General features: G+C 65.7%; 41 protein-coding genes and 1 pseudogene (1 of these 42 running past the window's edge). 28 read left to right on the top strand and 14 right to left on the bottom strand.

All coding sequences use genetic code 11. The features are described from left to right. From Mrose_RS18720 to Mrose_RS00685, 5 genes are all read left to right on the top strand, one after another. Nucleotides 1-564, top strand: a 564-nt coding sequence (locus Mrose_RS18720; RefSeq protein WP_119275512.1) for a cytochrome c oxidase subunit 3, incomplete at its 5' end; no start/stop codon positions are given. An 80-nt stretch (nucleotides 565-644) separates the two neighbouring features. After that, the gene (locus Mrose_RS00700; RefSeq protein ID WP_245969374.1) at nucleotides 645-1,322 is read left to right on the top strand and encodes a cytochrome c oxidase subunit 3; all 678 of its coding nucleotides are present in this window, start codon (nucleotides 645-647) and stop codon (nucleotides 1,320-1,322) included. A 9-nt stretch (nucleotides 1,323-1,331) separates the two neighbouring features. Beyond that, nucleotides 1,332-1,670: a cytochrome C oxidase subunit IV family protein gene (locus tag Mrose_RS00695; RefSeq protein WP_119275510.1), complete on the top strand. Its 339-nt coding sequence runs from the start codon at nucleotides 1,332-1,334 to the stop codon at nucleotides 1,668-1,670. A 4-nt stretch (nucleotides 1,671-1,674) separates the two neighbouring features. Next, a complete protein-coding gene (locus tag Mrose_RS00690) occupies nucleotides 1,675-2,028 on the top strand; it encodes a hypothetical protein (protein ID WP_119275509.1) in 354 nt (117 codons plus the stop codon). Beyond that, nucleotides 2,016-2,375, top strand: a complete 360-nt coding sequence (locus Mrose_RS00685) for a hypothetical protein (protein WP_119275508.1) — start codon at nucleotides 2,016-2,018, stop codon at nucleotides 2,373-2,375. Before Mrose_RS00690 ends, Mrose_RS00685 begins: the two co-directional genes overlap by 13 nt. 67 nt (nucleotides 2,376-2,442) lie before the next feature. Here the strand turns inward: Mrose_RS00685 and ctaD are convergent, their stop codons facing one another. From ctaD to Mrose_RS00660, 4 genes and pseudogenes are all read right to left on the bottom strand, one after another. After that, a complete protein-coding gene (gene ctaD, locus Mrose_RS00680; RefSeq protein WP_119275507.1) occupies nucleotides 2,443-4,869 on the bottom strand; it encodes a cytochrome c oxidase subunit I in 2,427 nt (808 codons plus the stop codon). Nucleotides 4,870-4,882: 13 nt separating this feature from the next. Beyond that, entirely contained in the window at nucleotides 4,883-5,917 is a 1,035-nt protein-coding gene (coxB, locus tag Mrose_RS00675; RefSeq protein ID WP_119275506.1) for a cytochrome c oxidase subunit II, read from the bottom strand. Nucleotides 5,918-6,013: 96 nt separating this feature from the next. Continuing rightward, nucleotides 6,014-7,856, bottom strand: a pseudogene (locus Mrose_RS19720) (heme o synthase). Nucleotides 7,857-7,998: 142 nt separating this feature from the next. Beyond that, nucleotides 7,999-9,099, bottom strand: coding sequence for an N-acetylmuramoyl-L-alanine amidase family protein (locus Mrose_RS00660; RefSeq protein WP_119275503.1), 1,101 nt, complete (start codon nucleotides 9,097-9,099; stop codon nucleotides 7,999-8,001). A gap of 132 nt (nucleotides 9,100-9,231) precedes the next feature. On the opposite strand from Mrose_RS00660, the gene Mrose_RS00655 reads away from it, so the two are divergent. From Mrose_RS00655 to Mrose_RS00625, 7 genes are all read left to right on the top strand, one after another. Next, nucleotides 9,232-9,885 carry a hypothetical protein gene (locus Mrose_RS00655; RefSeq protein ID WP_119275502.1) on the top strand — a complete coding sequence of 218 codons (654 nt, stop codon included), beginning with the start codon at nucleotides 9,232-9,234 and terminating at the stop codon, nucleotides 9,883-9,885. After that, nucleotides 9,885-11,534: an LPS-assembly protein LptD gene (locus tag Mrose_RS00650; protein WP_119275501.1), complete on the top strand. Its 1,650-nt coding sequence runs from the start codon at nucleotides 9,885-9,887 to the stop codon at nucleotides 11,532-11,534. The genes Mrose_RS00655 and Mrose_RS00650 overlap by 1 nt, the downstream gene beginning before the upstream one ends. 204 nt (nucleotides 11,535-11,738) lie before the next feature. Further along, nucleotides 11,739-12,869, top strand: a complete 1,131-nt coding sequence (locus tag Mrose_RS00645; protein ID WP_119275500.1) for an LptF/LptG family permease — start codon at nucleotides 11,739-11,741, stop codon at nucleotides 12,867-12,869. A gap of 70 nt (nucleotides 12,870-12,939) precedes the next feature. Further along, nucleotides 12,940-14,049: a DegT/DnrJ/EryC1/StrS family aminotransferase gene (locus Mrose_RS00640; RefSeq protein ID WP_119275499.1), complete on the top strand. Its 1,110-nt coding sequence runs from the start codon at nucleotides 12,940-12,942 to the stop codon at nucleotides 14,047-14,049. A 41-nt stretch (nucleotides 14,050-14,090) separates the two neighbouring features. After that, a complete protein-coding gene (locus tag Mrose_RS00635; RefSeq protein ID WP_119275498.1) occupies nucleotides 14,091-16,115 on the top strand; it encodes a M3 family metallopeptidase in 2,025 nt (674 codons plus the stop codon). Nucleotides 16,116-16,223: 108 nt separating this feature from the next. Further along, nucleotides 16,224-16,649: an OsmC family protein gene (locus Mrose_RS00630; RefSeq protein ID WP_119275497.1), complete on the top strand. Its 426-nt coding sequence runs from the start codon at nucleotides 16,224-16,226 to the stop codon at nucleotides 16,647-16,649. Nucleotides 16,650-16,733: 84 nt separating this feature from the next. Then, complete coding sequence (locus Mrose_RS00625) at nucleotides 16,734-17,525, top strand: hypothetical protein (protein WP_147371540.1); 792 nt, start codon at nucleotides 16,734-16,736, stop codon at nucleotides 17,523-17,525. Between the two features lie 112 nt (nucleotides 17,526-17,637). On the opposite strand, the gene Mrose_RS00620 is transcribed toward Mrose_RS00625, so the two are convergent. Continuing rightward, nucleotides 17,638-18,096, bottom strand: a complete 459-nt coding sequence (locus Mrose_RS00620; RefSeq protein ID WP_119275495.1) for a regulatory protein RecX — start codon at nucleotides 18,094-18,096, stop codon at nucleotides 17,638-17,640. 83 nt (nucleotides 18,097-18,179) lie between these two features. Here Mrose_RS00620 and Mrose_RS00615 point away from each other — a divergent pair, with 83 nt between their 5' ends. The 4 genes from Mrose_RS00615 to icd all read left to right on the top strand — a co-directional run bounded on the left by Mrose_RS00615 (nucleotide 18,180) and on the right by icd (nucleotide 21,346). Further along, a complete protein-coding gene (locus Mrose_RS00615; RefSeq protein WP_119275494.1) occupies nucleotides 18,180-18,896 on the top strand; it encodes a metallophosphoesterase in 717 nt (238 codons plus the stop codon). 129 nt (nucleotides 18,897-19,025) lie between these two features. Beyond that, complete coding sequence (locus Mrose_RS00610; RefSeq protein WP_119275493.1) at nucleotides 19,026-19,310, top strand: Lrp/AsnC family transcriptional regulator; 285 nt, start codon at nucleotides 19,026-19,028, stop codon at nucleotides 19,308-19,310. Next, entirely contained in the window at nucleotides 19,310-19,891 is a 582-nt protein-coding gene (locus Mrose_RS00605) for a CPBP family intramembrane glutamic endopeptidase (RefSeq protein ID WP_119275492.1), read from the top strand. Before Mrose_RS00610 ends, Mrose_RS00605 begins: the two co-directional genes overlap by 1 nt. 180 nt (nucleotides 19,892-20,071) lie before the next feature. Next, on the top strand, nucleotides 20,072-21,346 hold the full coding sequence (gene icd / locus Mrose_RS00600) for an NADP-dependent isocitrate dehydrogenase (protein ID WP_119275491.1): 1,275 nt from the start codon (nucleotides 20,072-20,074) through the stop codon (nucleotides 21,344-21,346). Between the two features lie 2 nt (nucleotides 21,347-21,348). Here the strand turns inward: icd and mscL are convergent, their stop codons facing one another. Beyond that, nucleotides 21,349-21,744 (bottom strand): large conductance mechanosensitive channel protein MscL, encoded by a 396-nt coding sequence (gene mscL / locus Mrose_RS00595; RefSeq protein ID WP_119275490.1) that lies wholly within the window; start codon nucleotides 21,742-21,744, stop codon nucleotides 21,349-21,351. A 408-nt stretch (nucleotides 21,745-22,152) separates the two neighbouring features. Here mscL and Mrose_RS00590 point away from each other — a divergent pair, with 408 nt between their 5' ends. The 8 genes from Mrose_RS00590 to mnmE all read left to right on the top strand — a co-directional run bounded on the left by Mrose_RS00590 (nucleotide 22,153) and on the right by mnmE (nucleotide 31,529). Then, on the top strand, nucleotides 22,153-23,304 hold the full coding sequence (locus Mrose_RS00590) for an ABC transporter ATP-binding protein (protein ID WP_119275523.1): 1,152 nt from the start codon (nucleotides 22,153-22,155) through the stop codon (nucleotides 23,302-23,304). Between the two features lie 135 nt (nucleotides 23,305-23,439). After that, nucleotides 23,440-24,078 (top strand): uridine kinase, encoded by a 639-nt coding sequence (gene udk, locus Mrose_RS00585; protein WP_119275489.1) that lies wholly within the window; start codon nucleotides 23,440-23,442, stop codon nucleotides 24,076-24,078. Beyond that, complete coding sequence (locus Mrose_RS00580; protein WP_119275488.1) at nucleotides 24,075-25,808, top strand: DUF5693 family protein; 1,734 nt, start codon at nucleotides 24,075-24,077, stop codon at nucleotides 25,806-25,808. The genes udk and Mrose_RS00580 overlap by 4 nt, the downstream gene beginning before the upstream one ends. Continuing rightward, on the top strand, nucleotides 25,793-26,794 hold the full coding sequence (gene csaB, locus Mrose_RS00575) for a polysaccharide pyruvyl transferase CsaB (protein ID WP_119275487.1): 1,002 nt from the start codon (nucleotides 25,793-25,795) through the stop codon (nucleotides 26,792-26,794). Before Mrose_RS00580 ends, csaB begins: the two co-directional genes overlap by 16 nt. Before the next feature lie 38 nt (nucleotides 26,795-26,832). After that, nucleotides 26,833-29,112: a DEAD/DEAH box helicase gene (locus tag Mrose_RS00570; protein ID WP_119275486.1), complete on the top strand. Its 2,280-nt coding sequence runs from the start codon at nucleotides 26,833-26,835 to the stop codon at nucleotides 29,110-29,112. Nucleotides 29,113-29,152: 40 nt separating this feature from the next. Beyond that, on the top strand, nucleotides 29,153-29,380 hold the full coding sequence (locus Mrose_RS19745; protein ID WP_220452261.1) for a type II toxin-antitoxin system VapB family antitoxin: 228 nt from the start codon (nucleotides 29,153-29,155) through the stop codon (nucleotides 29,378-29,380). A gap of 99 nt (nucleotides 29,381-29,479) precedes the next feature. Continuing rightward, nucleotides 29,480-30,145: a nucleotidyltransferase domain-containing protein gene (locus Mrose_RS00560; protein ID WP_119275485.1), complete on the top strand. Its 666-nt coding sequence runs from the start codon at nucleotides 29,480-29,482 to the stop codon at nucleotides 30,143-30,145. Between the two features lie 58 nt (nucleotides 30,146-30,203). Continuing rightward, nucleotides 30,204-31,529 carry a tRNA uridine-5-carboxymethylaminomethyl(34) synthesis GTPase MnmE gene (gene mnmE / locus Mrose_RS00555; protein ID WP_119275484.1) on the top strand — a complete coding sequence of 442 codons (1,326 nt, stop codon included), beginning with the start codon at nucleotides 30,204-30,206 and terminating at the stop codon, nucleotides 31,527-31,529. A 41-nt stretch (nucleotides 31,530-31,570) separates the two neighbouring features. On the opposite strand, the gene Mrose_RS00550 is transcribed toward mnmE, so the two are convergent. Then, nucleotides 31,571-39,712, bottom strand: a complete 8,142-nt coding sequence (locus Mrose_RS00550) for a translocation/assembly module TamB domain-containing protein (RefSeq protein WP_147371539.1) — start codon at nucleotides 39,710-39,712, stop codon at nucleotides 31,571-31,573. Nucleotides 39,713-39,959: 247 nt separating this feature from the next. Here Mrose_RS00550 and Mrose_RS00545 point away from each other — a divergent pair, with 247 nt between their 5' ends. Further along, nucleotides 39,960-40,226, top strand: coding sequence for an acylphosphatase (locus Mrose_RS00545; RefSeq protein ID WP_119275482.1), 267 nt, complete (start codon nucleotides 39,960-39,962; stop codon nucleotides 40,224-40,226). Between the two features lie 67 nt (nucleotides 40,227-40,293). On the opposite strand, the gene hflX is transcribed toward Mrose_RS00545, so the two are convergent. The 6 genes from hflX to Mrose_RS00515 form a co-directional block, all read right to left on the bottom strand. Next, the gene (gene hflX / locus Mrose_RS00540) at nucleotides 40,294-41,964 is read right to left on the bottom strand and encodes a GTPase HflX (protein ID WP_119275481.1); all 1,671 of its coding nucleotides are present in this window, start codon (nucleotides 41,962-41,964) and stop codon (nucleotides 40,294-40,296) included. An 87-nt stretch (nucleotides 41,965-42,051) separates the two neighbouring features. Then, the gene (locus Mrose_RS00535) at nucleotides 42,052-42,459 is read right to left on the bottom strand and encodes a YbjN domain-containing protein (protein WP_119275480.1); all 408 of its coding nucleotides are present in this window, start codon (nucleotides 42,457-42,459) and stop codon (nucleotides 42,052-42,054) included. A gap of 55 nt (nucleotides 42,460-42,514) precedes the next feature. Then, nucleotides 42,515-44,293 (bottom strand): DNA primase, encoded by a 1,779-nt coding sequence (gene dnaG, locus Mrose_RS00530; protein WP_119275479.1) that lies wholly within the window; start codon nucleotides 44,291-44,293, stop codon nucleotides 42,515-42,517. 95 nt (nucleotides 44,294-44,388) lie between these two features. After that, nucleotides 44,389-47,463 (bottom strand): AAA family ATPase, encoded by a 3,075-nt coding sequence (locus Mrose_RS00525; protein WP_119275478.1) that lies wholly within the window; start codon nucleotides 47,461-47,463, stop codon nucleotides 44,389-44,391. Nucleotides 47,464-47,474: 11 nt separating this feature from the next. Beyond that, nucleotides 47,475-47,912 carry a hypothetical protein gene (locus Mrose_RS00520; protein WP_245969370.1) on the bottom strand — a complete coding sequence of 146 codons (438 nt, stop codon included), beginning with the start codon at nucleotides 47,910-47,912 and terminating at the stop codon, nucleotides 47,475-47,477. 164 nt (nucleotides 47,913-48,076) lie between these two features. After that, entirely contained in the window at nucleotides 48,077-50,551 is a 2,475-nt protein-coding gene (locus Mrose_RS00515; protein WP_119275476.1) for a BamA/OMP85 family outer membrane protein, read from the bottom strand. Between the two features lie 230 nt (nucleotides 50,552-50,781). Here Mrose_RS00515 and Mrose_RS00510 point away from each other — a divergent pair, with 230 nt between their 5' ends. The 3 genes from Mrose_RS00510 to Mrose_RS00500 all read left to right on the top strand — a co-directional run bounded on the left by Mrose_RS00510 (nucleotide 50,782) and on the right by Mrose_RS00500 (nucleotide 52,831). Beyond that, nucleotides 50,782-51,600 carry a purine-nucleoside phosphorylase gene (locus Mrose_RS00510; RefSeq protein ID WP_119275475.1) on the top strand — a complete coding sequence of 273 codons (819 nt, stop codon included), beginning with the start codon at nucleotides 50,782-50,784 and terminating at the stop codon, nucleotides 51,598-51,600. Nucleotides 51,601-51,603: 3 nt separating this feature from the next. Further along, nucleotides 51,604-52,248, top strand: a complete 645-nt coding sequence (locus tag Mrose_RS00505) for a YggS family pyridoxal phosphate-dependent enzyme (protein WP_119275474.1) — start codon at nucleotides 51,604-51,606, stop codon at nucleotides 52,246-52,248. Between the two features lie 133 nt (nucleotides 52,249-52,381). After that, nucleotides 52,382-52,831, top strand: coding sequence for a DivIVA domain-containing protein (locus tag Mrose_RS00500; protein ID WP_119275473.1), 450 nt, complete (start codon nucleotides 52,382-52,384; stop codon nucleotides 52,829-52,831). Here Mrose_RS00500 and Mrose_RS00495 read toward each other — a convergent pair. Further along, nucleotides 52,800-53,257: the 3' portion of a YdcF family protein gene (locus tag Mrose_RS00495; RefSeq protein ID WP_119275472.1), read on the bottom strand. The gene runs 94 nt beyond the window's last position; the window shows 458 of its 552 coding nt (coding positions 95-552); its start codon lies beyond the right edge, outside the window — the gene reads right to left on this strand; its stop codon occupies nucleotides 52,800-52,802. The genes Mrose_RS00500 and Mrose_RS00495 overlap by 32 nt on opposite strands.

Raw genomic sequence — 53,257 nt, 5'->3', positions numbered from 1 at the left:
CGAGCCGGGCAGCAGCAGCAGGTAGGGCGGGGGGGGCTCGAGGCCTTCCCCATCCCCACCGCCAGGCTGGGACTGTGGGTGTTCATGGCGGTGGCTACGGTGCTGTTCTCGGCGCTCATCAGCGCCTACCTGGTGCGGATGAACCTGCCCGACTGGAGGTCATTGCCCGAACCGAAGCTGCTGTGGCTGAACACGGCCTTGCTGGGGCTGTCGAGCCTCTTCCTCCAGCGGGCCAGCTGGGCCAGTCGCCAGCTCCACCTGGAGGCCACCCGGCGCAACCTGTGGCTCGGGGGCCTGCTGGGCTTCGCCTTCGTGGTGGGCCAGCTTCTGGCCTGGAACCAGCTTCAGGCGATGGGCTATTTCCTGGTCAGCAACCCCTCCTCCAGCTTTTTCTACCTTATGACTGCCCTGCACGCCCTGCACCTGCTGGGCGGGCTGGTGGCCTGGGGGGTTGTGAGTTCCAGGACCCCCCCCACTCCCCTGGCGGTGGAGCTGTGCACGACCTACTGGCACTTCCTGCTGCTGGTGTGGCTGGTGCTCTACGGCTTGCTGCTGCTGACGTGACGATGCGCCTTCGGTGTGCGCCGACATGTGCCAATAGCCAATACTCAGCTACCCGCCATAAGCGTTTCTCAGGAGGCAGCGTGGAGAGACAACCCAAGCAAACGCTCAAAGGCCCCAGTCAGATCGTGAGCGACTGGGCCTCCGACCTCTCGGCTTTCAAGGTGGTCTGGGGCAAGGCCATGATGTGGATCTTCCTGCTCTCCGACACCTTCATCTTCGGCTCCTTCATCGCCAGCTACGCCTCGGCCCGGCTGGCGGCCAGCGCCACCAACACCTGGCCCGACCCGGCCAAGGTGTTCGCGCTCGAGATCGGGGGGCAGGAAGTCCCCCTGCTGCTCATCGCCATCATGACCGTGGTGCTCATCAGCAGCAGCGGCACCATGGCCATCGGCGTCTACCACGCCTATGGGCGCAACAAGCGCATGACTGCGCTGTTTCTGGTGATCACCGCCCTGCTGGGCCTGACCTTCGTGAGCATGCAAGCCTTCGAGTGGACCCACCTGATCCGCGACCTGGGCTTTAGGCCCTGGACCAACCCCATGGGCGCGCCGCAGTTTGGCTCTTCCTTCTTCATGCTGACCGGCTTCCACGGCATGCACGTAACCATCGGCGTGATCTACCTGACTGCAGTAGCGGTGCGGGTGCTGAAGGGAGCCTACGACCGAGGCAGCTACGTAGGGGTGGAGATCTGCGGGCTCTACTGGCACTTCGTGGACTTAGTGTGGGTCTTCATTTTCGCTTTCTTCTACCTGTTCTGAGGGGGAAATATGGAACACGCCGAGCCCGTGACCAGCAGGGGTGAACAGCACCAGCCCATCCGGGTCTACATCCTGGTGTGGGGGCTGCTCTTCGTGCTGAGCACCCTCTCCTACCTGCTGGACTACTTCGACGTACATCCCGACGCGCTGCGCCGCTTCCTGATCACCGCTTTCGCCTTGATCAAGGCCGCGCTAATCGTGGCCTACTTCATGCACATGCGCTTCGAGCGGCTGGGCTTAGTGCTGGCCATCCTGCTGCCTCCCCTGCTGCTCATGGCCCTGGTGGCGATCATCCTGCCCGAGGGCACCTACGTCTTCAGGGTGCGGGAAGTCTTCTTTGGCAGGTGATCCGATGGGCGGATGGATCGAGCGGACAGGGGTCGAGGTAAGCCTCCGCTGGCGCGGCCTGGTGATGCTTTCGGCTCTGCTGCTGGTCATTGCCGGTGGAGCCCTCTGGCTGGCCCTGCAACTGGGCAATTCCGCCACGCACGCCAACCTCTACAGCCCCCAAGGACTACCCCTGGAAGCTTTCTACCTGTGCAGCAACAACGCCTGGAGCAGCCTCGAGGCCACTCCACAGCGGGCGATCCTCCAGCTGGTGGGCATTGCGCTGCTGCTGCCCATGCCCTTCTTGCTGGTGGGGGCGATTGCCTTCTTGCTCTACCGCTCGAGCCGGCGCAACAGGAGGTCGCAATGGGAGGCTTAGAGATCATCCAGGGCCTGATCCTCGTAGCCGCCGAGGCCCAGGCCACCCCAGACCCTGCCGCAGCCCGCGCCGTCGGGACCGTGGTAGGGGCGATGAGCACCCTGGGCGGCGCGATGGTGGGAGCCTTTGCCAGCGTGCTGGCCCACCAGGCCAGCCGCAAGCGCCTCGGCGGCCTGGGTGCGGGCATCCTGGCCGGCGCTGCAGCCGGAGCCATCGTGGGGGTCTTGCTGGGCGGAGCCCTGCACGACGTGGGCGCAGCCAGGGGAGTGCTCATTGGCATGGCGGGCGGGGCGCTGGGCGGCCTGCTGAGCGGTGTGCTGAGCACCACGGGCGAAGCCGCGACCTGAAGGGCGTTTCGCGTACAACATACGACAAGCCCTCCACCGCTAGCGGTGGAGGGCTTTGGCAGGGAGTTCACCAGATATAGAAGATGCTCACGATGAACAGCCACACCGCGTCCACGAGGTGCCAGTACATGCTGGCGCCCTCGAGGGTGCCGTGGTTGTGGTCGTCGAGCTTCTTCTGGATGGCCTGATAGTAGGCCAGCGCCAGGCCGGTACCCCCGATCACCACGTGGGCGCCGTGCAGGCCCACGATGATGAAGAACATGGTCGCCCACAATTGCTCGGCGGGGTCAACGTGGCCCCGGAAAGCCACGAACTCATAGGCCTGGAAGAGGAAGAACACCGTGCCCAAGAGGATGCTGATCAGAAGCCCGAAGCGCAGCGGCGACATCTTGCGGCTGCGCAGGTCGTGGTGGGCGTAGTGCACCGTGAACGAACTCGCCACCAGGAAGAAAGTGTTGAGCAGTGCAAGCCAAATAGCCGGGCGCTCTTCGGGTGGCTGGGCAGCCCCAGACAGGCGCAGGTAGAGGTAGCCTGCGATGAGGATGCCGAACAGCGCGATTTCCGAGACGATGAACCAGGCCATCCCCACCCAGGCGTTGGACTTGTTGGTGACGGTGTGGTGTTCGACCGGAACGTCGTACTCCAGCTTCCCGGCCCAGCGGAAGAGGCTATAGATGAAGGTGATCAGGCCCACCGCGAGCCAGCCCTGCCAGCCAGCCACGCCGGAGAGGCCGCTGGGATGGGCATTGGGGCTGATGGCCATGCCCACGCCCATGATCAGCAGGCCCAGCGCGGTCATGAAGGGCCAGACTGTAGGCGCAGGCAGGTGGATATCCCTGACGTCGACGGGGGTGGTCTCGAGGCCCTCCTTGTTCCAGTCGTACAGAGGCCGCTCCGAGGCAAAAAAGCGGGGAAAGTTCACGGCGAAGTTGTACGAAGGCGGTGGGGAGGAAGTAGCCCACTCGAGGGTGAAGCCTCCCCAGGGGTTATCGCCGGCCTTCTGGTTGCGGCGGAAGCTATCGATGACCCCAATCAGCCAGGCAATCCCGCCCAGCGCCAGGGTGATGGCCCCGATGGTTGAGATGAGGTTCATCTCATTCCACAGGTAGTTGCCGTCAGGGTAGGTGTAGTAGCGGCGGGGCATCCCCAGGAAACCCAGCACGTACTGGGGCAAAAAGGTCAGCAGATAACCCACGAGGAACAGCCAGAAATGCAGCTTGCCCCATCGCTCGCTGTACATGCGCCCGGTGATCTTGGGCCACCAGTAGTAGAGCCCGGCAAAGGCCAGGAAGCCCGAACCCGCCATCAATACGTTGTGGAAGTGGCCCACCACGAAGTAGGTGTCGTGCACCGAGTAGTCGAAGGGCACCACCGCCAGCATCACACCCGTGATCCCCCCCAGCAGGAAGTTGAAGAGGAAGCCTAGCACGAACAGCAGCGGGGTCCGCATGTCCAGGTGGCCGCGCCACAGCGTTCCCAGCAGGCTGAAGATCTTCACACCCGTAGGAACGGCGACCAGCGCGGTGAAGAACACGAAGACGAGCTGGAACAGCAAGCTCTCGCCTACCGTGAACATGTGGTGCGCCCACACCAAAAAGCCCACCACCGCGATGCCGAGCTGGGCGAAGACCATGAAGCGGTAGCCGAAGACTGGCTTGCGGGCAAAGGTGGAGGCCACCTCGGCGGCGATGCCCAAATAGGGCAGCAGCATGATGTACACCGCCGGGTGGGAGTAGAACCAGAAAAACTGCTGGAACAACACCGGGTCGCCCCCGATGGCGGCGTTGAAGGGGCTGAAGCCCAGCTTGCGGTCGATGAAGACCAGCAGGCTAGCGGCAGTGATCCCGGCCAGGGCAAACAGCGACAACAGCGAAGTGGCGAAGATGCTCCAGACAAAAATGGGCATCTTCCACAGGCTCATGCCCTTGGCCCGCAGGTTATATACGGTCGCGGCAAAGTTGGCCGAGCCCAGCAGGGAAGAGATACCCAGCAGCAACACGCCCAGCATGAAGAAGTCGACACCGTGTCCAGGACGGGAGGCAGAGAAAGGCCAGTAGAAGGTCCAGCCTACGTCAGGAGCGCCCCCGAAGAAGAGCGAGGTATAAATCAGAATGGCGGAAAATAAAAACAGCCAGACCGCGAAGGCGTTGATGCGCGGAAGGGCCACGTCGCGCTCTCCCAGCATCAAGGGCAGGATGAAGTTGCCAAAACCGGAAAGTCCCGCGGGGATGATGAAGAAGAAGAGCATCGTGGCCCCGTGCAGGGTAAGCATCTGGTTATAGGCATCGCCCACCAAAAAGCGCCCGTCAGGGCCAGCCAGTTGCCAGCGGATGGCCACTGCCATCAGACCGGCCACGCCGAACATCACGAAGGAGGTGACCAGGTAGATCAGGCCCACCTTCTTGTGGTCGCTGGTGGTCATCAGGTCCCAGATCAGGGCCAGCGTTCCGGAGAGGCCACCGGGTTTTGAGGGAGTTGGTGCTTGGACTGCCATCTATGCGTTCCTCCTAAAACTGGGGCAGGCCCTGGAAATCCAGGCCCTCGATCCTGAGGCTCTTGATGTAGGCCGCGATTGCCTTGGCATCGTCATCGGAGAGCTGAGCGAAGGGGGGCATCTTGGAACCGGGCTTGACGCCTGGAGAGTTTTTGATCCAGGGAATTAGGTAGGTATCGGTGTTCTCCCACAACCCGCTCCCCACCGTGGTGCGGTTTCCAAAGTAGCTCAGGTCGGGGCCGATGACCCCCTGAGCCGCAGTGCCCTTCACAGCGTGGCAGGCCGCGCAATTTTGCTGAAATAGTCCCTGGCCCTGCCTGGTCAAAGCATCCTGGGGCTCGGGGGCTCGATAATTTTGGGCTCCTCGCACGAAGCGATCGAAGGCCTCTTGCGAGACCACGATCACCCTGAAGCGCATGTTGGCGTGGCTGGCCCCGCATAGCTCAGCGCACTGGCCATAGTAGATGCCCTCTTTCTCCGGGGTGAAGTGCAAGCGGGTGGTCACGCCAGGAATGGCATCCTGCTTGCCCACCAAGCTGGCGGGCCACCAGGAGTGGATGATGTCTTTGGAGGTGATCTCCACGATCACCGGCTTGCCCACCGGCAGGATCAGCTCGTTGGAGTTACGGATGCCCAGTCCCTCGTACTCATAGTCCCACCAGAACTGATACCCCGTGACCTTCACGGTCATGGCCCCGGCAGGCAGCTTGGCGTTTGCGATCATGCTCTGAGCGGTGAGCCCGAAGATGATGACGATGATGAGGGTGGGGATGATGGTCCAGAGGATCTCGAGGCGGTCGTTCCCGTGGAACTGTGGTGGCTCGCCCTGCTCATTGCCCCGCTTGCGGAACTTGACCACGGTATAGGTCAAAGCCCCGGTGACCACGCCGAATATCAGCACGGCAAAGGCCATGACCCACACCAGCAGTCGGCCCACCTCGCGGTTGTACGAGGTCGAGGGATCCAGGATGTTGACGACTCGGGTGTCCTGTCCCAGGGCGAGGCCCAGCAACAACGCCACCCACAAGACGATACTTCCTCGCAGCATTGCTCCTCCTAGGGGGTGATTATTCCGTACATTACCTCGATTAGGCTAGTGCCCGGCCCACGTGAGCCGCAGCCGCGCCACAGACGAAGGACCAGTTTACATCCATAGCGCACGGTCCACCGCCATCGCCGCAAAGGCCAGGGCCAGGTAGAGCATGGAGTACTTGTACAGCCTAACCGCCCTAGGCCGCTCGGGGGCACGGTACAGCTCCCAGCTATGCTTCAGCAGCAAGGCATTCAGGGGCAGGCTGCTCAGCAGGTAAAACCCGTGCAACTGGCCAAAAAACAAGGGCAGCACGGAAATCAGCACGGTGAGAATCGCGTACAGGCCGATCTGGGCCGCCGTAGCCCTCTCCCCCATCACCACTGGGAGCATGGGAATGCCCACCGCGCGGTAGTCTTCCTTGATCATCAAGGCCAGCGCCCAGAAGTGCACCGGGGTCCAGTAGAAGATCAGCGCGAACAGCAGCCAGGGCAGCCACCCCAGCTCACCCGTCACCGCCACCCAGCCCACCAGCGGCGGAAAAGCCCCTGCGGCCCCGCCGATAACGATGTTGCTCCAGAAGCGGCGTTTCATGTAGAGGGTATAGACCAGCACGTACCAGCCCAGGCCAGCCATCGACAGCAGCGCCGCCGACAGGTTGGCACCCAGCCACAGGATCAGGAAGGCCCCCAGCATCAGCAGCACCGCGAAGACCAGAGCCTCGCGGGTTCCGATGGCCTGCGTCACGGTAGGGCGCCCGGCCGTGCGCTTCATGCGTGCGTCGATATCACGATCGACGACCATGTTGAACACGTTGGCCGAGGCCGCCGACATGTAGCCGCCCACGAACACCGCCGCAAACAGCTCCAGCCCCGGCCAACCACCCGCCGCGATGAACATCGCCATAATCGCGGTAAACAGCAGGAGGCTAATCACCCTGGGCTTGGTGAGCCAGAAGTAATCGCGCCAGGTGGCGGAGAGGGGTTTGCTCACAGACGAAGATCGCACCATATCAGCCTACCTCACCGAGCGGGGTTCGTGCCCGCTGAGGCTTGAGGGACAGGGTCACCGCCGTGAAGAGCAAGAAGCTAATCCAGACCAAGTCGGAAAGCAGCAGGTGGGGCAACTGGGTGTAGAGCGCCGCCGCAGCCCTGACGTTGAGGTAGCCCATGGCCAGTTGAGCCAGGAAGAGCACCCCGACCAGCCTCGACAGCCGCCTTGTCTGCTGGCTGGGACGCGCAGCAGCCACCAGGCCCACCACCACCACCGCATACAGGCTCACCACGATGGCGATGAAGGGGTGATAAAGACGCAGGTACACCAGGAAGTTCTCCCCCGGCGTGCGGCTTTGGGCGATGGCCTCGGTGGTATCGCGCACCGGGAACAGGGCATCACCCAGCGAGGTCAGGGCTCCCGAAGCTGCCACCAGCACCAGGCCCAGCAGGCCCACCCCCAACGCCAGCCCGACGCTCCCCTGCCCGCGCAACACCGGGGGTTGGGGATGGCTGGACCACCAGGCCGTCAAGGCCAACGAGCCCACCAGAAAGAGCGTGTTGACCAGGTGGATAGGGGCGATCACCGCTCGAGCCAGGCTGGCGTCGGTACCTACCCACTGGAAGAGCACCAGGGCCGCCCCCACCAGGCTCTCGAGCACCATGAAGAACATGGCCAGTCCGGCCCCCCGACGCACCAGATGCCCCTTAGGGAAAGCCCGCCATGACCACACCAGCAAACCCAGGGTCAGCAGCAACGAGAGCCCGCTCGAAGCGCGATGAAGGAACTCGATGAGGGTGGCCAAGCCCGGACTGGTGGGGATGGGCTCGCCGTTGCAGGTAGGCCAGTGCGCTCCACAGCCATCGCCAGAACCCGTGGCCTGCACCACGTCGCCCCAGACGATGACCAGCAGGGTAAAGGCCAGGGTCAGCCAGGCATAGAGGGTAAATCGGCGCGATATCATGACAAAAAGCCCTCCTCGATGGGGGTCGAGCTATTTTTGTCCTCCGGGGTCGGGACGATTGTCCCATCCATGCTCAGGTGTCTCCAGGGTGTTTCCGTCACTGAGCAAAGGCCCCGTGCCGCAGCACGATGGCTGCCGGCACCTACCGCTGGGCTACGGATCCCACGCCCAGGAAGCTGGTCACGGCCTGCCCCATCGCCCGAGCGATGGTCTCGCGGTAGGCCGGATCAGCCAGACGGCGGCCCTCGGTAGCATGGTTGGCAAAGCCGATCTCGACCAAAATGGCCGGTATACGGGCATTGCGAAGGACGTAGAACGGTGCTTGCTGCACTCCCCGGTCGACGGCGCCGGTAGCCTGGACCAGCCTTCTTTGGACAGTATAGGCCAGTTCGCGGGAAAACCTGAGGTTGAGCTGGGCCAGGATATCGCTCGCTGCCCGTTGGGCCGCGCTACGAGCGACGCGGGTAAGCTGCTGCCCCACCGCTCCCCCACCGTTCTCGCGGATGACCTGCTCGAGCAAGCTGGGGTTGAGCAACTCGCCAAAGTAGTAGGTCTCGATGCCCTGGGCCTGTCCCGGACAACCCTGGCTGGAGTTGACGTGAACCGAGATGAAGAGGTTCTTCTTGCTGTCGGCCATCTGCGCGCGATCGTCGAGGGTGGGGTAGGTGTCGCCCGAGCGCGTGAGCACCACCTGCACCCCCTGGGCCTCGAGGTAACGCTCCATCCGCCGGGAAACGTCGAGGGTGATGAGCTTCTCAGTGATCCCGGTGCACAGGCCCACCGCGCCCGGATCGCGCCCGCCGTGGCCGGGATCGATCACCACTACGAGCTTGGGCTGCGCCGGTTTGGGTGGGGACTTGGCCGGGGCGGGCTTGGGCTGCGGGCTAGGATCGGCTCTGGCCTCTTCTGGGGTAATGTCCACGATCAGGCGCTTGCTCTGCTGGTCCTCCAGAACGCTGCTCTGCACCCGCATGCCCGCCTTCAAGCGCACAAATACCTCGACCACGGCGCCACTGACCACCACCTGATAGGAGGCTACCTGATCGGAGTTCACGCTCTCATCGAGCGCTTCGGCCTTAACCCCGCGAAAGCGTAGGGCAAGGGTCTGCCCCTCGGTACTCATCTCATAAGAAGCGCTCGGAGGTAGGTCAAAGACCAGGCGGGTGAAGTTTTCATGCAATCCCACGCGCGGGAAAGCCAATGCCTGAGTCGCAAGCAGCAGCACAAGCGCCAGCAATCGCATTTCGTAGTTCAGTATAGGGGCATTTCGCGGCAATTGAAGGGTATCTCCATCTTAAGACTGACCAGGGGCAATTAAGCCGTGGTTTGCCCGCCTCTTCATGTCCCTAATGACCGGGGCAGTAGCATTTAGAGCATGATGTCAGGCATTTTGTCCCCCACCATCAACAAAAGTTCGCTGGTGCTTCTGGCGCTGTGCGTGCTGGTGCTCACGGCGGGCCGCTTCTCCAGCTTCAGTGTCGAAAGCGGGGAGCAAGAGCTCGACCTGGGGACCGGGGTGACCACCATGCCCAGGGGCGGGGTTCTGGTGGACAACAAAAACAACCTGCGCCTCGAGGGCAGCTACATTCAGTTCAAGCAGGAGGAGTTCATCCGAGCCCGCAACGCCACGCTGCGCGGTAGCGAGGGCACCTTCTACGCCTCGAGCCTGGAGTACGTGTTCCACGGCGAGCAGCTCAAGCTCTCGGGGGTGCGCTACTCCTCGAGCAACGTCAGGGGCCTGAGCAGCGCCAGTGGCCTGGGGCTGCTGGCCGAGAGCGTGGTGGTGCTCAAGGGCAACGTGCGCTCGCAGGATCCCCAGCTCGAGGCCAATACCCTGGTCATCGACACTGCCAGAAGCCAGGCGCTGGTGCTGGGCAGCTTCAGCTACAGGGACAGCCAGAGCAGCTTCAGGGGGCAGCGTGAGGACAGCACCCTGCTCATCGACTTCAGGGGCAGCAGAACCACTGCCACCACCAAGGTGCCCGCCGATGTCCTCAGCCGCCTGCGCTCGTATGCCAGCAAGCTGTGATGGTGCGCAAGCTATTGCTGTTCGTGTTTTTCGGCACCGCGACGACCCAGGCCCTAGCCAACGACCCCGCGCTGCCTTACGAGAAGTGCGCCGACGCGCCCTACCTGGCCGAGACGCCCGATGGAATCGTGGGCGGGGTCAATGTCGAGTACGACGGGAGCATCGCCATCTTCAGCGACGGGGCCTGCTTCGAATCGAAGGGCCTTCAGGTTCGGGCCAGGGAAATTCGCTTCGACCAGGACCAGAACGAAGTCAGCATCCAGGGCCTCACGGCCCAGACAAGGGCCTACCGCTTTCGGGCCCAGCAGGGCGTGGTCAGGGACAGGATATTCAGAGCCAAGGGCATCGGGCTGACGACCTGCAAGTGCGGTGAAGACCTGCGGATCGTGGCCCAGGAAGCGGCTTTCAATACCGAAAGCGGCCTGCTGATCCTGGAGCAGGGCGAGCTGGAGAGCTATGGTATCGGGCTCGCCCGGCTCGAGCGGCTCCAGATCGCCATCGACCAGCCCATCACCACTGCGATTCCCGGCCTCTCGGCGGGAGGGGGGGGTTCGATCAACGTTCCTTTTCGCTTTGGCTACAGCATCAGCGATGGCCCGACGCTGGGCGTCGAAGACTTGCCCCTGCTTGGCGAGGAGGACCGGGTCAACACCACCTTGACCCTGCTGGGAAGCAACCTGAGCAACCCCGCCAGCCGCACCGTCACCATTGGAGCAGCGGTGTCCGAGTCCGGAAGCAGCCTGCGGTTTCGCATGGTCTTCCGCAGCCAGTGGTTCGACCTCTACAGCCGCCTCGAGAGCGGCCCGCTTTTCTTCACCGTCGACACCAACCGCGATCAGGCGACGGAAGTCGCCTCGCGCAAGTCCCTCTTCGAGATGGGTCTGCGCCAGGCGTTCAGGCTCGAGGGCCTCCTGCTCTCCCCTTTCGGGCGCATCGCCGAGGAGCAAACCTCAAGCGACAACGACCCGCAGCCCCACTCCGCCGCTGATGCTTACGTCAGTGGCCTTACGGCGGGGCTCGAGCTGCGCTACCCGCTGGAGCTGAAGGAGGGAGCGGTGGCCCTGCGCTTCGAGCCCTGGACGCTGGGTGCCGCCTACAACAACGACCTCCCCTACCTGGCCGCCGGCTTCAGGCTCGAGGGCCGCTACAGCCGTGACTTCACCCTCAGGCTCGCCTACGACTACGGTCTGCAGAACCGCACCAGCCGCTACCTCTACGAGCGCCGGGAGCCGGTGAGCCGCGTCTGGGGCGAACTGGACTTCTCCGAGCTGGCTTTGCGCTCCAGCTTCGACTTCCTCGACCGCGAGCTGGGGGCCAGCGTGCGCTACAGCCCCAAGCTTCCGGACGGGGTGCTCACGGGCGAGTTTCGCTACCGCGACGACTTCGTCCCTAACAACGACGGCTTTGACCAGCAGCGTGAGTTGCTGCTGGCCTTCGAACCCAACCCCTTGAACTGCACCTATAGCTTCGCCCTGGCCCCCAATCTCGGCTACGACTTCTGGCGGGGAGGCTTCAGCCGGGCGGGCCTCGAGCTGCGCTACGCTGACTGCTGCCTGATCTGGAAAGTGGGCTACCAGCAGGTATTCCTTCCCCAGGTTTCCGGCGAGGTCGCGGCGGGGCGTTTTAGCTTTGGCCTCGAGCTAAGATGAGCGACCTCGCGGCTCTTTCGCGGCCCTTGAAACAGCAAGTACACTGGGCAACCGCATGACACCGACTCCGGCCATTCACCCCACGTCTCGAAAGCCCTATCGGCGGTGGGTTCCTTTGGCGGGGGCCTCGCTTGGGCGCAGTCCGCGGCAAAAGCGCCGGAGATGCCTGAAGAGGTCCCTCTCGCGGGCAGAAACGGGGTGCGTATGACCCGCCTTGACCGTTACCTCCTTCGCGAAACCCTCCCCGTCTTCGCCTTCGGGCTGGTGCTCTACATCGGGTTGGGCCTGCTCTCCAACGTCCTGGCCCGCAGCGCCTACGTGGGCCAGATGCCCATGGGGGGGCTTTTAACCTGGCTCGGGCTTCAGGTGCCCGCCATCCTGGCCCAGACCCTACCCGTGGCCGTGCTCTTCGCGGTGCTGCTAGGTTATGGCCGACTGGCACGAGAAAACGAGCTGCTGGTGATGCAGGCCGGGGGCATCTCCCCCCGCCGCACCGCCCGCTGGCTGCTGGCAGGGGGGATCGCGCTGGCTGCGCTTTCCTTCTCCCTGGCCGAGTGGGTGATCCCCTGGAGCAACAAGCAGACCGTGCTGACTTGGTGGCGCTCCTTCGACAGCAATGGGGGCGTCTTCAGGCTGGTGGGGCAGGATTTGCCGGTGGGGAAGATGCGGCTGTTCTTCGGAGGCTACGACCCCGCCACCAACGAGCTATTGCGGGTGCGGGTGCAGCAGTGGGAGGAGCGCAGGCTGACAGTCTACTTCGCCGAGAAGGGGAAGCTCGAGGGCTACGCGCTAAGGCTGGGTGAGGTCAAGGGCTTCGTGCTGGACATGGACCGCCTGCCCCCGCCCGACTTTGGCGACCTCGAGCAGGTCGAAGCCTTCTTCCAGGGCTACATCCAGTCCCAAAACATCACACACAGCCTGATCATCCGGCTGCCGCTGAGCCAGGACGACCTCGTAGCCCAGTTCTCCAACTACAGCAGCACCGCCCTGGATGCTTCTCACCCCCCCTCCTACTGGCTCAGGCTTTGGCTGAACCCCACCGCCTCCATCCGGGAAAAGGTGGAGGCCAGGGCCAACCTGCACGCGGCTTTGGCCCAGTCCTTCGCGCCCTTAGTGCTGCTGTGGCTGGCCCTGCCGGTGGCCATCAAGCGGGCCAGCAGCCCCGGCGTGGCCCTGGGGCTCGCGCTGGTGCTTACGGTGGGATATTACGTGCTGTTCGGGCTGGGTGGGGTGGTGTCCCGCAGCAGCGTGTGGCTGCCCGAGATCGCCATGTGGAGCGCCAACCTGCTGGCGCTTGGGGCAGGTTGGACACTGGGGCGAGGGGTCTACCGATAGAATCGCCGGTAGCAGAGGGCTCGTAGCCACACGCTCGAAGCGAAGCGGCAAAACACGACTGGACAAGCACATGGTTCCCATCATCGATCTGCAAAGTGAATATCGGCTGCTCAAAAGCGAGATAGACACCGCCTTGGGGCGTGTCCTGGAGGCGGGAGCCTTCGTCGGAGGGACGGAGGTCAGCGCCCTCGAGCGCGAACTCTCCGACTACCTCGGGGTGCCCCACGTCATCGGGGTGGGCTCGGGCACCGACGCGCTGTTCATCGCGCTGCGGGCTTTAGGCATCGGTCCGGGGGACGAGGTGATCACCACCCCCTTCACCTTCATCGCCACCCTCGAGGCCATCCAGATCGCCGGGGCGAAGCCGGTGCTCGTGGACATCGACCCCGCCACCTTCAACCTCGACCCCAAGCTGCTCGAAGCCGCCATCACCGAGCGCACCAAGGCCATCCTGCCCGTGCACCTCTACGGCCAGGTGGCCCCTATGGGCGAGATCGGGGCCATCGCCGAGCGCCACGGCCTGAAGGTACTCGAGGACGCTGCGCAGGCCATCGGGGCCCGCTACTGCGCGAACGGATCGCAGAGCCCGATGGCCGGGGCCTTGGGCCACGCCGCCGGGTTCAGCCTCTACCCCACCAAAAACCTCGGGGCCTACGGCGACGCAGGTTTTATCACCACCGCCGACCCCACCGTTGCCGAGGAGGCCCGGCTGCTGGCCTCTCACGGCCAGAAGGCGCGCTACCACCACGTGCGCCCGGCGGGCTATACCTCGCGTCTGGACACCCTGCAGGCGGCCATCCTGCGGGTCAAGCTGCCTCACCTCGAAAGCTGGAACCAGCGCCGCCGCCAGATCGCCCGTATGTACGACCAGGGCTTGAAAGGCGTGGTGCAGACCCCCACCCAGGCCCCTTACGCGCTGCACATCTACCACCAGTACACCATCCGCACCCCCGAGCGAGATCGCCTGCAAGCCTTCCTCAAGGAGCGCGGGGTGGGCTCGAGCATCCACTACCCCCTGCCCGCGCACCTGCAACCGGCCTACCGCGAGCTAGCCCCCGAGGGCTCGCTTCCCCACGCCGAACAAGCCGCCCGCGAGGTGCTCTCGCTGCCCATGCACCCTTTCCTCTCCGACCTCCAGGCAGAGCAGGTGATCGAGGCAGTGCGGGCCTACTCAAAATAGCCCCTCATCTTTCTGAATAGCCCGCACGTATACTCCGGTTTATGGCAGAAAATCCCCTGCTCGATCTGGGGTTCGAAATCCCCTTTGGCCGCATAAGACCCGAACACGTCGAAGAGGCTGTCACCACACTCATCGCCGAGGCCCAACGGGAGTTCGAGGCCATTCTGACCGTCCGCGGCGAGCGCACCTACGCCAATACGCTGGGAGCGCTGGACCGGCTGGGCGAGCGCTTGCAGCGGGCTTTCAGGGTGGTGGCCCACCTCGAGAGCGTGCGCACCACGCCCGAGCTACGCCGGGCCTACAACGCCACCTTGCCCCAGGTCACCGCCTTCTACAGCAAGATCCAACTCTCCAGCGAGCTGTACGAGGCCCTCAAGGCCTACGCCTCCACGCCCGAAGCCCGGCGGCTCTCGCCCACCAAGCGGCGCTTCCTCCAGCTCACCCTCGATTCCTTCCGTCGCGAGGGGGCCGATCTGCCCCCCGAGAAGAAGGCCCGCCTCGAGGCCATCAATACCCGCCTGGCCGAGCTCACCAGCAAGTACAGCCAGAACGTGCTCGACTCCACCGCCGCCTTCGAGCTGTACCTGGAAGAACACCAACTCTCCGGGTTGCCACAGAGTGCCCGCCAGGCCGCGCGCCAGGCGGCCATCGCCAAGGGCAGGGAGGGCTGGCGCTTCACCTTGCAAGCCCCCAGCTACCTGGCCCTCATGACCTACCTCGACGACCCCGCCATCCGCAAGCAGGTCTACCTGGCCTACAACAACCGCGCCACCGAGGAAGGGCGCGACAACCGCCCGCTCATCGGCGAGATCCTCGCCCTCAGGCAGGAGAAGGCCGAGCTGCTGGGTTACGCCCATTTCGCCGACTTGGTGCTGGAGGAGCGCATGGCGAAGAACGGGGCCACCGCCGTGGCCTTCGAGCGCGACTTGGCCGAGCGTTACCGGCCCTACTTCGAGCGCGAGAATGCGGAGTTGCAGGCTTTCCGGCGGCGGCTCGAGGGCCCCGATGCCCCCGCCCTGGAGCCCTGGGACGTGGCCTACTACGCCGAGAAGCAGCGCCAGGCGGTCTACGACTTCGACGAGGAGACCCTGCGCCCTTACTTCTCCCTGGAGAAGGTGCTCGAGGGGCTGTTCGAGCTGTGCGGACGGGTCTTCGGCATCCGCGTCGAGCCTGCCCAGGCCGAAGGCTGGCACCCCGAGGTGAAGAGCTACAACCTCTACGACCCCCAAGGCCGCTTCACCGCCCGCTTCTACACCGACTGGTTTCCCCGCGAGGACAAGCGCGGGGGAGCCTGGATGAACTACTTCATCACCGGCAACCGCGACGGGGTTTTCGAGCCCCACCTGGCCCTGATGTGCGCCAACCTCACCCCTCCCGTGGGGGATCAGCCCGCCCTGCTCACCCACCGCGAGGTCGAGACGATTTTCCACGAGTTCGGCCACCTGCTGCACCACGCGCTTTCCAACGTGGAGGTAAAGAGCCTGGCCGGGACCAACGTGCCCTGGGACTTCGTCGAGCTACCCTCGCAGATCATGGAGAACTGGTGCTGGGAGCGCGAAGCCTTAGACCTCTTCGCCCGCCACTACCAGACCGGTGAGCCCATCCCCGACGAGCTCTTCCAGCGCATGCAGCGCGCCCGCACCTACCGCGCCGCCAACAACACCATGCGCCAGCTCGCCTTCGGCACCGTAGACCTGGCCATGCACATCGACTACACCCCCCACAATGGCGACCTAATGCGCTACACCCGCCAGATCATGGCCGCCTTCTCCCCCGCCCCCCTGCCCGAGGAGTACGGCATGATCGCCTCCTTCAGCCACCTCTTCGGCAGCCCGGTGGGCTATGCGGCAGGGTACTACTCCTACAAGTGGGCCGAAGTACTCGATGCCGACGCCTTCTCCCGCTTCCAGGCCGAGGGCATCTTCAACCCACAGACCGGGCGGGACTTCCTCGAGCACATCCTCTCCAAGGGCAACTCCGACGACCCCGCTCAACTCTTCCGCAACTTCATGGGGCGCGACCCCAATCCCGAGGCCCTGCTGCGTCGGACGGGATTGCTGGATTAGACGGGAGTCGAGGGTCTAAGGCCGAAAACCCCATGCCTTTGGCGTTCGGCACTCCTCTGTGTCAATGGGGTGACTTTTGCCCTCCGTGCGGCAACGTAAATTGAACTCATGGCGACGAAGCGTGTCGTACTCCATCAACTCGTCGGGCATCGCTTTTTGGGAATCAACGAGCAGGGTGACAAGGTCATGATCGACGGCGACAAGCCGGCCAGCGGGATGCGTCCTATGGAGTTGCTGCTGGCGGCTGTGGCCGCGTGCACCGCGTATGACGTGGTGGATATCATGAGCAAGAAACGCCAACCCCTGGCGCGCTACCGTGTTGAGGCAGTGGGCGAGCGAGCCGAGGAGCACCCCAAGCGCTACACCCACATCGTGATCACCCACTACGGGGCCGGGCCCAATGTGACCCAGGAGGCTCTGCTGCGTGCGGCCCAGCTCTCCCACGAGAAATACTGCTCGGTTTCAGCCAGCCTCAACGTGCCGATAGAGGTGCGAGCGGTGGTTGAGCCCTACGAAGTCGGCCAGCCTGCCTGAGCAAGGAGGCCTGATGCCGGACCCCGGCGGGTCCGGCGTTTCTTTTTGGCGGAGGGTATGGTAAAAGTCTTGCGGGAGGTTCCCGTGAAACGTGGCGTTATCGTTGTGGCTATGCTACTGGGGCTGGCCCTGGCCCAATCCCAGCCCCAGATCGTGCGTTGGGGGGAATACACCGTCCGCATCGAGAGCCGCTCCCCCACCGAGAGTCTGCTGCGCATCATCCGGGCCGATCGCACCCAAGTCGAGATCAGGGGCGTGCGCTTCGAGACGCAACTGGTCGAACTCACCGGGCAGGAGCCCAGGGAACTGTGGATCAACGAGAACAGCGGGGGCACGAACTGCTGCACCACCGCCTACTTTTTCACCCAGGAGCGCAGCTTCCGCAACATGCTCATCTACTACGGCAGGAGCACCGGCATCCTCGAGCTGCGCGACGTGAACGGCGATAAGATTCCCGAGGTGATCGTGGGAACCGATGTTTTCGCCGACTTCGGCGGCCTGCCTCGCGCGGTTTACCCGCGCCTGACCTACCTGCTGGGCTGGGACGGGGTGCGCTACGTGGACGTGACCGCCAGATACCCCACCCTGGGCTTCAGCACCCTCTCCTTCTACCGCCAAAGCCTCGAGAGCGCCCTCAAGACGGGGGATGGCGTGGGGGCCAGGAGCGCCGCGCTGGGCTACTACGCCCGTGGCCTCATCAACGGCCAGGCCGCCGAAGCCCGCGACTGGATCAGCAAGAACACCCCCGCCGAGGTGCGCCGCTGGCTCTTCGACCTCGAGGGCGAAGTCCTGCGGGCGCTGTACGCCGACTTGGGCTGTCGCCTCACGGTGAGCTACAGCAAGGTGCTGCCGCCCAAGCCCGTGTGTGCGAATTGAGGCCGGGGATTCCGGGAAATGGGGTACTTAGCTTGTGGCTGGTGGTTTGTCGAGGGCCTAAGGCGTTTTGCGTACGACGTAGGACGTACGACCCGCGCTTAGCATTTGGCGATCAGCTTTCCCCCGTCTCGTAACGCGCCCAGGCCTCGAGCGCCACCGCGAAGGAAAAACCTCGGTTGGCCAGGAAGCGGATGGCTTTAGCTTTGTCGCCCTTGTGGCGGCTTTTGTAGCGCCCCAACAGGGCCAGGGCCTCGGCCAGCGGATCACTCTCGGGCTCGAGGGCTGCGAGAACCTCCCCGACGACGTCCCTGGGCACGCCCTTGGTCTCGAGCGAGCGGCGAATCTTGGCCGCGCCCCACTTGCCCCGGTAGAGCCGGGCATAGCCCTCAGCATACTTGCGGTCGTCGAGGAAGCCCAGCGCCTTGAGCCGCTCGATGACCTGGGCTACCGCCTCTGCCGAGCCCCTTCGGGCGAGCTTCTGACGCAGGGCAAACTCGGTGTAAGGGCGCATGTTGAGCACCCTGAGGGCATACTCGAAGAGTTCGTGGGCAGCTTTGCTTTCCTGGGGCATCGTTGTCTCCCGCACCATAACGTCGGTGTTGGCCTCAGATCAAGGTGTCTCGCCAATCCGTGCTAGGGGTTAAACTGTTCGTCGTGCGCGTCTTCGCCATCGCTGACCTTCACCTCTCCCGAGCCTTCCCCAAGCCCATGGCCATCTTCGGTCCCAACTGGGAAGGCCATCCCGAGGCGGTGTTCGAGGAATGGCGCAAGGTAGTGGGCGAGGACGACGTAGTGATCGTTGCAGGCGATATCTCCTGGGCCATGAGGCTCCCCGAGGCCCTGGTGGACCTACGCGACCTGGGCGAGTTGCCGGGCACCAAGGTGCTGCTGCGGGGCAACCACGACTACTGGTGGCCCTCCATCAGCCGCCTGCGTGAAGTCCTGCCTCCACGCATGCACGCCTTGCAGCACGACTCGCTGATGATCGGCGGCGTGGCCATCGCCGGAAGCCGGGGCTGGGATGCCCCAGGCAGCCGCGACTTCAGCGAGGAAGACCTGCGCATCTACAAGCGTGAACTCGAGCGCCTGCGCCTGAGCCTCAAGACCGTACAGAACCAGCCCTACGACCACCTGATCCTGGCCCTGCACTACCCTCCCTACTCCGTAACCGGCGGACCGACCGGTTTTACCGAGCTGATCGAAGAATACCGCCCGGACATGGTCGTCTACGGCCACCTACACGGAGCCGACCCCAACCGGCTGCCCCAGTCCTGGGACGGCATCCCGCTGCACTTCGTTTCAGCCGACATGATCCGCTTCAGGCCCAAGCTGATCCTCGAGACAACGGGGGAGGAAAGGGATAAGCCATAAGCTGTCAATTCGTGATCTGTCGAGGGTCAAGAGTCTAGGGTCGAGGGCCGGGCGTACGACGTACGACGTAAGACATGCGTTTGGCGTCTTGCGTACAACGTCACCACCCTCGCGGTATCATCGAGTAGCATGATCACCGCTTTCGTGCTCATCCAAACCAAGCGCGAATCCACCGCCGAAACCGCCGAGGCCGTGGCCGAGATCCCTGGCGTGGCCGAGGTCTACTCGGTGACGGGAGAATGGGACCTAGTGGCCAAGCTCTCCTTTCAGGACTTCGAGCAACTCGACGATATCGTGACCCTGGGCCTGCGCAAACTCTCGGGGATCGAGCGCACCCAGACCCTGCTGGCCTTCAGGGCCTACCCCAAGAAGCTGCTGGAGCAGGGCTTCAATATCGGCTCGGAGCTGGAGTAGTGTTTCGGGTTCTATTGAGCATCCAGGCCCTGATCCTGCTGATCGGGGTGGTCGGTATGGTCTTGGGAGGGTATCCGCTGGTGCGAGACCCCGACCCCCTGCGCGACACCCTGGTCTTCCTGGCGCTTTACCTGGGGTTGATGGGCCTCGAACTGGTCTTTTCCCGGCTATTCCCATCTTCCTTTGGAGTGGTGCAGCAGCTCCACTCCCAGATCGGGCGGGCCTTTCGCAACCAGCAGCTTGGCTACAACCACGCCCTGCAACTGGGCATGATCTCGGGCCTGGCCGAGGAGGTGCTCTTTCGCGGAGCGCTGCAAAGCCTGCTGGCGAGCACCCTGGGCCTGGGCTGGCCAGGCGTGGTGATCCAGGCCGTCATCTTCGCCGCCTTCCACCCGGTCCCCGACCGCCGGGCCTGGAGCTACCCGCTGTTCATCTTCATCGCCGGGCTGTCCTTCGGGGCAGCTTATTTCCTCACCGGCAGCCTGATCCCCGGCATCCTGGCCCATTACCTCAACAACGCCAAAGGGTTTTACCAGTTACTCGACGAAGCCAGGCGGCTCGAGCGCCGCGAGAACGGGTAGCGGGAGGGCTCAACCATCGGCGGAGAGCGGGGATCGGGTGAGGGGGTGACGGGTTCAGGGGTAAAGGGCAGCCACAGGGCCCGCCCCTACAACCGGTTTTTGCGCTTGGCCATCAGCTATCAACGTACTTTTGCATGGTATACCAGCCGTGGCTTATGCTCTTGAGTCAGGAGGAAAAGCATGTCCTATCAACGCATCAAGGTGCCTGCGGGCGACAAGATCACCATCCGGGATGGCGTATTGCAGGTGCCTGACCGGCCCATCATCGGCTTTATCGAAGGCGACGGCACCGGACCCGACATCTGGCGAGCTGCTCAGCCCGTGCTTGACGCCGCCGTGGCCAAAGCCTACGGTGGCCGCAGAAAGATCGCCTGGGCCGAAATCTACGCAGGCGAAAAGGCCAACGAGGTATACGGTGAGGTACTTTGGCTGCCGGATGAGACCCTCGAGTTCATCCGCGAGTACCGCGTCGCCATCAAAGGCCCGCTGACCACGCCCGTGGGCGGCGGCATCCGCAGCATCAACGTGGCGCTACGGCAGGAACTCGACCTCTACGCCTGCGTACGCCCGGTGCAGTGGTTCGAGGGGGTGCCCAGCCCCGTGCGCCACCCCGAGCTGGTCAACATGGTGATCTTCCGCGAGAACACCGAGGATATCTACGCGGGTATCGAGTTTGCCAAAGACAGCCCCGAAGTCAGGAAGTTCCTCGAGTGGTTCCAGCGCGAATTCCCCAAACCCTACAGCAAAATCCGCTTTCCCAACACCGCCGGTATCGGCATCAAACCCGTCTCGCAGGAGGGTACTCATCGCCTGGTCGAGGCCGCGATCAACTACGCCATCGCCAACGACCTTCCCAGCGTGACCCTGGTGCACAAGGGCAACATCATGAAGTTCACCGAAGGGGCCTTCCGGGATTGGGGCTACCAGCTGGCCAAAGAGAAGTACGGAGCACGGGACCTCGATGGCGGTCCCTGGCAAATCCTCAAGAACCCCCGCACCGGCAGGGACATCGTCATCAAGGACATGATCGCCGACAACTTCCTGCAGCAGATCCTGCTGCGCCCAGCCGAGTACAGTGTGGTAGCGACGTTGAACCTCAACGGCGATTACCTCTCCGACGCCCTGGCTGCCCAGGTCGGCGGGATTGGGATCGCGCCGGGCTCGAACGTCAACTACTACACCGGCCACGCGGTCTTCGAGGCCACCCACGGCACCGCTCCCAAGTACGCGGGCAAGGATCAGGTCAATCCCTCCTCGGTGATCCTCTCCGGCGAGATGATGCTGCGCTACATGGGCTGGACCGAAGCCGCCGATCTGATCATCAACGCCATGACCAGGACCATCGCCCAGGGTCGCGTCACCTACGACTTCCACCGCCTGATGGTGGCCGAAGGCCGCCAGGCCACGCTGCTGAAGTGCAGCGAGTTCGGACAGGCTTTGATCGAGAATATGTAAGCTCACGGATTGCGGCTCTTGAGCACGTCGCGAATCTCACGCAGCAGCACGATGTCCTCCGGGGTAGCAGGGGTGGCAGGGGCCTCGTTGCGCTTCATCATTTCCATCACACGCCTCATGGGCTGCACGATCACGAAGTAGATCACCGCGGCTTTGATCAAGAAGGAAACCAGGGCGTTGAGGAAGTTACCGATAGCGATACCACCCTGTCCCTGGGTATTGGCGCCGATGCGGATCGCCGAGAAGTCGGGCTGGCCGCCGACCAGGCCGATGAGGGGGGTGATGATGTCCTTGACCATCGAATCCACCACCGCGCCAAAGGCCGCGCCGATGACTACCGCTACCGCCAGATCCACCACGTTGCCGCGCAAGATGAAGTCCCTGAAGCCACTGAGCATATGTCAACCTCCTCGAGCACATCCAAAGTGGTCAAACAGCTTGGCCAGGCGAAGTTCTTTGCGTTTTTACCAGGAAGTCTGACCGAGGTGAGCATAGTTGCGGCGACAGAACCCCGTCAAGCTTGGACACCTCAAGATCAGCCCCGATTGAAGCAACCCCGGCGAGGCCACAATCTGATTTCAGTACAAGTCCAACGCAGGGCCTCGAGCCCCCCAGGGTGAGAGACACCCCGATTCATCGGGTTTTTCAAGTACTGGGGTGAGTGAAAAAGCCGGGCGGGCGGCCTCGAGTCAGCATTGATTCTCCGACGGATGGGCCTATAAACTGAGCGTGTACCCCCTACCAACTCCCCGATGGGCTACAGGCTCACAGCGCGGGACCCAGGGTACAAAAGAGGAGGCCGGTTCATGGCAAAAATCAGGCTGGAGAACGTATACAAGCGGTATGGCACCAAGGTCACGGCGGTTAAGGACTTCAACCTCGAGACCGAAGACGGCGAGTTCGTGGTGTTCGTGGGGCCTTCGGGCTGCGGCAAGACCACCACGCTGCGCATGATCGCGGGCCTGGAGGACATCACCGAGGGCAAGATCTACATCGGAGACCGGCTGGTCAACGACGTTCCGCCCAAGGACCGCGACATCGCGATGGTCTTCCAGAACTACGCGCTCTACCCCCACATGAACGTCTACGACAACATGGCCTTTGGTCTCAAGCTGCGCAGGGTGCCCCGCGACGAGATCGACCGGCGGGTCAAGGAAGCCGCCCGCATCATCAAAATCGACCACCTGCTGCAACGCAAGCCCCGCGAGCTTTCCGGCGGCCAGCGCCAGCGCGTGGCGATGGGGCGCGCCATCGTGCGCGAGCCCAAGGTCTTCCTCTTCGACGAGCCCCTTTCCAACCTCGATGCCAAGCTGCGCGTGGAGATGCGGGCTGAGATCGCCAAGTTGACCCGCCGCCTGGGCGTAACCACGGTCTACGTAACCCACGACCAGGTAGAGGCCATGACCCTCGGTCACCGCATCGTGGTGATGAAGGACGGCGAAATCCAGCAGACCGACACCCCCCTCAACCTCTACGACTTCCCCGAGAACAAGTTCGTCGCTGGCTTCATCGGCTCGCCCTCCATGAACTTCGTCCGGGCCAGGGTAGAGGTGCAGGGAAGCGACGCCTACTTCTCGATCGATGGCCAGAAGATCAAGGCCAACCCCACCCTCTCCGCCAGCCTCAAAGCCTACAACGGCAGGGAGGTCTGGATGGGCGTCCGCCCCGAGCACATCGGGCTCAAAGGCTGGACTACCATCCCCGAGGACAACAACGTGGTCAAGGGCCAGGTCGAGGTGGTCGAGCCCCTGGGAGCCGACACGGAAATCCACGCCGAGGTAGGAGGCGCGATGGTCACGGCCAAGGTGGACGGGCACGCCGTGGTGCTCCCTGGCGACACGGTGGAGTTGCTCATAGACACCAGCAAGCTGCACGCCTTCGAGACCGAAGGCTCCGAAAAGGCTATCGGCCACGCCACGCTCAAGGAAACCCAAAGCCGCAGCCAGGCCAAGGTCTGATCCGACGGCTATGCAGGGGTGGGTTCATTGGACCCACCCCTTGTGTTGTCGATGACCGATCCTTGTTAAGGGGCCTTCGACATTTGGCTCTCGGCTCCCCTGTCCCTCTTCCCCGCTCTTGCATATGATTGGGAGGTGAACTCTCGCCGACCCTTCGTCATTGGCATCGCCGGGGGGACGGGCAGTGGCAAGAGCACCGTGGCCGACGCCGTGCTGGCCGCGGCCCTGCCCGAGCGCGTGGCGGTGCTGCCGATGGACAACTATTACAAAGACCAGTCCGACCTGCCCTTCGAAGAGCGCATCCGTGTCAACTACGATCACCCGGCGGCTTTCGACCTCGAGCTCTACCTCGCCCACATCGCCCAGCTCCGACAGGGGCGCTCGGTCGAGATGCCGCTGTACTCCTTCGAGGAGTACACCCGCCTGAAGGAAACCATCCGGGTCGAGCCGGCTCCGGTGGTGGTGCTCGAGGGCATCCTGGTGCTCTTCGACGAGCGCCTGCGCGAGCTGATGGACCTGCGCATCTTCGTAGATGCCGACGCGGACGTACGCTTCATCCGGCGGCTGCAGCGCGACATCCTCGAGCGGGGCCGCACGGTGGAGAGCGTGGTGGAGCAGTACATGGAGCGGGTGCGGCCCATGCACCTCTCCTTCGTCGAGCCCTCCAAGCGCTACGCCGACGTGATCATCCCCCACGGGGGCAAGAACAGCGCGGCGCTGGACATGCTCACCGCCCGCATCCACAGCCTCCTCACCGCCGGAGGGGTAGCGTGAGTTTCCTCACCCTGCTGCGGGCCGTCATCGCGCTGACCGCCCTGCTCTCGCTACCTGCCCTGCTGCCGCGCGTGCAGGCCGAGCATCCCGGCCCGGTGATGCTGGTGGTGGACGGCTCGGACGTGGAGGAAGAAGCCCGTGTCGCCAACGTCCCCTTCGAGGAGCAACTGGCAAAGTACAGGGCCCTGGGAGTGGCCGGGGTAGCGATCTACGAGCGCGGGCTGGGCAGCTTAGCCGAGCAGGGCACGGCCATCTTGAAGAGCGGGGGCGAACTCGGCCTGCTCTACCCGCAGGCCGGCTTCAAAAGCGGCTGGTTCTACTTCAGCGGGCCCGACTGGCTCCTCCAACAAATCCGGCGCAACTGGACGATTCCCCTCCAGACCCTCAAAGTCGGCGGCGTGAGTTGGTACGGCGCCCCGGTCAACGTCAGCGGCTTTCCCGCCGGCTACGACCCGGCGCTGCTCGAGCGCCTGAAGGCCGAGGGCTACTTCGTCGTCTATCGCCCTTACAACCACCCCTACCGCACCTACCTCCCCCAGGCCATCCCGCCCCAGGCCGACGCCATCGTCTTCGCGGGGGTGGACGTGCCGGGGAACCCCAAAAAGCTCAGGGAAGCCCAGGCCATGCTGGGCGGCAGGCCTATCGCCTGGATCGAGGGCACACCGCAGGAAGGCTTCTCGCGGCTGGCCGCTTCTCTGCCGGTACTGCGGCTGTTCTCTATCCGCCCGGAGTGGCAGGCCAAGCTCAAACCCGACGAAGTAGCCGACAAGTTCGTGCTGGCGGCGCGGGAGCGGGGGCATCAGCTCCTGTACATCCGGCCCTTCCAGGACTTCGCCGACACCCAGGAGTTCGTCGCCCGGCTCAAGGGGGGGCTCGAGAACGCCCGCATCGCCTTTGGCACCCCCATCCCCCGTGACTTCGATCCCTCCCCCCTGCGCTACGCGGCGCTGGTGGGCGTGCTGGCGGGGCTGGGGCTGCTGGCCCTGGGCTACCCGCGGCCCTTCGGTCCCATCATCGCGCTGGGCCTGCTGCTCTTCGCGCTGGCCTACGTGCGCGGGGACTTCGGGGCCTTGCTGGCGGCGCTGGTCTTCCCCGCGCTGGGCTTCCTCGAGCCGCGCAGGGGCATGGCGGTCTGGCTGGCGGCGGCCGTCTACTCGCTGGTGGGGGTGGTCTTTCTGGCCGCGCTGGGCAGCGACCCGCAGAGCGTGCTGGGCCTGACCCCCTTTAAGGGTGTCTCGCTCACGCTGCTGGTGCCACCGCTGCTGGTGGGACTGTCGTATCTGCCGCAGGACTGGAAGAGCGCCATCGCCAGGCTGTGGGGCTACCCCATCAAGCTGGGCGAGGTTGCAGTGGCTTTGGTGGGGCTGGCGTTGCTGGCTCTGGCCCTCCTGCGCCGGGGCAACGAAGCGGCGCCTTCGCTCGTGCCCGACTGGGAGTTGCAGCTGCGGGCCATCCTGCAAGACGCCATGGTACGACCTCGCTTCAAGGAGATCTTCGCCCATGCAGTAGCCCCCCTAGCCCTGCTACTGCCCTGGCCCCTGTGGTTGCGCAACAGCCTGCTGCTGGTAGTGGTGGTGGGAATGGGTTCAATCCTCAACACCTTCTCGCACTTTCACACACCCCTCACCATATCGTTGTTTCGGGTACTAAACGGCATGGTCATCGGGCTTATCCTAGGGTTTGCCCTGGTGTGGGTGGTCCGGAGGGTCTGGCAATGGTGGTCGCGCTAAGCGGGTATTACGGTTTTCACAACGCGGGGGACGAAGCCCTCCTGGAAGCCATCGTGCAGGAACTCAAGGCGAGAGGGCACACCCCCCTGGTCCTCTCTAAGAACCCGGCGGAAACCCAGCAGCTCTACGGGGTGCGGGCGGTCAGGCGCACCCACCCCCTCGAGGTCTGGCGGGCGCTGGGCGAGGCCGACCTGCTTTTATCGGGGGGCGGAACCCTCCTGCAGGACAAGACTTCCTCGGCCAGCCTTTGGTACTACCTCACCATCATTCGCATGGCGAGGATGCGGGGCAAGCCGGTTCACGTGTTCAACCAATCGCTCGGCCCCCTCTCCCCCAAGGGCGAACGGGCTGTCCGGCGGGCGCTCAAGGGGGTTCAGCTCTTCATGCGCGACCGCGACTCGCTCGAGTACGCCCGGCGACTGGGCTTGCAGGCCGAATTGGGGGCCGACTGCGCGATGCTGCTGAACCCGCCTCCCGTAGAGCGGGAACCGAAGATGGTGGCGCTGGTGCCCAGGGCGGGTTTCGACGAGGCCAACCGCACCCTGGCCCAGACTGCCGAGCGGCTGCGGGACCTAGGCTACGAGGTGGTGATCCTGGCGATGCAGCCGGGGCACGACGAGGAGGCGCTGGAGTTCTTCCCCGGCTTCACCGCCGAGTTGGCCTGGGACCCCCGCCGGGTGTTCTACGTGCTGGCCCAGGCAGCCTACGTGGTCTCGATCCGGCTGCACGGGGTGATCCTGGCCGCCGCCGCCGGAACCCCCTTCGCCGGGCTGTCCTACGACCCCAAGGTCGCCGGGTTCTGCCGCGACGCCAGGGCTCCATTCCAGGAGATCCCCGGCGAGGCTGACTACTTCGTGCGGATGGTGGAGCACAACGTCCAGCCCGACTGGGGGGCGATTGAGGAGATGAAAAGCCGGGCCAGCGCGAGCTTCGACCGGGTGCTCTCGGGGCCGCGCGACCACAAGATCGCTTCCTCACGGAATTAGGCCCCTCACAGAAGCCGTCGGGGGTTGATAGCTGAGCCATGCTTCCCAAAGAACTCGCCGGCTACGACAGCTACGCCCAGTGGCTTCGCAACATCGAAGGCTACGCGGGCCAGCTGGGCTTCGTGCGCTTGCTGGGGGCTGACCCGCCGAGGAAGGTGGACTACGCGGGCGAGTTCGCGGGGGTGCTCGAGGCGCTGGGCCTGAAGCCCTTCGCCCACCAGGCCGAGGCCCTGGAGGCTCTAGGCGGGGGATCCGTCGTGCTGGCGACCTCGACCGCCTCGGGCAAGAGCCTGGTGTTTCAGGTGCCGGTGCTGAGGGCGCTGCTCGAAGGGGATACGGCCATCCTGATGTACCCCACCAAGGCCCTGGCCCACGACCAGTTGGGCCGCCTGCGGGCCATGGGCGAGGCGCTGGAGCTTACCGAGCGCATCTTCCCCTACGACGGCGACACCCAGGACAAAGAGCGCCGATTGGCGAGGTCTCGAGGACTGGCGATTCTGACCAACCCCGACATGCTGCACTTTGGCCTGCTGCCGCGCCACGCGGAGTGGGCCGAGTTCCTCAGCCGGTTACGCTACGTGGTCATCGACGAGTTGCACGCCTATCGGGGCGTCTTCGGCACCCACACCGCGCTCATCCTGCGGCGGCTGCTGCGCCTCGCCCGACACTACGGGGCCAACCCTCAGGTGATCGCCGCCAGCGCCACCATCGCCAACCCCGACGAGCACGCTGAGAACCTGACCGGCCAGCCTGTCCGGGCGGTGCGGGCCAACGTGGCGAGGGCCGAGCGGGAGTTTGTGGTGTGGACCCCTAAGGCCCTGGACAAGGAGGGCCGAACCCGGCGCAGCCCCAACATCGAGGCAGCACTCCTGGCCCGCCACACCGCCGAGAGCGGCATCAGGGCGCTGGTGTTCACCAACGCTCGGCGCACCGCCGAGCTGGTAGCCCGCTACGCCGCGCACGAGGCGGTCAAGCCCTACCGCGCGGGCTACACCGCTAAGGAGCGCCGCGCCCTCGAGCAGGGCCTCAAGGGCGGGGAAATCCGGGTGCTGGTGAGCACCAGTGCGCTCGAGCTGGGCCTGGACATCGGGGAGTTGGACGCGGTGTTTTTGCTGGGCTATCCCGGCTCCTTGAGCGCTTTCTGGCAGCGGGCCGGGCGGGCCGGGCGAGGCAGCCGCCGCGCTTTGGTGGTCTGGATTCCCCGCGAGGATCCCCTGGACGAGTACTTCCGCGAGCGCCCCGAGTTGCTTCTGGGCAGCCCGCCCGAGTCGGCGGTGGCCGACCCCGCCAACCCCGTGCTCTACCCCCTGCACCTGCACTGCGCCGCTCGGGAGTTGCCCATCGAGCCCAGCGAGCCCCTCTATCTGCCCTGGCTGGCGAACGGGCTGCTCGAGAAGCACGGCAGGCTCTACACCCCCCGGCGCAATCCCCACCGCGACCTCATCCTGCGCGGGCTGGGCACCACCTTCACCCTCAAGGACAACCAGGGTCACACCCTGGGCACCCTCGACGAGCGGCAGGCTTACTGGGAGGCCCATCCCGGCGCGGTCTACTTGCACCAGGGCGAGAGCTACCTGGTGCGCAACCTCGACGTGGAGAAGCGCGAGATCGTGCTGCTGCCGGGCCTGGAGGACTACTACACCCAGCCCCGCGCCCAGACTGACATCGAGGTGCTAAGCGGCGAGGAGCTGTTGCCGGGGGTCTGGATAGGGCCGGTGATCCTGCGCGAGCGGGTGACGGGCTACGTCAAGAAGCGCTTCGTGAGCGAGACCGTGCTGGAAGAAGTCATGCTGACGATGCCCGAGCTGAGCTTCCAGACCGAGGCGGTGTGGTTCCACCCTCTGGCCGAGACCGCCGTCCACCCCGCCCCCCTGCCCGGCGAGCCCGACCGCATCACCGGGCGCTGGCCTGACGAGGCGGGCATGTCGGAGGCGCTGGTGCCCTCGGCCATCCACGCCCTCGAGCACACCATGATCGGCCTGCTGCCCCTGTTTGTGCTGGCCGAGCGGGCCGACGTGGGCGGGGTGAGCTACCCCTTCTACCCGCGCCCACTGGCCTCGGGCGCGGGGCCCACCGTCTTCATCTACGACGGCTACCCCGGCGGGGTGGGCTACGCGCGGGCCGCAGCGCGGCAGTTCCCGGCCTGGATCAGAGCCACGCGGGACCTGCTGGAGCGTTGCCCCTGCGAGGGCGGCTGCCCGCGCTGCGTGCTCTCGCCCAAGTGCGGCAACGGCAACCAGTACCTCGACAAAGCCGCCGCCCTCTGGCTGGCCGAGGCGCTGGTCACCCGCTACGACCGACCACGAAAGCCCAACTGAATTGCCAGGGCAATTCGCCTGTGGCTGTGGGGCTTGTTTTGTGCAATTCATTGTGCGACCATTTGCACATGGCCACCAACCTGCAAATCGACCCCGATCTCATTCGAGAGGCACTCGAGCTGGGGGGTATCAAACCAAGCGGGCCGTCGTAGAGCAAGCGCTGCGTGAATATGTTCAGCGTCGAAAACAGCTCAAGATTGTCGAGCTGTTCGGTACGATCGAATACGACGATGACTATGACTACAAGGAGCAGCGCCGGAGAAAATGAAGGTCATCGTCGATACTTCGGTATGGTCACGATTTTCAGCCGACAATTACCGGTGGTGCTGGCTGAGCCATGAGGGGCCGGGCGTAGAATTGCCCTTGTATGCACCCTCTGGTGGCCCGCATCGCCTACGACCTCAGCGCCGACCCTCACGTGCGCGGCATCCTGCTCACCGGCTCGCACGCGCGGAGCGACGCCACGCAGGAGTCGGACCTCGACTTCTGGGTGCTGCTGGGAGGCGTGCTCGAGCGCCCCTTCCGCTCGCAGACGCTGGACGGGAAGTGGGTAGAGTACCACTACCGCAACCTGGTGCAAGCCCGCGAACTCATGCGCAAGAACCCCGTGGAGCTCTACAGCCACCTCGACGGCAAGGCGCTCTATGACCCCGACGGCAAGCTGGAGGAACTGCGGGCCGAGGCCCAAGCCCTCTTTGCCGCCTACCGCCTGCCCGCCGAGGAACGCCGAGCGCTCAGCCAATGGCTGCAAAGCAGCCAGCGCAAGCTCGAGGCCGCCCTGCGGAACAAGGACGAGTTCCGGACAGCCTACTTGGCCAGCACCAACGCCTGGAGGATCCTCGAGGGGCTGTGGGCTACCCACGACAAGCCGATGCCCCCCAGCGGCGCGGTCTGGGCCCACCTGCGCGACCTGCACCTCGACGAGGCCCACAAGCTAGCACTGCGCAACCTGTTCACGGCGGGAGCGCTCGAGCGGGGCCAGGCCGCGCTGAGTCTCATCGGGTGGGTGCTGGAGAGGTTGGAGGCGAGCTGAGGGAACGGGTGAGGGGGCGTTTGGCTAGCGACCATCGGCCTCCCCTAAACTGTCAAACATGGGCCTGCCATCGCTCAACGAACCCATCGCCGCCATTGCCACCCCGCCGGGCAAGGGGGCCGTCGGCATCGTGCGGCTTTCAGGGGTGGGGGCGCTCGAGATCGCCCAGAAGGTCTGGCGAGGACGCGACCTGCGGGGGATGGAAGGAGGCCGCTTCACCCTGGGCCTGATCCTGCACCCCGAAAGCCGCGAGGTGCTCGACGAGGCTCTGGCGCTGGTGTTCCGCGCGCCCAGCTCCTACACTGGCCAGGATGCCGTGGAATTTCAGACCCATGGCTCACCCGCGGTGCTGCGGCAGGTCCTCCAGGCCCTTCTGAGGGCCGGAGCCCGCCCCGCCCAGCCGGGGGAGTTCACCCTGCGGGCCTACCTCAACGGACGCATGGACCTGGCTCAGGCCGAGTCGGTGCTGGCGCTGGTGGAGTCGGAGTCGGACGCGGCCCGGCGTCAGGCCCTGCGCGGGCTTTCCAAGGAACTCTCCGCACGCATCGAGGGGATGGCGCAGGAGTTGCTCGACCTGCTGGCGCACATTCAAGCCCTGCTGGACTACCCCGAAGAAGGGGTCGAAGCGCACGAAGCCCGAAAGATCCTCGAGCACGTCCTCTTCGAGGTCGAACACCTCCTCGCCACCGCGCCTGCTGGGCGCATTGCCCAGAAGGGTGCGCGGCTGGCCTTAGTAGGCGCTCCCAACGCCGGAAAGTCCAGCCTGCTCAATGCGCTTGTGGGCTACGAGCGGGCCATCGTAACCCCCATCCCCGGCACCACGCGGGACTACCTCGAGGCCCCCCTCGAGATCGCCGGGGTACCCATCGTGGCTATAGACACCGCAGGGCTGCGCCAAACCGACGACGTAGTGGAGCGAAGCGGCGTGGAGCGCGCCCTGAACATCGCCCAGGAAGCCGACCTGGTGCTCTACCTGGCCGACCAAAGCCAACCCAGGGCCGATCCGCCGGAACTGCTCGCCCAGCTACCCCAGGAGCGGGTCATCCGCCTGGCGACCAAGGCCGACCTGCCTCCGGCCTGGCACGACCCCGCCTTTTTGCCGGTTTCCGGCCTCACGGGAACGGGGATGCCCGCTTTGCTCGAGGCCATCCACCGGCGGCTGTTGGGCGAGGCCCCCGAGGGCGAGATCTGGATCAGCAACGAACGCCACGCCCAGGCCCTCACCGAGGCCAAAGAGCACCTGCTGGACGCGCTCGCCGCCCCCGAGGACCTGATGGGGCTCTCCATCCAGGCCGCGCTCGAGGCCCTCAACCACATCCTGGGCAAGGACGTGCCGGAAGAGGTCATCGACCGGGTGTTTCGCAACTTCTGCGTGGGCAAATGACTATAGCCAATAGCCGATAGACGGGTTCGGTGCGGGAGGTCTCAGAATCGAATCTGCAAGCCGATGCCGAAGCGGTTATCGGTCTGTCCACCCTGCTGCTCGGAGCGCAGCGAGAGGTCGAGGCCGAAGTTAGGGGTGAAGAGGTAGCCCAGGCCGAAGTTGAGGTTGGGGTAGGCTGAGCCCAGGTTGTCCAGACCGAAGCGGATGCGCAGGCCGTCGAGCTGGTATTCGGCCAGGAAGTTGACCCGGAACTGGAAATCGACCTGGGTCTGGAGGTAGAGCTCAGGGGTGATGTACTTGCCGAAGGTGAGGGTGGTTTCCTCGAAGCGTTCCCCATCGCCCAGCCCCCGCACCGTCACCACCACCCGGTCCAGGCCCAGCGCCTGGGCAAGCTGGCCTTCGATCTGGCCCACCAGGAAGTTGGTCAGGGCTACCCCCGCCGAGGTTGCCAGGTTCTGCACGTCGGTCTGGGCGTCGATGCGGCCAAAGATCAGCACGCCGGCAATTTCCGCCAGGGTCAGCGGGCGGTTTTCCTCGGGGTGGGTGGCGCTGAAGGTGGGCTCGAGCCTGGCCTTGATGCGCCCGTCCTCGCGCACGAAGTGGCTCTTCAAGAGCGCGGTGACCTCGACGTTGCCGCGCTCGGTGGGCACCTTGGTCTGGGCTACCAGGGTCACGTCGGGCAGGATGCCCTTGTCGGGGCTGAAGACCGCTTCACTGGTGGTGTCCTGGTAGCTGCTCAGGATGGTGAAGTTGCGGTCCCACAGACGGATGTTGCCCTGCAAGGGCACCACGCTCCCGGTGAGGTAGGGGTTGCCCAGCGGGCCGTTGAGGTATACATCCCCGGCCAGCTCGCCGTTGAGCAGGGGCTCCTGGATCAGCACGCCCCGGCTGGCCATCACCTGCAGGTTGACGAACTCCACCGGCGAGCGGGTGGCGGTGCTCGAGGCCTGGTCGGTCGTGGCAGGGATGGAAACCTCAGTCTCGCCCGGCGGCAGACCCAACTCGGCCCGCAGCACCTCGATGGTGCCGTTGAGCTTGTAGACCCCCTGTTCCTGCTGGATGTTGACCCCGGCGTAGACCTGACCGCTCTTGAGGAAGTAGCGGGGGTAGGAAACCGGAAGCTCCCCTACCAGCGCCCCGGCCAGGTTGGGGAACAGCGAGAGGTAAAGCCGCGCGCTCTGGTTGGGCATCTCGGCGTTGATGGTGTAACCGGGGTAGCCAAAGGTCAGGGTGAAAGGCTGGTTGGGCGGCAGCAGTGGGAGGTTGGCCTGGCCCTTGGCGTTGATGGTGAAGTTGGAGAGGCTGCCCGAGCCCGACAAGTCGGCCTCGGCGGGGTAGGGAGCGGTGAGCTTGAGCCTTCCCTCGGCCTGGGCGGTTTCACCAATGCGCAGCCGGGCGCGAGGGGTCTCGGCGGCGACTGGCCCCAGCTTGAACTTGAAGTTCTCCAGGTCCAGGCTAAGCTCCTGGCCACGAACGGTGAGCAGCACCGTGCCGCTGCCCTCGGGCACGTAGGGACGCAGTTGGGGGACCACCTGGAGCACTGGGGTAAAGGTGGTGTCTTCCAACCTCAGCTCGAAGTCGCTGCCCCGGCGGCCCAAGTAACCCTGACCCCGCCAGCTCCCTGCTCCATCGAGCTGGAGCCGTTCGACATAGAAGCGTTCACCGGCGAAGCGGAACACCGCCTGACCTTGCAGGGATTCTTTGCTGCTGCTGAAGTGCAGCGCCTGGCCGATCAGGCTGCCCTGGCTCTTCCAGAAGTCCTTGAGGTTGTAGCGCAGGTTGGCCTCACCGGTCCAGGTAGCCTCGCCGTCGAGGGTTCCGGCCCACGCCGAGACCAGCCAGTGCAGGGGGAAGGCCGAAGCCCTGACCCGGACATCGAGTTCGTCGCCCACCCGGCGCACGCTGGCCCGGCTGTTGCCCAGCTCGAACTCACCCTCCACCCCTCCGCCCTGGTAGCGGGCGGTGAGCTTGAGCGGCAGGCCCCGGCGCTCTTGGCGGGTCTTGCGCTCGAGGCTGTCGATGTCGAGGGGGTCTTTCTCACTACGCACCTCGAGGCCCTGGCTCTGCAGCACCACCTCGAGCTGGTCGGGCCGGTAGCTGGCCCGCCCCGTGATGCGGCCCCGCAGGAAGGGCACCCGGTCGCTGAGCAGGGGCAACTCCTCGATCAGCACCTCTTTCAGGGTGGCCTGGGCCACCGGACCCTCCCGACCCAGGCTGGCCTCGAGGTCGATCTCCCCTGAAGTGCCCACCATGCTGCCCTTAGCCCGCAACTCTTGCTGAGCCTGCAGGTCGAGCTTCAGCCGCGCCGAGATGGGCTCCAACGGCAGGTCCAGGCCCAGCCCGCCCTTCCAACCCGCGTCGGCTCCGCCATAGGCCAGGTTGCCGCGAAGCCACCGCCCTTCGGCCTCCAGACGCCCCTCGGCTCCCTTACCCCGCGCCCTGAGCACCTCTTCCCCCTGGACCGCGCGGTAATCCAGTTGCCACTCCCCGCCCAGGCTCACGCTGCCCTCCAGCCTCCCCTGCTTCCAGGGGAGCCACTCGGTAGCCCCGTGCTGGCCGCTGAGGGCCACTTTGTCTCCATTCCCCTCCAGGCGCAGCTCGAGACCGTAAAGCGCCGCCTCGAGCTGACCGCTCAGGCGGCTGTGGCGGTACTCGAGCAACCCCTCCCCCAGCCCCGGAGCCATGAGCTCCACGGCGAAGTCCTCCAGGCCCAGCACGGCACGCAACTGCCCCTCGCCCAGAGGATAGCTGGCGATCACCGACCGCTCCTGCCCCTCGAAACTCACCCCCCACTGCCGCAGGCGTCCGGTAGCCCGGCGCGTCGCCAGATCGACCTCGAGGCCCGGCGCGCCGCTGGTGCTCAGGCGCAGGCGGGGGTACTCCAGGCTGGCCGTGAGTCCCAGGGCCCTGGCCTGCACTGTGGGGATGGGCTTTTCCCCGCTGAGGGTGAGGGTGCCTTCGCGCAGCCTCAACTCCCCGCTCCAACCCTGGCCGTAGGCCACCTGGCCGGCCAGGTCGCCCTGCAGGGTGGCCTCGAGTTGGCCTGTCGTATAGCTCCCCTGCACCTTCCCGCTGCGCCCCAGGGCCTTCCAACCCAGGTCGAAGCCCAGCCTGCTCCAGGGGCCTTCCACCTCGCCGTCCAGCGTTACCTCGCCGTAGCTGAAACCCTGAAGCCTGCCCTCGAGACCCGCCGGGGAAACACGGGCACTCAGCCCTGCACCCTGGGCGAGAAGCTGCCGATCCTGCGAGCGCAGCTCGAGAGTCTTGCCATAAAGCGACCAGCGGCCCTGCAGCCATTGTCCGGGGTAAACCCCACGGGCTTCCAGCTCACCCAGGCCCTTCGGCAACTCGCCGTCGTAGCTCCAGCGAGCACTCAGCGCTCCCAGGTCGAGGGTGCCGCGCAGGGGTGCGATGGGTTCCAGACCCTGCACCTCCACCTGTTGGCCCCGCCCCACCAGCCGTACCGCGCCCCACTCCGGCAAGCTCAGCCTGGCCTCACCCTCGACCTCGCGCTGCGCCGGGCGAGCCCGGAGGCGGGCCTCGAGGCCGAAGAGGCCCTGGAGATCGCCGTCGATCTGCACGGTGGGGTTGGCCGAGTAGCCACCCAGCAGCTCGGCGCTCAGCTCCCCCCGCCAGCCCTCGCGGCCCTCCAGGCGCACGGTGCCCCGCTCCAGGTCGGCCTCGCCCACCAGCCGACCGTGGGGGATAGGGAGGTCTACGTCCAGGAGCCCGCTGGGCCGGTTGCCTTCCAGCCGCACCTGACCCCTCAGATAGGGACCCTTGAGTTCGGCCTGGAGCTGTTTGTCATAGCGCAGGGCGAATTGCTGGCTCCGGTAGCTGCCCTCGAGGCTGGCCTGCAGGCCCAGCGGCCTGAGCTGCCCCCTGGCCTCCAGGCCCTCTCCACTCAGCTTGAGCGGCAAAACAAGGCTTTCGAGTGGGCCCTCCCCCTGACTATGCACCCGCACGGGAAGCCCGGTGAAGGGCCCGAGGTCGGTGTCGAGCCGCACCCCCACTACCCCGGCTCGGTAGCTCAGGCTGACCCCAGAGCCCTGGGCCTCGAGCCAGGGCTGGCCCTGGTAGCCAAAGCCCAACCTGATCGCTGCCCCCTCGCCCAGCACCTGCCCGGTGCCCTCCGCCTCGGGGTGACTCAGGGTGCCTGCGAGCCTGGCGCTGGCCTCGAGCCGGGCCCGGCCAAAAGCCTTCTGGTAGCGCAAATTGCCCGAGAGTCGGCCCTCCAGGTCGCTCCTGGCGTCCACCGCCACCCCGAAGACCTCACCTCTGGCCTCGAGGCCCTCCCCCAAGCCCTCCAGCACCAACGCGGCCTGCTCGGCCCTGATGCCGAGGGCCCCGGAGATGGCCCGGCCAGTGTAGAGCAGGTCTCCGTCGAGGGCGAAGCGGCGCTGGAGAGCCTCGAGTTCGGCCTGCCCACTCAAGCGGGCTTGCTCCAGCCTGGCTCCCACTCCGGCGGCCACCAGCCGTAGGGTCGCCCCCGACCAACTGGCGCTCCAGCGGCTTCCCTCGCCCTCAACCTCCAGCGTACCGGGCTGCTTGAGGTACTGCCTGGGCTCGAGCCCCCCCCTCAGGCGGTAGCGGGTGCCCTCGGTGGCGAAGCCCAAGTCGGCCTGGGCCCAGTCGCTGTGCAGACGCAGACGGCCCTGGCTGGTCTGGGCCCGCACGTCGAGGGCGGCCTGGCCCCGAAGGTCGCCCCAGGGGCCGTGGGCCTCGAGGTCCAGGCTAGGCCGCTCCCGACTGCCCGCCGCCCGGACCTCCAGTTCCCAGCCCTGGCGGCTGTAGCGCAGTTCTCCCGAGGGCACCGGGAGCACCTGAACGCTGCCGCGCAGGTCGCCCAGCCCCTCCAGCACCATCTGAGAGTCGGTGGGCAGGCGAAGCCTGGCCCCCAGCGCCTGCTCGGGTAGGAAGGCCGTGAGCTGCCTGTCCTGGTAGTCCAGCCGCACCCGCCGATCCCAGGCCACCAGTTCCCCGCTGGCCTGCCCGGTGGCGTCCAGCCCAATCTCGCCCTTAAGGCGGCCCCGGATGGGCTGGTCGAAGAGCTTGGCCAGGGGGGCGGTCTCGAGGTCGAAATTCACCCGCCCCTGACGCAGGGTAGCCTGCCCCTCGGGGAGGGTCAGCTGGGCCCGCAACCCCTCGAGGCTGGGCTGGTCGAGCTGGGCCGACAGGCGCAGCGGGACTCCGGCGAAGTGCCCCGCCAACTCGGCTTTGAGGTCGGTGGACTCCCCGCTCAGCTCGCCGGTCAGCAACCCCTGCCGGCCCAGCGCAGCGTAAGACCAGCGCAGGTGGCCCTGGTACTTCAGTCCCTGGCCCCGCAGTTGCAGCGGGCCCTCCAGGCTCCAGGTCTGGCGACGCACGTCGGCGCTCAGGCTCCACTGGGCGGGCTCGAGGTAGGGCAGCGCATAGTCGCCCGAACCCCGCGCCTGGAGATTGCTCCAGGGGCCTTCCAGGCGCAGCGTGCCGCTGAGGTGGGGGATGGCCAGCCTGGCTTCGGCGCTCAGACCGCGGGCATCGGCAAAAGCCCGCAGCGTGCCCCAGCGAGTGTCGCCGCTCAGGGACAGCCGCCCCAGCAGGCTCGAGCCCTGGGCGCTGAGCTGGCCGTAGGGAGTGTCCAGCCGCAGGCTGCCACCCCGTTCGCCCCAGGTGCCCTCGAGCTTCCCCGGCACCCCCAGCGGCTGGAGGTCGTAGCCCTTGGCCTCCAACCGCAGGCGCAGTTCCCTGGCGTAAGCCCCGTCCAGCACCAGCTTTCCCCGCTGGAAATTGCCCCTGTAGCTGAGGTTGGCCCCCTGACCCCAAACGCGCAGCTCGCCGCCCAGCCGGCTCGAGTCCAGCCGGCCCGAATAGGCCGCCCGGAACAGGTCGGCGCTTCCCGCCAGGCCCACCTGGCCCAGCAAGGGCACCTCGAACCCGCCCCGCACCTGCAGGGCTTTCCAGGCTCCGCGCCCCTGCACCTCGCCCCAGGGGTGCCGCAGGCGCAGGCTGCCCTGCTCGAGGTCGCCCTGGGCGCTGAGGATAGAGTCCTGCCCGGCGATCTCCACCGGCAGGGCCAGCGCGAAGGGGAACTTCCCGCCTAGCTGCACCCGTCCCTCGCCGATGCGGGCTTCCTTCAAGTCAAGGCGAACCGGCACCTGGACCACCTTGAGGGGACCGAAGTCGGGCAGGGTCAGGCGGCCCTGAAGGGCAGTGCCGGGCCAGAGGGGGCCGGAGAGCCGAGCATAGCCGCTGGTGTCGGCCCACAGGCTCCTGCCGCGCCCCTCGAGCCGGGCCTCGAGCCAGGGGGTGGCGACCTGGGCGGTTCCACCGAAGAGCCCACCCTGGTAGGTGAGGTCGGCCTTGGCCTGGATGAACCCCAGCTTCAGCGGCCCCTGTACCCGCATCCCGTCGCTCCCCGCCCGGATTTGTAAGGTGTCCAGGCTAGCCCGTACCCCCCGCCCGTCGGCCATGCCCTGCAAGGGGAGGCTGCCCAGCGGGGTGCGTACCTCGCCGCTGTAGCGCGTGCCCAAGCCCTCGAGCACCCCCGCCACCTCGGCCCAGTCGCCCAGCAGGCGCCAGTCCCCCGAGAACTGGTTTCGGGCGTAGCGAACCTCGCCGCTCAGGACGAAGTCGGTCCCCAGCCGCAGGGGCAGGCGGCTGACGCTGAGGTCGAGCACCCCTTCGGCGAACTGCCCGCTGGCGTAGTCGTTGGAGAAGCGCCACACCCGCCCTTCCTGGCGCACCGCCAGGGGAAAGCGGGTGTAGTCGGAGTCGTAGAGCAAGTCGGCGCTGAAGCGCCCACCTTTGAGGCTGCCCTTGCCGCTGAGGCTGCCCACGAGCAGCTCGAGGCGCCCCAAATCCAACGCCAGGTTGTCCCAGCTACCCGACAACCCCACCTGGCCCAGCCACCCCTGCACCCGGTTGCCGTCCCCCGTGAGGCGGCCCGAGAGGTCGAAGGGCCTGGCGATTGGCGGCAGGTTGACCGGTCTGGACAGCACCTCGGCGCTCCAGCGGCTCCCCTGGCTGCGGAAGCTCACCCCGGCTTCGCCCAGCAGGGGCTTGGGCAGGGTGAGCCGCCCCTGGCCCCGCGTGGCGTTGCCCTGCCCGGTGAGTTGCAGCAGGCTGCCCAGGCTGTCCTTGAGGTCCACGGTGTAGTCCTGGCCCACCAGCTTGACCCCCGCCACGTAGGTACGGTCGAAGAAGCGCCCCTGGATGGCGGCGTCGAGGCGAAAGACCTTGTCGAAGCCCAAGGTGCCCTTGTAGCTCAGCGGCTCGTTCACCAGGCGGCCCTGGCCCTCGTACTCACCGGTGATGACCAGACTCTCCCAACCCCGGCCCTCCAGCACCAAAGGCCCGCCCCCCTCCACCGGCAGCACCAACCCGTAGCTCCTGGCCAGCTCGGCCAGCTTAGGGCGGCCCTGCACGCGGAAGCTGTAGTTCTGGGCGTCGATGTCCACCGTGGCATCGCCCACCACCGGAGCGCCCAGGGCTGAGCCGGTGAGGTTGGCGGTGACGACGTTGTGCTTGAAGTCCACCGGACCGGAGATGTGGGTGATGGTCAGGCCCACGATGCTGGCCTGGGCATCCTCGAGCCGGCTGTGGCCTTCGATGCCCCGTGGCGAAAGGGTCCAGCGGGTCTGGAAGCTTCCGCCCTCGAGGCCGGAGTACCAGTAGCTCAGCGCCCGCACCTCGCCCTCAGCCCGCACCTCCCAGGCCTCGAACTCCCGCCCGGTGCGGCGCAGTTGCCCGCGGGCCGAGCCCGCGGGCAAGGTGGCAGTGAAGGTATAGGTCGGACCGTCGCCCCGAATGACGATCTTCAGCGGTGGCAGAGCCAGCTTCTTGGCCTCATCGAAGCCAACTTCGACCCCCTCGAGCTTGAGCTCGTCCACCTTGAGCTTGATCTGGGGCTCGGCAGCGGGGGGCTGAGGTCGGAAGACCTCCTCCCAATCCAGCAGGGCCTTGCCGTTTTTGAGGCGAACGCGGATGGGTAGCTCACGGCGGAACAGGCCGGTAAGCCCGTACTCGAGCTGGATTCGCTCCCCTTCGAGCTTGATGCCCGGCTTCTGAAGCCGCACCCCGCGCACCTCGAGTCCGGTAAGGAGATAGCCCCCGGTTCCCCTCCACTCGCCCTGAAAACCCGCCGCTTTGAGGATTTCGCCCAGCACCAGCGATTGCACAGGAGGCAAGGCCGGAAACAGCACGATTCCCAAAAGAAAAAGGGCCGGAATCAAACGCCAAAGGCGCAGTCCCCTCCGCTTCCTGGCTTGTTCCGTACGCTTCTCGACCACCCTTCTCCAACTTTCAGCGATTTGTTCGGCTGGCGTTGCTCCCGCCGGAGAACCCAACGCTCATGATAGCCAATTTCTTCTGTGTGCTACGTGAACGCAGATTGTAGGGAAGTTATAGGCGCATTTGTCAAAGTCCCAGGCAAGACCTTAGGCTGACCTCATGACCCGTATTGTGGCCCTGGTCAGCGGAAACGTACAGGGCGTAGGCTACCGAGCCTTCGCCCAGCGCAAAGCCCAGGAACTCGGCCTGAGCGGTTACGCCGAAAACCTCCGCGATGGCCGGGTGGAAGTCGTAGCCGAAGGCCCCAAGGAAGACCTCGAGCAGTTCCTGCGCTTCCTGCGCCAAGGCCCTCGCCTCGCCAGAGTCGAGCAGGTCGAGGTGCAGTGGAGCGAAGCCACGGGGCTCAGGGGGTTTCTGACGTATTGAGTAGGGGGTCGTACGCCAAACGCAAGATGTAGGAGCTGTACCCTGCTCTCCAGGGGCAAAACCTCAGTTAGGGTATGAAATCCGGCACGTAGCCCGTTTGCGCCCAGACTGCCGGGCGCATACCCTTGGCGATGAGCTTTTCCGCGATGGCCTGCTTGAGTTCGGGCAAACCGGCCCCGCTCAGTGCCGAGACCACAAGCCCACCCAGGCGCTCACGCAGGAACTCGAGGTCATACCCACCGGCCCGGTCGGCCTTGGAGAGCACCAGAACCCTAGGCACTTCCACCTCGAGCTCCGCCAGGATTTGCTCGACCACCGCATAGCGCTCGAGAGCTCCCTCCTGCGAGGCGTCCAAGACGTGCACGAGCACGTCGGCGTCGCGGAGTTCCTCCAGCGTCGAGCGGAAGGCTTCGACCAGCTCGTCGGGCATGTGGCGGATGAAGCCGACGGTGTCGGTGTAGAGCACCTCGCCCAAATTGGGCAGGAAGCCCCGGCGGGTGAGGGGGCGCAGGGTGGCAAAGAGCTTGTTCTCGCCCGGCTCGCCCTTCTTGGCCAGGGCTTGCATCAGCGTGGTCTTGCCCGCATTGGTGTAACCCACCACCGAAACGACGGGCAGCCCGGCCCGCTCGCGCTGACGCCGGGTCTCCTGGCGGCGACCTGAGATCTCCCGCAGCTTGCGGGTGAGTTCGGCAATGCGGTCTTGCAGGCGGCGGCGGTCGACCTCGAGCTTGGTCTCGCCCGGCCCACGGGTGCCGATACCACCCCCCAGGCGCGAGAGGTCCTTGCCATGACCCACCAGGCGGGGCAAGAGGTACTTGAGCTGGGCCAGCTCGACCTGCACCTTGGCCTCGGGGGTGCGCGCGTGTTGGGCGAAGATGTCGAGGATGAGCTGGGTGCGGTCGAGCACCTTGAGGCTGGTGGCCGCCTCCAGCTCGCGGGCCTGCGCGGGGGAAAGCTCGAGGCCGAAGATCAGGGTGGCGGCATTCTCGTGGTAGGCCTTGCTCTGCAAGTCCTCGATCTTGCCACGGCCCACCACGTAGCGCGCATCGAGCACCGGACGGTAGACGAGCTCCTTGTGGGCCACAATGGCCCCAGCGGTGCGGGCCAGCTCAGCCAACTCGGCCAGATCGACCTCGGCCTGGGTGCCCTCGCCCCGGTCCACGCCCACCAAAATCGCGCGTTCCCCCGAGCCGTCCTGCAGGTCGAGCACCCGCGCCTGGCGCGAGAGCTCTTCCTCCAGCGCGCTCACCGCCCCCCCGAGGTCCCACTCGAGGTACTCGTGGTAGGGCCTGGAGGGCAGGATCTGCCAGTCCTCCTGCTCGGCTTTGGGCGGGGAGAGCTGGGCAAGGTGCAGCACGCGGGGCTGGCCGCCCTCGACCTCGAGCGCGGCGATCACGTCGAGACGGTGCAGGAACAAGGTGGACAGGTCGGGGCGCGAAAGGCCCCCACCGCCCAGGTGGGTGTGTACGAGGCGATACCCCGAGAGCCGGGTCTCGACGTAGGCCCGCTCGGGGATGGGCACCTCCTTGGCATCCCCCACTGCCACCCGGATCACGTGCCCGCTACGGTCGAAGAGCAGGCTGATCGGCTTCTCGAGCTCCCCCGAAAGCCCCGCCAGGGTGCCCGCGAGTTCTGCCGTCAGGAGGCGATCCGCCGGAACCCGACGCCGGTAAAGGTTGGCTAGCCGCTTCTTTTCGCTGGGTTTGAGACCGTTGGTTCTGCCGAAAATTTGCTCCATTAGCTGGTGGCTCGAGTATAGCACCGCGACCCGGTCTCACCTGGACCTACCGCACGTTCAGAGGTCTACCGTCCCAGCCACGACAGCTCACTCCACGATCCCCGCGTCGATCATGCGCAGGTAGGAGAAGAACAGGTTGGACTGGTCGTCGAAGTTCTGCACGAACTTGACCACCGTCTCGCGGGTCACGCCGGTGAGCTCGAGATCGGTCTCGAGCAAGGGGTCACCGTCGTCGTCGAGGTAGGCCTTGGAGAAGCGGTAGCGCTTGTTCCACTGGTTCATGTGCTTGAGTTCGATCTTGCTGAATCCCGAGAACCCCGCCCGCAACTGCAGGCTGCGCAGGGGGTCGTCACCGTAGGTAATCAGGCGGGCTTTGAGGCCAGTGGGGTAGGTGATGCTGAAGAGGTCTTCCTCGATCCGCTCGGCCTGGATGCCGGGCAACTCGAGCAAAAGCCGCAGGGTTTCGGCGTTGAGGGAGAGGATTTCGCTTTCCACCGCCCTATCCTACCGTGGAAGCTTGGCCATGAGGGGAGCTTGCTGATTTTGGTTTTCAGGTGCGGTATACCCGGCGTTCAGCCTCGATGGCCTGGAGCACCTCCTGGATGTCCTTGGTGAGGGCGCGAACCTCCTCGAGGTCGGAGGCAGCCCTGAGTTGGGCCTTGAGCTTGTCCAGGCGCATCTCGTAGTAGACCTCGCGCAGCCGGGCCATGCTGGTTTGCAGGGTGTGCTCGAGGTCCTGCGGAGCTTCCTCGGGACGCTTCATCAGGGCATCGAAGAGCCGGTCGCCCTCGCCACGCTCCTGGAAGTGCCGGATCACCCTGGCCTTGTTCTGGCCGTTCTTGACCACCGCCATGAAGTCGGACAGCAGGCTGCCCTCGGGGGGCCAGGTATGGTCCTCGACGTACTGGCACCAGCCCACGAACTCGGAATCGGGGACCGAGTACAGCAGCGAAATCACGTCCAGCTCACGCAACAAGCGTTTTTCCGAGAGGTCGGGGCGGGAGAGGCCCAGCGCGGTAGTCGGGTTGGGGGTGAGGGTGCGGCGGCTGGTCGGTCGGGCGGCGCGGCTGCGGATGTAATCGTCGATGACGCGCGGCTCGAGGTGCAGCCGGCTCATCAGCACCTCCTTGAGCGCACTCACCACCTTGTCCAGCGGGTCGGGGGAAACGAGGCGCGGCAACAGGGCGTCGAGCACCTGCTGCTTGCCCTGGGGGGTTTGCAGGTTGACCCCCCGCGCGGCGATCTGGAAGCGGAACTCCACCTCGCTGAGGGCGTTTTGCAAGGCCAAGGCATAGCGCTGGGCTCCGTCTTCAAGAAGCAGCAGGTCGCCGGGGTCTTTGCCGCCTTCCAGGCCCACGGAGTAAACCAGAAAGCTCTTGACGATCTCCAGCTCGAGGCTCTGCAGCGTGGCCTTGCGCCCGGCCTCGTCGGCGTCGAAGGAGAGGTAGAGTTCGCGCACCTCCAGACGCTTGAGCAGGTGGGCCTGTTCGCTCGAGAGACTGCTGCCCAGCACCGCCACCGTCTCTGCGAAGCCCAACTGGTGCAGCGCGATGGCGTCGAAGAGCCCCTCCACCACGATCGCGCGGGCCTTCTCCCGGATGGCCTGGCGGGCCTGGGGGTAGCCGTAGAGCAGCAGGCTCTTCTTGAAGAGGCTGGTCTCGGGGGAGTTGAGGTATTTGGGGGTGTCCTCGGGGGCCAGGGCGCGGGCGGTAAAGGCCACGATGCGGCCCAAGCTGTCGAGGATGGGGAAAGTAACGCGGTTGCGAAAGCGGTCGAAGAAACGCCCGTCGCGCTCGGCCAGCACCCCGGCCTGACTGGCTTCCTCGGGGCTGACGCCCTTGTTCTGCAGGTAGCGCAGCAGGCCGTCCCAGCCCGCCGGGGCATAGCCCAGGCCGAATTTCTCTATGGACTCCTCGCTCAAGCCGCGCCCTTTGAGGTACTCCAGTCCAACGCCGGGGAGGTGGGAGCGGAAGTAGTCCTGGGCCAGGCTCAGCACCTCGTACAGCTCGCGCTTCTTGCCCTGGGACCTGAACTCAGGCAACTCGACGCCAGTCTCGCGGGCGAGGCGAAGGAGCGCCTCACGGAACTCGAGGCCCTCGATCTTCTGCAAGAAGGCGAAGAGGTCGCCCCCGGCCTTACAGCCGAAGCAGTAGAACAGGCCCTTGGCCTCGTCTACCTGGAAGGAGGGGGTCTTTTCCTGATGGAAGGGGCACAGCCCCTTGTACCGCCCCTTGCCCGCTGGCTTGAGCGCCACGTAACGGCCCACCAGCTCGGCGATGGGGAGCCGGGAGCGAATCTGCTCGACCGCTTGGGCGCTGTCAAAGTCCATAATGGCGACCCCGGATGGATCCAGGCGAGGAGGCGGTGTGGTTCGATCTTACCCCACCCCCGCGATGTCAGACCCCTATGATACGCCCAAAGCGCTCAGGCCGATGGGGGCGGGGCGGAACCCGCGTGCCAGAAGTGCCTGAGCCAGGCTCCGAGGATGCCATACCCCTCCACCGCACGCAGGGGCGAGGCGGGCACGGTTTCCCCCAGGCGACGCAGCAAGGCGGTGCGCCAGGCGTGGGAAAAAGCGTTGGATGGCTGGAATTGCAGCAGGTGCAGCACCTCGCGTCCCTGATTCAGCTCCAGTTGAACCCGCAGGAGCCGGGCCAGCTCGTGCAGGGCGGTGAAGCCTGTTTTGCCGGTGTGGTTCATCAGGTGTCGGGCGAGGTGCAGAGCACGGGTGGGGTTGTGCTCGCTGTGGTACAGGCCCAGCGTGAGCAGGCTGCGGTGATAGACCCAGGGGTTGGGGTGCCGCCTGGCCGCGACCAGGGCCGCCTTGAGGGCTTTGCGCGGGTCGAAGCCCAGGTGCCACGCCCGCATTCCCATGGCCAGTTGGATCAGGCCGTGGGTGTCGGGGTGGTCGTCGTAGCGCAGTCCCTGAGCCAGGCGCTCGAGCGCTCGGGTGTGCTCGTCGCCGGGGGCCAGGGCGTGGGCCAGGGCCAGGTGGGCCAGCAGCCAACCATCGCCGCTCTCGCTGCAAGCCCACTCACCCCACTGCACCGCCTCCTCGACGTAGCCAGTCTCGAGCAAGTAGCGCAGCCGCACCCCATAGGCCCTGGCTCGGGCAGCGGGAGGGGTGCCCTGGAGGTGACGGGCCATGAGCTCGAGGGTGGTGTAGGTCTGGCGGTAGAGGGCACTGTCCATCTGCAAGGCGGCCAGCTCGCACAGGCCCTCGAGTTGCAGGCCAGCCGGAAGTTCGGGGTTAGGGGTGAAACCCTGCAAGACCTGCAGGGCCTCGCCCGGACGGTAGCAACGCCACAGGGCCCGGGCCAGTTCCAGCCGCCCCAGGGCCTCGCGGTAGGGAGCGGGCTCGGGGGTCTGCAGATAGGCCTGGAGCCAGGGGATGGCCTCGGCATAGTTCTGCTGGCGCAGCGCAGCCTGACCCTGCCGCAAGCAGGCCAGGGGTTGGAGGTTCTGGGGGAGTTCGGCGGGGATGACCTGGGTCAGCTGGGGCATCAGGAGGGCTCTGGTCAGGATGGCCCGAGGCTCCTCGCACGAGGACGGGAAGATCGCCAGCGCCTCGTCCACCATTCCGCGCTCGAAGAGGGCTTCAGCTCGCAAAGCTTCGGCCAGGGGGTTGAGGGGGGCGTGGGGATTGAGCATCTCGCTGGCCTCGGCAAAACGTCCCAGGCTCAGCAGGCGTTCGGCCATCTCGAGCGCGGTGGTGGCCTGCAAGTTCCCCTCGGCCAGCCGCAAGGCCTCGCGGTAGGCCCCGAAGGCCCGGTCGTACTGCATCTCGGCCCAGGCCCGCTGGGCGGCAAGCCGCCAGAAACGGAAGGCCGAGAGACTGTCGCCAGCGGCCTCGAGGTGCCGCGCGCTCTCGAAGAGCCGACCCTTCTGCTGGTACCAGCGCGCCGCCTGCAGGTGCCAGTCCTTGGCCTGCTGTGCGCTGACGTGACCCAGCACCGCCTCACGCAGGAAGGGCACTGCGAACTCCAACCCCTGCTCGCCCATCTCCACGAAGCCCTCGGCCTCCAGACGCGAGAGGTCGATGTCGTCGCCCAGCACGAAGCGCACCAACTCGTTGGGAGTGCCGTCGCCCAGCACCGCCACGGCGTAGAGGGCTTGCCGCACCAGGCGGGGCAGGCTGTCGAGGCGGGGCTGGTAGAAGGGGGTGGGCTCAGGCTCGCCCTGGGGATGGGTGACCAAAGCTCGCAGCACCAGGGGAAAGCCCGCGCTCAGGCCCGCGAGGGTGAGTGAGCGCCGGGGCTCGAGCCCCGGTTGCCAGAGCTGCACCAGCCGCTGCGACTCCTGCAGGCTCAGGGGGGTGAGCTCGAGGATTTGCAGGTCGGGACCGCGCGACCAGCGGTTGCGGCGGGCGGTCATCACCAGCAACACCCGCCCCTCGGGGGCCTGGCGGGTGAACTCGAGGATGGCCGGCTCGGTGAAGTGCAGGTCTTCGAGCACCAACACCAGCGGCGACTGTTGGGAGAGCATCTCCAGCGCGGCCCGCCAGCCCTCGATGAGGTAGCGCTCGAGGTCGCCGGGCTCGAGGTCGGGCTGGTCAATGAGGCCCAGAGTGTAAGCCAGGGCCGCCTCGCTGGGCTCGTTGAGGTCCATACTCTGCACCCACTGGGCGAGGCTACCCTTGACGAAGGGCTCGAGGCCCTGCCGGATGGCCTGCCGCAGCGCGGTGCTGCTGCCCACCCTAGGCGCAATGAGCCCTCGCACCCCCTCGGGTAGGCTCCGCAGGAAGTGCTGTACCAGGTGAGTTTTGCCCACACCCATGGGACCGTGAATCACCACCCGGCGCGGCTGACCCTGCTGCACGGCCTCGAGGGCTGCTGCGAGTTGCTCGAGCTCGTACTCCCGCCCCACGATCTCGGGAGGCTCGGCGCGCAGGCCCAGATAGCTCAGCGGAGCCAGCGGCTCGGCGTAGCCCTTGAGCACCTGGGCCGGCATGGCCTCAACCTGAGCGCGGGGCACCAGCCGTATGGTCACCTCGTCGCACCACACCTCGCCGGGCGGAGCTGCCGCCGAGAGGCGCTGGGCCAGGTTGACTGCAGGACCCAGCACGGTCTGGTCGCCCGCCATGCCCCCACCCAGAGGGGTGCGCAGTACTAAGCCGCTCGCCACCCCCACCCGTGCGGGCAGGGGACTGGAGGTCACCATGCTGCGCGCGGCCTCCAGGGCGGCCTCGGCATCGTTGTCCTGGCTGCGCTGGGCACCGAATACCGCCAGAAGCCCATCCCCGAAAAACTTATCTACCGTGCCGCCCCGGTTGCGCACCTCCTGGGCAGCCTGCTGCAGCGCGCCGTCCACCGTGCGCCAGGTGTCCTCGAGCGGGTGAGCCAGCAAGTACTCGGTGAAGCGCGAGAGGTCGAAGAACAGCACCGTCACCCAGCGCCGCTCCTGGGTATAAGCCGGATGCAGCGGGGTGCCGCAACGCACGCAGAAATCCGCCTGCGGCGGATTGGGGTGAGCACAGCGGGGGCAGGTGCTGCTGGCCATGGCTAGGGTTACTAAGGTCGGAAGGCCATCAAAGGGGGAGCCAGCCGCACCGCTAAAGGCCCAAGCGGCAGAGGTTGGCTCGAGGCCAGCACGAAGAGCAGTTCGGGGTGGCCCACCGCGAACAGGTAGAACCCCCGCTCTAGCCCGCGCACTACCTGGCCGCGCAGCTCGTAGCGTCCACCTCCGAGGTGGCTGAAGCCGGTGGCTTCAGTGTCCTCGACGGCCTCCACCACGCCGTGCAGCAGCACCCGCAGGGGGCTGCGGGGAGTAGGGGTGAGCCCCCGGTCGAAGGTGTAGAGGATGCCCGCAGGGGTCAGCAGCTCGAGGATCGGACTCCCGACGGGCTCGGGGGCGATGGGCCACTCCTGGGCATAGGCCGAGAAGCGCTCCCAAAAGCCTTCAGCGCTATCCTCGAGGACCATTCCCCGCGACGACGGAAGCACGCTCATCGACCTCATGATACCTACTTCCTAAGAGAAGTCTCACTCTATGTTGAGGCTTTCTTAAGGAATGTATGAGGGCTTGTTAACCTCGGGGGTACGCCGAACACCGAACGCAAAACGCCAAACACTCATGGTGTGTTGCGCCCAGCGTTTGGCGTTTTACCTTCAGCCTAGAACCACGAGCCAAAGCGGAAGTAGAACTTGCCACCGGGGTTGTCGGGGCTGAAGCCGTATTCGACCCGGAAGGGAGGGAGCAAAGCACCCAGCACGTCGAGCTCGACCACCAAGCCCAGGCCGTAACCCAGCTTCAGCCCAAAAGCATCACCAGGGTTCCAGGCGCTGCCGAAATCGGTGAAGGCCACGGCGTAGATGTTGGTGCCGCCCCCTGGGCTCAGACCGAAGTCGTAGCGGTACTCCAGGCCCCCCGACACCAGGTAGATGCCGCCCAGGGTGCGGGGGTCATAGCCGCGCAGGGTGCTGACGTCGTCCACCGCCCCGCCCAGGTAGAAGCGCTGGCTCTCGGGCGGGTTGCCCAGCACGATGCCGGTTGAAAGCCGCAGGGCCAGGACCTGGCGGCCCACGTCGTCGAGGGCGAAGTAGGTCTTGCCGGTGATGGAGAAGGGGACGAAGGTCTTGGCCGACTCACCCTGGGTCGTGGAGATGCCGAAAGCGCTCTGGAGGTCGGCGCTGTAGCCCTGGGTGGGGAAGCGCGGGTTGTTGATTTGGCTGTAAGAGGCACTGCCCTCGAGGCGGAAGGTGCCATAGGGCTTTTCCAGCAGGGCACGGGCCTCGTCCTCGCTGAGGTTGGTGCAGTTGCTACTCGAAGCGTTCGGGTCGTCGCAGGACTGGGGGGCGTTGCCGGTCTCGAGCTTGGGGATCACGTACTCATAGCGCAGCCCCAGACCCAGCCGTAGATTCTGCAAGTCCTTGGAGAGGGGGCGGCTGATGCCAATGCGGAAGCCGGTCTTTCGCTCGGTGAATTCCCAGTAGGTCTTGCTGTTATTGGCGTCGAGCAGGGGGTTGTTGGGGCTGGGTACCGTGTAGATGGAGATACCCACCGAGGTGTTGACCTCCTTGAAGTCGGCGAAATCGGCGTAGAGCCAGGGAATCTGGTAGGAGAGGCTGAAGGACAGGGGATCCCCGGCGTCGTTCTGGCCGAAGGAGAGGTCCAGGCTGCCGTTGTGCAGCAGGCCCCACAGGTTGGTGTCGGCCAGGCGCAGGCTCCCCGACCAGCCCTCGAGGCTGCTCCAGCCTAAAGAGGGCAGGAATTGCAGCGTGCGGGCTTCCTTGAGCCCGAGCACGACGACGACCTTTTCGGGAGCCGAGCCCTGCTTGAGGCTGACCTGCGGCGGCTCGGCCAGGATGCCGCTGCGCACGATGCTCGTCAGGCCCGAGCGCAGGGCGGGAACGGAGTAGAGGCTGCCCGGCTGGGGCAGGTAGCGCAGGATGGTTTCGCGCTGGGTGCGAGGGTTCTCGCCCGCATTGATCTCGTAGCCCTCGATGCGGATTTCCTGGATGATCTGGGTGTAGACCCCATCCTGAAAGCGAATCTGCGGCTGGGCCACCAGCTCGTAACCGGCCTCGCGGTAGAGCGCCAGGATACGGCCAAAGTCCTCCTGGGCCAGCGCCGGGTTGTAGATGTCGCCGGGCTTGAGGCGGATGCGCTCGAGCAGCTTCTGGGTGGGGAAGGCCGTGTTGCCCTCGACGCGCACCTCTTTGATGGGCCCGTAGCGCTCGGCTCCCTGCCGCAGGGTGATGCGCACGCCAGTGGGAGTGAGCTCGAGCTGGGGTTCGATGCTGCGCTCGAGCTGGCGCGAAAGGGCATTGACCCCGTCGAGAAGCTTGTCGTAGTTGAAAGGATCGCCCGCCTTGAGGCCCAGACTGCTGACATCGAGGTCGCCGGCGCGGATTTCGGCTATCTTCAGCTCGCGCAGGGCCACCTTGAGCGTGCCTTCTTGCAACTGGGTTTGCTCATTGTCTACCCCGCTGCCCCGGTAGCCGGCGGCGTTGTAGAGCTGGTTGGCCTGGTTGACGGCGTCCATGTAGCGCTGGAAGTCGAAGCGGCCATCCTGGGGCACGCTGTTGAAGATGGCCTGCAGGCGCTCCCGCGAGACGTAGCTCACTTCGCCAAGCTCGACCTTCTTCAGCTCGGGATTCTCCTCGACGCCGAAGCTGAGCTTGATGCCCTTGCTGCCCTCCTCAGCCTTGACGCCCACGACCGGGAAGAAGGGGAAGCCCTGCTGGCGGTAGGCCTGGGCCAGCCCGTCGGCAGCCTCACGGGCTTTCTTGGGGTTGTAAGTGACTTCTGGGCCGATGGCGAACTGGGTCTCGAGGAAACGCACCAAAGTAGCCTGGGGGAATACCTTGCTTTCCACCGCTACGCTCTCGACGGGCGGGTTGGGCACGACTTCCACGATCAGCTTGTTGCCTTCGAGTCGCACCCTGGCGTCTTTGAAATACCCAGTGTCCAGCACGGCCTTGCGGGCAGCCTCGAGGTCGCCCGGCTCGTCCCCCACCCCGAAGGGCAGGGCAATGCGGGCCAGGGCTTGCAAAACCGTGTCCCCACCGCGGACTTCTACTTCCTCGATGGGAGCAGCCCAGGCCAGGCTCAGCAGCAAAAGAAAAAAAAGCCCCAGTTGCTTCATGGCGCAAAGATACCCGCACCATCTTAGCCCCTTGTGAGAGGGGAATTGAACTGCCGGTGGCCGATGAGGGGATGTCGAACGCGGGACGCGGGTCGTACGTCCTACGTCGTACGCCAAAAGCCAAACGCAAAACGCAAGACGCCTATACCCTTGGCCCTCGGCCCTTGATCCTCGACGGCGGTTCACTACGAGCCCCCGCTTCCTGCCTTCAGCATGGTAATCTTGGCCTCATGGCAGGCTACGACCAGATCCAGGAGACGGTGCAACACATCCGCTCCACCACCGACTTCACCCCCGAGATTGGCATCATCCTGGGCTCAGGGCTGGGCCCCCTGGCCGACGAAATCGAGCCGGTAGCGGTGCTGCCCTATGCCGAGCTACCCCACTTTCCCCACTCCACCGCCCCAGGTCACGAGGGCAAGCTGATCCTGGGGCACCTCGAGGGCAAGCGGGTGCTCGCCTACAAGGGTCGGGTGCACTACTACGAAGGCTACGAGACCGACGCAGTGGTGTTCCCCCAGCGGGTCGGGTTCTTCCTGGGAGCCCGCACCTTCTTCGTCACCTCGGCGGCAGGGGGGCTCAACCCCAACTGGAACGCGGGCGACCTGATGCTCCACCTCGACTACATCAACTACGCGGGGCTCTCCCCCCTGCGCGGTCCCAACGACGAGCGCCTAGGGCCACGCTTCCCGGTGACCTTCGACGCCTACGACCCTGATCTCATCGCCAAAGCCCGTGCAGTCGCCCGCGCCCAGGACATCACCCTGCGCGAGGGGGTGTACGCCTGGTGGCCGGGACCGCAGTTTGCCAGCCGCGCCGAGTTGCGCCTGCTGCGCCAGATCGGGGCCGACGCCATCGGCATGAGCACCGTGCCCGAGGTGATCGCCCTGCGCCACCTGGGCGCGCGGGTGCTGGGGCTTTCCACCATCACCGACATGGCCATCCCCGACCGCGACCACCACGCCACCGAACAGGAGGTGCTCGAGGTCGCCGCCCGCAGCGGGGCCACCTTCCGCAAGTTCGTGCGCGGCATCCTGGCCGCGATGTGAGCAATGGGCCTGGCGAAGGTATTGCAGCGCATCGAGCAAGCCGCCCGCCGGGCGGGGCGCGACCCGGCCTCGGTCAGGCTGGTCGCGGTGACCAAAGGCCATTCCCCTCAGGAGATCCGCCAGCAGGTGCTGGTCTACGGCAATTACCCCCTGGGCGAGTCGCGGGTGCAGGAGGCTTTGCCCAAGATGGCCGAACTCGAGGGGGTGGAGTGGCACTTCATCGGACCCCTACAGCGCAACAAGGCCAAGTTCGTGCTCGACTTCGCTCTCATCCATTCGGTCGATTCGCTGCGGCTAGCCCAGACCCTCGACCAGAAGGCCCGCGAGAAGGGAAGGGTGCTGCCCATCCTGGCCGAGGTCAACCTGGGGCGCGAGCCGCAGAAGCACGGCTTCCTCGAGGAAGAACTCCCCGAGGCCATCGCTCAGCTTCGCGCCCTGGAGGGCCTCGAGCTGCGCGGGCTGATGACCGTGGCCCCCTACACCGAAGAACCCCAGACCGTGCGCCCCGTCTTCGCCCAACTCTCCCGCCTGGCCGACCGCTACGGCCTCCCCGAGCGCAGCATGGGCATGTCGGGCGACCTCGAGGTCGCCGTGCAGGAGGGGGCGACGCTGGTACGGGTGGGCACGGCCATCTTCGAGCCGGATTGAAGGATAGCCGCTTGCGAAAAGCAGAACGCCCAAAGCCACGACCCCACTGCGTTTTGTGTCCTGCGTTGGGCATTCAGTCTCATCCATTGCCAAACCGATGGTCGCACCATTAGCCTTGGAATCAGAGACCGCTATGGACCTGACGCCCCTCGACGTTCGCTATCAGGAGTTCAAGCAAGGGCTGCGGGGCTATGCCGTAGCTGAGGTGCGTGAGTACCTGGCCCAAGTAGCCGACCGCCTCACCGCCCTCACCGAGGAAAACGAGAGCTTGCGGGAGCGCATTCGCGTCCTCGAGAGCGAGCTGAGCCAGGCCCGCGAAGGCGAGGCCGACCTCAAGCGGGCGGTGGTGGCCGCCGAGCGCATCGCCCGCGACATCAAGCAGCAGGCCGAGCGCGAAGCTGAGCTGATCAAGCGCGAAGCCGAAGCAGCCCGCGAACAGACCATGCAGGAGATTGTCGCCGAGATGAAACGCATCCGCGGGGATATCGAATCCCTGCGGCAGGAACGCGACCTCTTCATCAACCAGTTCCGCGCTTTGCTCGAGGGCTACCTTACCTCGCTGGATCGCTATAAGCGTCCGTGAACCCTAGCCGTGCCAACAGCGTGAGCAGGATTTCGCGCTGGTAATAAGCCGGTGAGAAGCTACCCTTGACGGGGTATCCCCTGGCTTTGAGGCCCAGCCTTTCGGCCAGCAGCATCGCGCGGGGCAGGTGGGGGTCGTCGGTCACGATGAGGATGGCCTGATCCCTGACCACGGGCAGGATGTTCTTGAGGTTCTGCCAGGTGCTGCGGCTTTGCTCCTCGCAGGTGAGGGCCTCGCGCGGCACACCCCGCGCCTGCAGGTAGTCGCACCCCACGCCCCCTTCGCTATAACGGTCTCCGGGTCGCTTGCCTCCCGTCACGATGACGGCTGGGGCGATCCCCTGCCGGAACAGCTCCAGGGCGGCCTCGAGCCGATTCCTGAAGATGGGAGAAGGCTTGCCGTTGTACTGCGCAGCCCCCAGCACCA

Origin of the sequence: Calidithermus roseus (assembly GCF_003574095.1) — a bacterium.
Lineage (GTDB): Bacteria > Deinococcota > Deinococci > Deinococcales > Thermaceae > Calidithermus > Calidithermus roseus.
Note: the sequence above shows the minus strand (reverse complement) of the source record. Positions and strands in the feature narration are given on the sequence as shown.

Excerpts from the sequence above, each read along its gene's own strand:
- Mrose_RS00695 (WP_119275510.1), top strand. The coding sequence starts at position 1,332 with ATGGAACACGCCGAGCCCGTGACCAGCAGGGGTGAACAGCACCAGCCC.
- Mrose_RS00690 (WP_119275509.1), top strand. The coding sequence starts at position 1,675 with ATGGGCGGATGGATCGAGCGGACAGGGGTCGAGGTAAGCCTCCGCTGG.
- Mrose_RS00685 (WP_119275508.1), top strand. The coding sequence starts at position 2,016 with ATGGGAGGCTTAGAGATCATCCAGGGCCTGATCCTCGTAGCCGCCGAG.
- ctaD (WP_119275507.1), bottom strand. The coding sequence starts at position 4,869 with ATGGCAGTCCAAGCACCAACTCCCTCAAAACCCGGTGGCCTCTCCGGA.
- coxB (WP_119275506.1), bottom strand. The coding sequence starts at position 5,917 with ATGCTGCGAGGAAGTATCGTCTTGTGGGTGGCGTTGTTGCTGGGCCTC.
- Mrose_RS00660 (WP_119275503.1), bottom strand. The coding sequence starts at position 9,099 with ATGCGATTGCTGGCGCTTGTGCTGCTGCTTGCGACTCAGGCATTGGCT.
- Mrose_RS00655 (WP_119275502.1), top strand. The coding sequence starts at position 9,232 with ATGATGTCAGGCATTTTGTCCCCCACCATCAACAAAAGTTCGCTGGTG.
- Mrose_RS00650 (WP_119275501.1), top strand. The coding sequence starts at position 9,885 with ATGGTGCGCAAGCTATTGCTGTTCGTGTTTTTCGGCACCGCGACGACC.
- Mrose_RS00645 (WP_119275500.1), top strand. The coding sequence starts at position 11,739 with ATGACCCGCCTTGACCGTTACCTCCTTCGCGAAACCCTCCCCGTCTTC.
- Mrose_RS00640 (WP_119275499.1), top strand. The coding sequence starts at position 12,940 with ATGGTTCCCATCATCGATCTGCAAAGTGAATATCGGCTGCTCAAAAGC.
- Mrose_RS00635 (WP_119275498.1), top strand. The coding sequence starts at position 14,091 with ATGGCAGAAAATCCCCTGCTCGATCTGGGGTTCGAAATCCCCTTTGGC.
- Mrose_RS00630 (WP_119275497.1), top strand. The coding sequence starts at position 16,224 with ATGGCGACGAAGCGTGTCGTACTCCATCAACTCGTCGGGCATCGCTTT.
- Mrose_RS00620 (WP_119275495.1), bottom strand. The coding sequence starts at position 18,096 with ATGCCCCAGGAAAGCAAAGCTGCCCACGAACTCTTCGAGTATGCCCTC.
- Mrose_RS00610 (WP_119275493.1), top strand. The coding sequence starts at position 19,026 with ATGATCACCGCTTTCGTGCTCATCCAAACCAAGCGCGAATCCACCGCC.
- icd (WP_119275491.1), top strand. The coding sequence starts at position 20,072 with ATGTCCTATCAACGCATCAAGGTGCCTGCGGGCGACAAGATCACCATC.
- mscL (WP_119275490.1), bottom strand. The coding sequence starts at position 21,744 with ATGCTCAGTGGCTTCAGGGACTTCATCTTGCGCGGCAACGTGGTGGAT.
- Mrose_RS00590 (WP_119275523.1), top strand. The coding sequence starts at position 22,153 with ATGGCAAAAATCAGGCTGGAGAACGTATACAAGCGGTATGGCACCAAG.
- csaB (WP_119275487.1), top strand. The coding sequence starts at position 25,793 with ATGGTGGTCGCGCTAAGCGGGTATTACGGTTTTCACAACGCGGGGGAC.
- Mrose_RS00570 (WP_119275486.1), top strand. The coding sequence starts at position 26,833 with ATGCTTCCCAAAGAACTCGCCGGCTACGACAGCTACGCCCAGTGGCTT.
- Mrose_RS00560 (WP_119275485.1), top strand. The coding sequence starts at position 29,480 with ATGCACCCTCTGGTGGCCCGCATCGCCTACGACCTCAGCGCCGACCCT.
- mnmE (WP_119275484.1), top strand. The coding sequence starts at position 30,204 with ATGGGCCTGCCATCGCTCAACGAACCCATCGCCGCCATTGCCACCCCG.
- Mrose_RS00545 (WP_119275482.1), top strand. The coding sequence starts at position 39,960 with ATGACCCGTATTGTGGCCCTGGTCAGCGGAAACGTACAGGGCGTAGGC.
- hflX (WP_119275481.1), bottom strand. The coding sequence starts at position 41,964 with ATGGAGCAAATTTTCGGCAGAACCAACGGTCTCAAACCCAGCGAAAAG.
- dnaG (WP_119275479.1), bottom strand. The coding sequence starts at position 44,293 with ATGGACTTTGACAGCGCCCAAGCGGTCGAGCAGATTCGCTCCCGGCTC.
- Mrose_RS00525 (WP_119275478.1), bottom strand. The coding sequence starts at position 47,463 with ATGGCCAGCAGCACCTGCCCCCGCTGTGCTCACCCCAATCCGCCGCAG.
- Mrose_RS00520 (WP_245969370.1), bottom strand. The coding sequence starts at position 47,912 with ATGAGCGTGCTTCCGTCGTCGCGGGGAATGGTCCTCGAGGATAGCGCT.
- Mrose_RS00515 (WP_119275476.1), bottom strand. The coding sequence starts at position 50,551 with ATGAAGCAACTGGGGCTTTTTTTTCTTTTGCTGCTGAGCCTGGCCTGG.
- Mrose_RS00510 (WP_119275475.1), top strand. The coding sequence starts at position 50,782 with ATGGCAGGCTACGACCAGATCCAGGAGACGGTGCAACACATCCGCTCC.
- Mrose_RS00505 (WP_119275474.1), top strand. The coding sequence starts at position 51,604 with ATGGGCCTGGCGAAGGTATTGCAGCGCATCGAGCAAGCCGCCCGCCGG.
- Mrose_RS00500 (WP_119275473.1), top strand. The coding sequence starts at position 52,382 with ATGGACCTGACGCCCCTCGACGTTCGCTATCAGGAGTTCAAGCAAGGG.